This window comes from Burkholderiales bacterium, assembly GCA_035560005.1.
Taxonomy (GTDB): Bacteria; Pseudomonadota; Gammaproteobacteria; order Burkholderiales; family Eutrophovitaceae; genus DASRFY01.
This window is the reverse complement of sequence record DATMAN010000086.1, coordinates 1-47610: the sequence shown is the minus strand read 5'-3', so window position 1 is coordinate 47610 and position 47610 is coordinate 1. Positions and strand designations below refer to the sequence as shown.

The following is a 47610-nucleotide window of genomic DNA, read 5'->3' as shown; positions in this document are numbered from 1 at the left end:
ATCGAACCGGCGTCCACGGCTTTGCAGGCCGCTGCATAACCACTCTGCCACCCCGCCACTGAAACTAAAAAGGGAAAACGGCTGGTTTCGGAGCCGTTTCAGCGACACTCAGAGCGGTGCTGCAACCGAAACGACTTCCGCCGTTTTCCCTGAGGGATCTGGAGCGGGAAACGAGTCTCGAACTCGCGACCTCAACCTTGGCAAGGTTGCGCTCTACCAACTGAGCTATTCCCGCTTGAGGAATGCGGAATTATAGGGGGGGAGTCCTGCTTGTCAAGAAAGCTCACTGCCTCAGCAACTCGGGAATCGCCCTGCGCAGGTAATAGATCATCGACCACAATGTGAGCAGCGCCGCGAGGTAGATCAGCCAGGTGCCTATCCGGTGGGCGCTGAGCCCAAGCAGCGGATCGTGGTAGAGCAGCAGCGCGATCGCGATCATCTGCGACAGGGTCTTGAGTTTGCCCACCATCGACACCGCGACGCTGCGGCTCTGCCCTACTTTCGCCATCCATTCGCGCAGTGCCGAGATCGCAATCTCGCGGCCGATGATGATCGCTGCGATGAAGGCTTCGCAGCGCGCTAGCCACACCAGCATGACGAGCGCCGTGGATACCATGAGCTTGTCCGCGACCGGATCGAGAAAGGCGCCGAACAGTGAAGTCTGCTTCAGGGTGCGCGCGAGCCAGCCGTCCAGCCAGTCGGTCGCTGCCGCGAGGACGAAGATCGCCGTGGCCAAGATGTTGCGATTGTGGGTGGGCATCCAGTCATGCGGGAGGTAATAGACCAGCACCAGCAGCGGAATCAGGAAAATCCGCAGCCAGGTGAGCAGATTGGGTACGTTGAACGGCATCCAGTCTCCCGAAGGTCAGTGCAGCTGCTGGTAAATGCGCTCGGCCAGCGCACGGCTGATGCCGTCGACCTGTTGAAGCTCTTCCACGCTCGCGGCGACCACTCCGCGGATGCCCCCGAAGCGCGACAGCAGCTTCTGCCGGCGTTTGGCGCCGATGCCTTCGATCTCTTCCAACACCGAACGGGTGCGAGTCTTGGCGCGTCGACGACGGTGCCCCTGGATCGCGAACCGATGCGCTTCGTCGCGGATCTGCTGCAGCAAGTGCAGCCCCGGGTGATCGGATGGCAATCGCAGGGCCGGCCGTTCGTCGGCAAACACCAGTTGCTCGAGGCCGGACTTGCGGCTTTCGCCCTTGGCGACCCCGAGCAAAGCGACATCGCCGATGCCCAGTTCGGCAAGAACCTGATGGGCGCTGGACACCTGACCCTTGCCTCCGTCGATCAGGATCAAGTCTGGGAGCTTGCCTTCGCTTTCCAAGACGCGGCGGTAGCGCCGCTCCAGCACCTGCCGCATGGCGGCGTAGTCGTCACCGGGCTCGATTCCGGAAACGTTAAAGCGCCGGTATTCGCCAGGCTGCATGGCGGCGCGGTCGTAGACCACGCAGGACGCCACCGTGGCCTCTCCCATCGTGTGGCTGATGTCGAAGCACTCGATGCGTTGCACTGGCTCGTGCAACCCCAGTGCTTCGTGCAAGGCGAAGAGCCGTGCCTCCTGAGTTGCCTGGCTACCGAGTCTCTGGGCGATGGCCAGTTGCGCGTTCTTTTCCGCCATCCGTGCCCAAACTCTGCGATCACCTGTGGGGCGAGTCGAAATCTGGACCTTCTTGTGAGCTTGCTGCGAGAGCAGTGCCTGCAATCCCCGGGTATCGATCGGCCGATTGACCACGATCAGCGCGGGCACCTCGCGATTGAGGTAGTGCTGCGCCAGAAAGGCTTCGAGGGCTTCTTCTTCGTCCTGTTCGCGGGCATTCTGCGGAAAATAGCTCTTGTCCCCGCGATGCGTTCCTCCGCGAATCATCACCAGATTCACGCACAGAAGTCCTTGTGCGGAAGCCAGAGCCACGACATCGGCATCGATCCTGCTCTTCCCGGAGGAGACGAACTGCGTCTCGCGCACCTTGGAAAGCGCCCGTATCTGGTCACGCAGCACCGCAGCCTGCTCATAATCCTGCCGTTCGGACGCGGCCAGCATCCTCGCCTCAAGGCGTTTCAGGGCTTCGTCCTCCTGCCCCTCGAGAAACAGGGCAGCGCCGTGGACGTTCTCGGCATAGTCGGCGTGGCTGATCAGGCCCACGCAAGGACCGCTGCAGCGTTTGATCTGGTATAGCAAGCAGGGCCTGGAGCGGTTGGCGAACACCGTGTCTGCGCAGGTTCTGAGCCCGAAGACCTTCTGCATAAGCTGAATGCTCTCGCGCACACCGCTCGCGCTGGAGAATGGCCCAAAGTACCGGTTGCTTCTATCCAGGCCGCCCCGATAAAAGCCGAGCCGGGGAAAGGGATGTCCGGTGAGCACGACATAGGGATAAGATTTGTCGTCTCTATACAGTATGTTATATCGTGGTCTTAAAGTCTTTATTAAGTTATTTTCGAGCAGCAGTGCCTCGGACTCGGAGCGCGTCACCGTCGTTTCGATGGCTGCAACCTGGCTGAGCATCAGTTGAATTCGCGGCGTCTGGGAGCCGGCTTTCTGAAAGTACGATGCGACGCGCCTCTTGAGGTCGCGTGCCTTGCCTACGTAGAGCACCTCGCCGGCTGCATTCAACATGCGATAGATTCCGGGAAGGTGCGGCAGCGCGCCGATCAGCCCGGTGCTGTTGAAGCTGGAAGGCATGGGAGAAGTCAGCAGTTCCGGGGCTGTTTGCACGGTGCGCGGAAATACTCTGCGATTCGCGCAAGCACCGCTGCGAACATGCCTTCGGTCAAGCGGCCGGTGTGGGTATTGTAACGGGAGCAATGATAGCTATCGAACAGATGCGCGCCGCCAGGTAACGCATGCTCGGCGCCGTGGGCGAAGCGATACTCGGCCTGCTGCACGCCGCAGGCAGCCAATACGGCAGTGTGCGCAACCTTGCCCAAGGCCAGAATGGCCGGCCGGGGTTGCAATGTCTCGAGCTCGGCTTTCAGATACCCGTTGCACTGAACGAGTTCGCCCGCTGTGGGTTTGTTCTGCGGTGGCACGCAACGCACGGCATTGGTGATGCGACAGCCGATCAACCGCAGTTCGTCATCGGCGGCCAGCGAATACGGGCGCGAAGCAAGCCCGAACCGATATAGCGTCCGGTAAAGCAACTGTCCCGCAGAGTCGCCCGTGAAGGGCCGTCCAGTGCGATTGGCGCCGTGCAATCCCGGGGCGAGCCCGACGATCAGCAACCGGGGCCACGAGACGCCGAAAGAAGGTACCGGCCTGGCGTAGTAGGTGGGATATTGCCGGCGAATTTCTCTTAGGAACATGGCCAGCCGGTGGCAGCACTGGCACTCGGCAGAAAATGACTGTACGGCTCGCGGCACGGCCTGTTATCCGCTTGTCACGGCCCGAAGCCGGTGGCCTGTTCGTTCCGGACTTGGCCGCAATTTCCCAGTGTACAATGCGCCTCCTTTTGCAAGTAAGCAATCGATCCGATGCCGAAAGTCCTGGCTACCGAAATCCGCGCCGGCAACCTCATCGAAATGGACAAGCGGGTCTGGCGCGTCCTGAAGAGCTATCACGTGCACGTCGGGGGCCGTGGCGGCGCGTTCATGCAAGTGGAAATGAAGGACTTGGAAAGCGGCACCAAGCGCAACGAGCGCATCCGCACCGAGGACAAGGTCGAGCGCGCTTATGTTGAGCCGCGCGAAATGCAGTTCCTTTATAAGGATGGCGACAGCTACGTATTCATGGACAAGGAAACCTACGAACAGCTGACGCTTCCGGCCGAGTTCCTCGAAGGCCAGGCCGGCTATCTGCTGCCCAACACCGACGTGCAGGTGAACTTCCACAACGAACGTCCAATCGGCATACAGCTTCCCTCCACTGTCGTACTGACCGTTGTGCAGACCGAACCTGCCGTCAAGAACGCCACCGTCACCGGGTCCTTCAAACCGGCCAGGCTCGAGACCGGCATCAGCGTGTTGGTTCCGCAGTTCATCGAGGAAGGCGCCAGGATCAAGGTCAACACCGACACCGGAGAGTACGTCGAGCGCGCCTGAGCCGCGTTATTGGCGGTCCGCGTCATCGCGCTTTGGCCGCGGCAGGATCCTCACCCGGGCCTGATGTCCTGGGTTCACGCCCCCCAGCTGTTCAGGCTGCAGCGTGACATGCTCGATGCCGAAGCGGCGCTGCAGCGCGCGCCTCGCCTCCTCTAGCAGTTGGGGCCATCGCGCGAGGTCGTCGACGTCCAGATGGGCCGACAACGCCACCTGCCCGCTGGAAATGGTCCAGATGTGCAGGTCGTGCACGGAGCGCACCCCCTGGACTTGGGCCAGCGCCATCCCCACCTCACGCAACTGGATCCCGGCTGGCACGCCTTCCATCAGCACGTGCAGTGCTTCGCGCACCAGCCTCAGCGTCGACGCGAGGATGAGCAGTGCAATGACGATCGACAAGAGCGGGTCGATCGGTTGCCAGCCGGTGAAGTGGATCACCGCTCCCGAGGTGAGCGCGGCGACCGAGCCGACGAGGTCCCCGAACACATGCAGCGTGGCCGCCCGGGTGTTCAAGTCCTGTCCGCCGCGGCCCAGAACGTAGATCACCGCGAGATTCACGGTCAGGCCGAGCGCGGCGACCACCGCTACACCCATGCCCTGAACCGCTTCGGGTTCGAGCAGGCGCGCCACCGCTTCCACGAAAATCATCACGACCACCGCGAGCAGCAACAGACCGTTCACGAATCCGGCGATGACCTCTGCACGCGCAAGACCGTAGGAGTGGCGCGCCCCGGCTGGTCGCCGGGCGATGAGCGCGGCCAGCACTGCGAGGGCGAGCGCGGCGGCATCGGAGAACATGTGGCCGGCATCGCTCAACAGCGCCAGCGAATTGAACCACCATCCGGCAAGCAACTCGACTGAGGCGAAGCCAGCGGTAGCCCCCAAGGCCACGTACAGCCCTGGAAGCCCCCCGCCCGGGTGAGCATGATTGGAATGACCACGCGGATTCATGCGGAGTGGCTGCCCTCAAGCGCCGCCAGCGCTTGCAGCGCACGCCGCCTTTCTCGCGAGGCCGGCAGCGCCGCGACCGACCGCACGCGCGGCTGCGAGCGCAGCGCGAGCAGGCGCTGCCAGTCGGACACGGGCGGCTCGCGCTCAAGCGCGCTCAGCAAGGCTTCCGCCTCGGCAGGCCGGTTGCAGACGAGCACCATGTCGCAGCCGGCCTCAAAAGCGCTGCGGGCCCGACGCTCGATGGTGCCGGCGACCGAAGCGCCTTCCATCGTCAGATCGTCGCTGAAAACCACTCCGCGGAACCCCAATCGCTCACGCAGAATCTGCCGCAGCCAGATCGCCGAAAACCCCGCTGGTACCGAATCGACCCTCGGATAGGCCACGTGGGCCGGCATTACGCCCGCCAGCCGGGACGCAAGGCGCGCGAAAGGAAGCAGATCTTCGCGTTCGATCTGCTCCATCGGACGCTCGTCCACCGGCAATGCGATGTGCGAATCGGCTGCAACGAATCCGTGACCGGGAAAATGCTTTCCGACACTCGCCATGCCTGCTTCCCGCAGACCCTCGATCAGCGCGCCGGCCAGCTGCGTGACCGCTTCGGCGTTGCGATGAAACGCGCGATCTCCGATGACCGTGCTTGTTCCGTAGTCGAGGTCGAGCACTGGGGTGAAGCTGAAATCCACGCCGCAGGCGCCTAGCTCCAGCGCGATGAGTACTCCGGCCTCGCGTGCGGCAGCGCGTGCACGGAGCGGGTCGCAATCCCACAGCCGGCCGAACGCGCGCATCGGTGGAACCGGCGTGAAACCCTCGCGGAAGCGCTGGACGCGACCACCTTCGTGATCCACCGCGATCAGCAAGGAAGGGTCCCGCAGCGCGCGAATCTTCCGGCATAGCTCCGAGATCTGTCGCGTATCCTCGTAGTTGCGCGCAAACAGAATGACTGCTCCGGTCAGGGGATGCAGCAGGCGAGCGATGTCGTCGCGTTCCAGGCGCGTCCCACGCACATCCACCATCACCGGACCCAGCGGCAGTTCCTTCATGATTGCGACTCCAGCACGACGATCGCGCAGGCCAAGTCCTTCTCATGCGTGATCGACAGATGCACCCTAGCGATCCGGTTGTGCTGCAGATGTCCCGCCAGCGTTTCTCCGAACCGCAGACCGGGACGTCCGCGATCGTCCCTGATTACGCTGATCGCCTGCAGTGTCACCGGGAAGCGCAAACCGGTGCCGAGCGCCTTGGAAAGCGCCTCCTTGGCGGCGAAGCGGCCGCCCAGAAACCACGCCTGCTTGGTGCTCCCACGGTAGTCGTCGCGCTCGACGGGCGTGAGTACCCGTTCGACGAATCGGTCGCCGTAGGCAGCGAGCATCCGCTCCACGCGGCTTATCTCCACCAGATCGATCCCGATTCCGGCGATCATTGCGCGCTGCCTCGCGCGATCGCGTCCAGATACAAGCTTACGCTCTTCGCCATGCCGAACTCCAGGGCATCGGAGACCAGCGCGTGACCGATGGAGACTTCCAAGACATCGGGTACGGCTCGCAGGAAGGCGGTCAGGTTTTCGCGGTTCAAGTCGTGTCCGGCGTTGATACCGAGCCCGGCTTCGCGCGCCGCGCGGGCCGCCGCGGCGTAGCGCTCGAGCGCAGCGGCTTCGTCCGAGGTGGAGAAGGCTCTCGCATATGGTTCGGTATATAGTTCCACGCGGTCGGCGCCGACCTCTTTTGCTCGAATCATGTTCTCTGGGATCGGGTCCATGAAGAGGCTGACTCTCACACCGAGCCGTTTCAACTGGGCGACGATCGGTCGCAGACGCTCCCCATCCTGCCGCAGATCCCACCCATGATCGGAGGTGAAGGCCTTTGGTTCGTCCGGCACGAGGGTGCACTGATCGGGCAGTACCGAGGCTACCAGCTCCATGACCTGGTAGAAGGGATTGCCCTCGATGTTGTACTCCACGCCAGGGTGCGCGGCGATCAGTGCGTTCAGCTCCATCACGTCTTCTGGCAGGATATGACGGCGGTCGGGCCGGGGGTGAACGGTAATGCCGTGCGCGCCGGCTTCGAGCGCGATGCGCGCTAGGCGCACCAAGTTGGGAATGCCGACGGCGCGTGAGTTTCGCAACAACGCAATTTTGTTGACGTTGACGCTGAGCTTGGTCATGGCTCGAGCCCGGCAATCAGAGCTGCTGCAGATCCAGGAGGAGCTGCCGGGTATGCAAGGTGCGGCTGCCGAGATAGTGCGCGACAAGCTGGCGCATCAGGATCTTGCCCTGTTGCAACGTCACGGGATCGGAGTAATTGTCGCACGCGAGGTCGAGCAGCGTCTTGCCGCGAACCTCGATCGCTGGGTCGCGTGCCTTCTCCATTGGAACCGGCCCGCGTTCGATGACATAGGCGTATAGTCGCGCCGGATCGATCGGAACATCGGTGTCGGCCTCCCGTTCAAGGGCGAGCGCGTAACCCATTTCGCGCAGCAGATTCTTCTCGAAGCGCCGCAGGGTGGCCGCGTAATCTCCGCTGCCGGCCAGCGCGGCGATCGATTCCCGGTAGGTGTCGAACAGCGTTTCATGGGGATCCTCCCGCAGCAGGAAGCGCAGCAGCAGCTCGTTCAGATAGAAGCCGCAGATCAGGCCCAGCCCCCGGAGCTGGGCCATTCCGCCCTGCCATTCGGATCTGTACAGCGTGCGCAGTTCGCTCTTGCCGCCCCAGGAGAGCAGCAACGGCTGGAACGCCATGAGATGGCCCCGCAGGATCGAGCTTGCGCGCCGTGCTCCACGCGCCACCATGGCCAGGCGCCCGCTGCCGCGTGTGAAGATCTCGACCACCAGGCTGGTCTCGCGGAACGGGTAAGCGTGCAGTACGAAACCGAGCTCCTGCCGGCTTGCCTGGTTGCCCGCCTTGCTCACTCGTATCCCAGGCTCTTGAGCAGTCGCGGGTCATCGGCCCAGCCTTGCTTGACCCGTACCCACAGCTCGAGATGTACCTTGCCTTGAAATATCCGTTCCATTTGCCTGCGTGCGCGGGTGCCGATCGCCTTGAGTCTCTCGCCCTTGGCGCCGATCACGATCGCCTTCTGGTTTTTCTTGTCGACTATGATCGATGCGTGAATGCGCCGCAGATGCGCCTCCTCGGCGAACGCCTCCACAACAACGGTCGTTCGGTAGGGCAGCTCCGCGCCCAACGCATGGAACAATTGCTCACGCACCAGCTCGGAGGCAAGAAAGCGCTCGTTGCGATCGGTCACCATCTCGGGGTCGAACAGCATTTCGCCCGGCGGCAGATGCGGCTTGAGCGCGTCCACAAGTTCGTGGAGCTGGCTGCCCTGGCGCGCGCAGATGGGCACGATGGCGGCGAAATCCTGCAACCGCGCCGCCTGCGCAATCATCGGCAACAGTGTTCTGCGGTCCTTGAGCAAATCGATCTTGTTGATGGCCAGCACCACCGGCAAGTTCCCGGGGATCAGTTGCAGGATCGCCCGATCCTCGTTGCGGATGCCCGCCGCCTCGACGACGGCGAGCACGGCGTCCACGTCCTCGAGACTGCGCAGCACGGCGCGATTCATCAGCCGGTTGAGCGCGGAGGAGTGCGCCGTCTGAAAGCCGGGCGTATCCACGAAAACCAGCTGTGCGTCGGGCTCGGTCACGATCCCCCGCACCCGGTGGCGTGTGGTCTGCGGGCGGCGCGACACGATGCTTATTTTCGCTCCAACCAGCCGGTTGAGCAGCGTCGATTTGCCCACGTTGGGCCTCCCGACGATGGTGACGTATCCTGCCCTGAAAGTCATGCCGTCCGATCAGCGTGCGGCAGCCAAGTCGTAGGCCGCCTTCGCCGCGGCCTGCTCTGCCGCGCGACGGCTGGATCCTTCGCCAAAGCAACGAATGTCCAGCTCGGGAATGACGCACTCCACCCGGAAAAGCTGCTCGTGGGCTTCGCCGCTGATCTGCACAACCGAATACTGCGGCAGCCCCATGCGGCGCCCCTGCAGCAGCTCCTGCAAGCGGGTCTTCGGATCCTTGATGATAGCCGACGGATCCGTGGCGGCCACGATGGGCTCGAACAATCTCCGGATTACGGCTTCCGCTGAGTCGAAACCGGCGTCGATGAACACGGCACCAAACAGCGCCTCCAGCGCATCGGCCAGAATCGAAGGCCGGCGAAAACCGCCGCTCTTCAGCTCGCCTTCGCCGAGCAGGATTTGCTCGCCGATGCCCAGGCGGCTGGCGATTTCGAACAGCGAGTTCTGATTCACCAGGTTTGCGCGCACCCGCGACAGCTCTCCTTCCGCGAGTCCGGTGAAGCGGTCGTAGAGCAGGCGGGCAATGACGCAGTTGAGCACCGAATCGCCCAGAAATTCCAGGCGCTCGTTGTGAGGCACTCCGTATGACCTGTGAGTCAGCGCCTGCCTGAGCAGGCGCGGATCACGAAACTGATGACCAAGCTTTTCCGCCAGCGCATCCGAACGCATGCCCGGGAGGGGTTACTCGCTCGCCGCGGTAAAGTCGATGCAGGCGCTGACGTTGCCCAGCAACTTCACTTTCCTGGAGTACACGGCGACGATGCTAACCTGTTCGCCGTCCTTGGTGATTTCCAGATCCGCCCCGCTGACCGAACGGATGTCGTCGATCTGCGCGCGGCGATTGAAAAGCTGCTGGATTTCAGCTATGGAGGCGGCTTTGGCATCGGGAGAGCGTGCCAGCTCCCGCACGTGGTTGAGGATGGTCGCGTATTCGATGTAGGCCGGCACCAGCCGTATGCCGACAATCGCGACCAGCACGATCAGCGCTCCGACGAAGATCATCCCGACGAAGGTTATTCCCCGCTGACGCTTCATTTGCGCTCCCTCTCAATGAATGCGAGAACCGATGCGGCCCAGTTCGCCGAAGTTCCACCAAATGAGGAAGGCCTTCCCCACGATGTTGCGCTCCGGGACGAACCCCCAGTAGCGGCTGTCGGAGCTGGAGTCGCGGTTGTCCCCCATCATGAAGTAGTGGTCGGGCGGTACCGTGCAGACAAAACCAGAATCATTGTACTCGCAGTGATCTCGCAGGGGGAATTGCCTGACGCTCGCCAGTTGTATCGGAGGTGCGTCCGGGTTGATGACGATCGCATGGCGGCGCCCGTCGAGCGTTTCCCAGAACTTCATAGCGCGGACATACGACAGCCCCGACTCCATGTACTGGAAGTCCTCGCCCATCTCCACAGGCAACAGCTCTCCGTTGATCGTCAGGCGCTTGTTGCGGTATTCCACCCGGTCGCCTGGCAGGCCGATCACGCGCTTGATGTAGTCGAGCGAGGAGTTCTCCGGGTAGCGAAACACCATGACCTCGCCGCGCTGCGGCCGGTTGACTTCGATGATCTTGGTGTTGACGACCGGAAGACGGATTCCGTAGGTGAACTTGTTCACCAGGATGAAGTCACCCACCAGCAGGGTCGGGATCATCGAACCGGACGGAATCTTGAACGGCTCGACCAGAAAGGAGCGCAGCAGGAAGACGATCAGGATCACCGGGAAAAAGCTTTTCGGATACTCGATCCACCACGGTTCCTTCTGCTCGGCGCCCCGCCTATGGGCAAGCCACAGGCGGTCGGTGACCCAGATGGCGCCGGTGACCACCAGCAGCACCAGCATGAGCAGCGCGAAGTTCATTTCTTATTTCTCACTTGCTTTCGACTTGCAGGATGGCGAGAAAAGCTTCCTGCGGGATCTCTACCGTGCCGACCTGCTTCATGCGTTTCTTTCCCGCCTTCTGCTTTTCGAGCAGCTTCTTCTTGCGGGTGACGTCTCCACCGTAACACTTGGCCAGGACGTTCTTGCGCAGGGCCTTGACGTTCTCGCGGGCGATGATCTGGGAACCGATGGCGGCCTGGACCGCGACGTCAAACATCTGCCTTGGAATCAGCTCGCGCATCCGGGTCGCGAGTTCTCTGCCTCGGCTCTGCGCATTTGACCGATGCACGATCAGAGACAGCGCGTCGACCCGCTCGCCGTTGATCAGGATGTCGAGCCTGACCAAGTCGCCGGCGCGAAACTCATTGAAATCGTAATCGAGCGAAGCGTATCCACGGGACACCGACTTCAGCTTGTCGAAGAAGTCGAGGACTACTTCGTTGAGCGGCAGCTCGTAGGTCAGCATCACCTGGCGCCCCATGTACTGCATGTTGCGCTGGACTCCGCGCTTGCTATTGCACAGGGTCATGACCGGACCGACATAGTCCTGGGGAACCAGAATGGTCGCGCTGATGATCGGCTCGCGGATCTCCTCGATCTTGGCTGCCTCGGGCAACTTAGAGGGGTTTTCCACCTCGATGAGGGTGCCATCGCGCAACACCACCTGATAGACCACGGTAGGCGCGGTCGTGATCAGGTTCATTCCGTACTCGCGCTCCAGGCGCTCCTGCACGATGTCCATGTGCAGGAGGCCGAGAAAGCCGCAGCGGAACCCGAAGCCCAGCGCCTGCGAAGTTTCTGGCTCGAAGCGCAGCGACGCGTCGTTCAGATGTAGTTTCTCCAGCGCATCGCGCAGCGCTTCGTAGTCGCTGGACTCCACGGGGTAGAGGCCGGCGAAAACCTGGGGCTTGATTTCCTTGAATCCCGGCAGCGGTTCGGTCGCGGGACGATCGGCGCGGGTGATGGTGTCGCCGACGCGGGCGGCCTTGAGTTCCTTGATGCCGGCGATCACGAATCCCACTTCCCCGGCGCACAGGCTGTCGCAGGTCTGGGCCTTGGGCGTGAACACGCCGGTCTGCTCGCAAGAGTAGGCGGCGCGCGTTGACATCAGCAGAATCCGGTCTCCGGTGCTCAGCATGCCGTCAAAGACCCGGACCAGCATCACCACGCCCACATAGTTGTCGAACCAGGAGTCGATGATGAGCGCCTTCAGCGGCGCCTCGGGATTGCCCCGCGGGGGCGGAATGCGCGCGATGACCGCCTCGAGAAGGTCCTGTACGCCTTCCCCGGTCTTGGCACTGGCGCGCAGCGCGTCCTTTGCCGGAATGCCGATGATGTCCTCGATCTCGGAGATTACTCGCTCGGGATCGGCCGAAGCCAGGTCGATCTTGTTGAGCACCGGAACGACTTCCACGCCCTGCTCGATCGCGGTGTAGCAATTGGCGACTGTCTGGGCTTCTACCCCCTGCGAGGCGTCCACCACTAGCAACGCCCCTTCGCACGCCGCCAGCGAGCGCGACACTTCGTAGGAAAAATCGACATGACCCGGCGTGTCGATCAGGTTCAGGAGGTATTGCAGTCCGTCGCGCGCCCGGTAGCGCAGCGCGGCCGTCTGGGCCTTGATGGTGATGCCGCGTTCGCGCTCGAGGTCCATCGAATCGAGCACCTGTTCTTCCATTTCCCGGTCCGACAGACCGCCGCAGAGCTGGATAAAGCGATCTGCAAGCGTGGACTTGCCGTGGTCGATGTGGGCGATGATCGAGAAGTTGCGGATACGCTGCATCAGAAAAAAGGGCACCGAAGTGCCCTTTCAAGCCTTGATCAAAGGCGCGCATTGTATCGGAATGTCGCCCCCCGAGGGGGCTTTTGCGCCCCAGTCAGTTCGCGTCGAGCCGTATCGGCACGTAGATGGCCCCCTCCCCGCGCCGCACGAGCACGGCGACGCTGCGTGCCCGCTCGTACTGAGCCAGGAGCTGGGTCAACTGTTCGACGCTCTTCACGTCGTGGTTGTTCAGCGCCAGGATGACATCCCCGCGCCGGATGCCCGCCCGCGCCGCCGGGCCTTGCGCGTCTTCGACCAGCAGGCCACCCGCTACGCCAAGCTCCTTGCGTTGCTCGCTGCCCAGTTCTGACAGCGTTAGCCCGAGCCTGGCCACGGTGTTGCCGGACTTGCCTTCGCTTCCCTGACGTGGTGGACGCGCCGCACTGCGCTCCTCGGTGAGTTCGCCGACCGTGATCGTCACGTCGCGCGTGGAGCCCTTGCGCCAGATCTGCGCCGTGACTTTAGTTCCCGGCTTGGTCTGAGCTACGATGCGCGGCAGATCGGCGGAACTGGCGACCGGCTTGCCGGCAAACTTGAGGATCACGTCCGAGGGCTCGATGCCGGCCTTTTCCGCCGGGCCGCCCTTTTCCACCGAGTTGACCAGCGCTCCCTGCGCTTTGGGCAAGCCGAAGGATTCGGCCAGTTCCCGCGTGACCTCTTGAATGACCACACCGATACGCCCTCGCGTGACACGCCCCGTGGCGCGCAACTGGTCGGCGATGTCCATCGCGACGTCGATCGGAATGGCAAAGGAGAGCCCCATGAAACCGCCGGTGCGGCTGTAGATCTGCGAATTGATGCCGACGACCTCTCCCTTCAGATTGAACAATGGTCCGCCCGAGTTGCCGGGATTGATCGCCACGTCGGTCTGGAGGAAGGGAACGTAGTTCTCCTGAGGCAGCGAGCGCCCCTTCGCGCTGACGATACCCGCCGTGACGGTATTTTCGAAACCGAAAGGCGAACCGATGGCCAGGACCCATTCGCCGACCTTGAGCTGGTTCGGATCGCCGATCTTTACCGCCGGCAGTCCGCTCGCGTCTATCTTGATGACGGCCACATCGGTACGCCGGTCCGAACCGATCACCTTGGCCTTGAACTCGCGTTTGTCGTTGAGCTTGACGGTGATGTCCTCGGCCGCGTGCACGACGTGAGCGTTGGTCAGGATGTAGCCGTCCGGCGTGATGATGAACCCCGAGCCGAGCGAGCGCGACTCGTATTCACGCGGCTGGGGACCGAACCTGCGGAAGAAATCGAAGAACGGATCGTCCTCAGGTACCGGGAACTGCCCTTGGTTGCGCACCGTCTGGGAAGTGCTGACGTTGACCACCGCCGCGCCGTGCTTTTCGACCAGTTCGGTGAAGTCCGGCAGTTGCGCCGCCGCGGCAACCGGAAGGACCAGCAGGATGACGTTGAGGATTCTCTTCAGCATTGTCGGAATTTCCAGAGAACCGCGAGAAACAGCTGCAGGGCGTGTGGCGCTCTCATCTGCCTTGGAAAGACACCGAGTTGGCGATCAGCATGACGGTCGATGCCGGCGCCTCGCCCAGCACCGTGACCACCTGATCGTCGATCGTCCGCGTGTAGATGTTGATCGCCCCCTGCCGCGAAAGCCCTTCGTGGACCTTGCTGCGCGTGGCGAGCGGTTCGATGAACACCGATACTGCGGCCAGGCCGTCCGAGTACACCAGGTGCGTGATGGGCACGGTGCTGCCCTGCTTGCTGCGCCGCAGTTCCATGATCTTACGGAAGCCGGCCGGATACTGTTTCACCGTCCAGCCGGATTCGGCACCAGACACCATGTTGTGGGCGAAACGGTCGAACCGCCATTCGGGCAGCCGGACGTTGAAGGAAGGCGCCACCATCTCCCTGGTGACGCCCGAGCCGATCTCGACCTGGGTGAAGCTGAACTGCTCGACCACCCGGTTGCGCTCGTCGATCATGCGCGCCTTGAGCAGCAGCCCGGTATGGGCATCGGCCCACAGCTTGTGGCCATAGCGCAATCCATCCTTGGGCTCCAGCACGAGGGCTTGAGAATCGTGTCCGGCGATGCGCTCGGGAACGCCCTTCTTGATCCGGTAGAACTCGGTCAGCAAACTGAGCTGATCCGGCAGCAGCGCGGGGAACGTCCTGCGCGCGACCCGTTTTTCGCTTCGTACGATCTTGGCGTCAGGGTAATAGCACAGAACCTCATCGTTGTTGCGAATGACTTCGCGGCGCGGGCCGTCCAGGGTCTCCAGCTTCTCGTACTCCCCTGTCGTGTCCACGTAGTGAACGATGCGCGAGGTCTCGAAACGGTCGCTGTGCTGATAGACGAACGTGCCGACGTAGTCCAGCTTGCGCGCAGCGTCGGCGATGCGTTGCAGAATCGCGAGCGCTTCGTCCTGCTCCAGCGTATCGGCGGCCCCGGCTGCAGCCGCGAGTCCGAGACAAACGACGGCGGTATACAGCGGCAAGCGCATACCAGCGCTCACTCGTTCTCCACGCCCTGCGCCGAGACGGTGAGCATGTAGGACGCTACGCCCTGGAGAGCGGTTCGCGGCGAGAATTGCTGATGGGCCAGCAGATATTCGTTGACTGCGACCGCCGCCGGTACCATGCGCGCGGCCGGGTCCGGCATGGACTGGACCGTCGCGGGGGCTTGCTGGTTTTGGGCGAGGGGCGCGCGCGGGCCCTGAGACGGATCATAGAGGGCAAGCCAACCCACCACCGCCACCGCGCAGACCGAAGCCGCCAGCGGCAGCGCTATGTGGAGGGCGAACCGCCTGTCGAAGCGTCTGGCGGCGAGAACCGGCGGTTCCCGTTCGATGCGGGCCGCCACTCGCTGGACGAAACCCCGGGAGACCACCCCATGGCCCCTCAGCACGTCGCCGATCACGTGGTACGTGTCCCAAGCCGAGCGAAGCTCCGGGTCTTCCTTCATACGCTCGAGCTGATCGTTTGCCTCGGTTGCCTCCAATTCGCCGTCCATCAACGCCGAAACGCGCTCCATGCTCACCACCTCTTATCCTTTGCCGTCCCGAGCAGGGGACGCAGCCTCGCCGCGATCGTCTCCCGGGCGCGGAAAATCCGCGAGCGCACCGTCCCGATCGGGCAGTTCATGACGGATGCGATGTCCTCGTAACTCATTCCCTCGATCTCGCGCAGCGTAATCGCGGTTCTCAATTCCTCAGGCAGTTCTTCCATCGACTGGTTCACGGTCGCGGCGATCTGCTTGCTCATCAACTCCGCTTCCGGGGTGTTCAGATCCCGGAGCTGCTCGCCATCCTCGAAGTTCTCGGCCTCTTCGGCCTCGAACTCCGTGGTGGTTGGAGCCCTTCTACCCATCGCCACCAGGTAGTTCTTTGCGGTGTTGATGCCGATCCGGTACAGCCAGGTGTAAAAGGCGCTATCGCCCCGGAACGAGGGCAATGCTCGGTAGGCCTTGATGAACGCCTCCTGCGCCACATCTTCGACTTCCGCCGGATCACGAATGAACCTCGAAAGAAGGCGTGCCAGCTTTCGCTGGTATTTCGCGACCAGCAACTCGAATGCCTGCTTATCGCCTCGCTGCGCGCGCTCGACGAGCTGCTGGTCAACTTCACGGTCGCCCATCTAGCCACATTTCCTGGATTGCCCCTGGATGCCTTCCGGCGCCGTTCCAAAGGGCGCGTCAGTATACCCGCCGTCCCCGCTCCAGGAAATGCACCGTGATTCGACACTGCACAGACCGCCGGCCGGAGCGATAAGTTCATTCCCTCGGGTACCTGACGAAGGCGAAGGCAGCGCCCGCACGCAGGTGCCGGGTACAATCCGCGGTCAATCTCGCGGAAACAGAGTCATGACGCGCTTCGATGTGGCCATTGTAGGCAGTGGCTTGGCCGGCCTCACCGTGGCCCTCAACCTGGCCGAGCGCTGCCGGATCGCCGTCGTCACCAAGCTGCGGCTGCTCGACGGAGCCAGCAACTGGGCTCAGGGCGGCATCGCAGCAGTACTGGCCAAGGACGATTCCCCGGACGCGCATATCCGGGACACGGAGATCGCGGGCGCGGGGCTTTGCCAGCACGAAGTGGTTCGTCACGTCGTGGAGCACGGCCGCGAAGCGATCGAATGGCTGATTGGCCAGGGCGTTCCCTTTACCCGCGATGCTTCCTTCGATTTCGGCTACCACCTCACCCGGGAGGGTGGACACAGTCACCGGCGGGTGATCCACGCCGCGGACGCCACCGGTCATGCAGTGCAGACCACCCTGGAAGCCAGGGTCAAGGCGCATCCCAACATCGCCGTTCTCGAAGGCCACCTGGCGATCGATCTGATCACCGGAGTCAAACTGGGCCGCAGCGACCGGCGCTGTTACGGCCTGTACGCACTGGACCGCGTGGCCGGCAAGGTGGTCACCATCGATGCCGCGCACGTTGTGCTGGCCACGGGTGGCGCCGGCAAAGTCTATCTGTATACGACCAACCCCGATACCGCCACCGGCGACGGCATCGCCATGGGCTGGCGCGCGGGCTGCAGGGTGACCAACATGGAGTTCATACAGTTTCATCCCACCTGCCTCTATCACCCTCATGCCAAGTCGTTCCTGATCAGCGAAGCGGTGCGCGGCGAAGGCGGGATCTTGCGGCTACCGGACGGCACACGCTTCATGCCGGACCACGACGAGCGCGCAGAGCTCGCGCCGCGCGATATCGTGGCACGGGCCATCGACTTCGAGATGAAGAAGCGCGGTCTGGACTGTGTCTTTCTGGATATCACGCACAAGCCCGAGTCCTTCCTCCGGGAGCATTTTCCGACCATCTATGCGCGTTGCCTGGAGCTGGGCATCGACATGGCGCGCCAGCCCATTCCCGTGGTACCCGCGGCGCACTACACCTGCGGCGGCGTCCAGACCGACCTTTTCGGCTGCACGGATGTGCCGGGTCTGTATGCAGTGGGGGAAACGGCGCACACCGGGTTGCACGGCGCCAACCGACTCGCCAGCAACTCGTTGCTTGAATGCTTGGTATTCGGGCGCGCCGCAGCCAGGCATATCCTAGAGCAGAGCCCGCCAGCGCCGGTGGCGTTACCGCAATGGGATGAGAGCCGTGTCGCCGATGCCGACGAGGAGATCGTCATCTCTCACAACTGGGACGAGCTGCGCCGCTTCATGTGGGACTACGTGGGTATCGTGCGAACCAACAAACGGCTGGAACGCGCCATGCACCGCATCCGCATGCTGGCGGAGGAAATTCATGAGTACTACTCCAACTTCCGGGTCTCCGCAGACCTGCTCGAGTTGCGCAATCTGGTGCTCACCGCCGATCTCATCGTCAGGAGCGCGATGCGTCGCAAGGAAAGCCGCGGCCTGCATTTCAGTCGCGACTACCCGTTTCAGCTCCCGCAGGCGCGCGACACCGTGCTCTCGCCCTCAGTCGCAGTCGACCTTGAAGCGCAGCCATACCCTCAAAGCGCGTAACGCGTCGGACGGCGCGCCGTCGGGCAGAAGCACTAGGCTTACGCGGCGGGCGGTGTCCTCGCGCCGGATGTTCACCACAGTGAGGAGCGGGCTGACCACACTGTCGCCCAGGATGCGTCCGCGCACGATTGCCCCAGAGCGCAACGTGAGCTCCGCGGCAGCGGCGTCCGCTGGCACGCGCAGGGCAACACAGGCTCGCGCAGCCGAGCGTAGCGCATGCAGCCGCAGGGCATGGATTAGGCTCCCGGCGATCAGCCCGATCAGCAGCAGCCCAACCCCCGGTGCGAGTGGGAGCGTGCCCGCTGCCAAGCCGGCCAGTACGTGCGCGAGCGACAGCAGCACCACAAGCTGGCGCGAGGGCTTGAGCTGCACATATAGACCGCCATTTATTGACATTAGGGACGGCCGCGGAGCCAAGGAGCGCACAGATTAACTGGTTCGACTTCATAGCGACACACGGCGGCGTCCTCGACGGCAGCGAGGTCCGGGATTTTGGGGACCGTGCCGTTGAACTGGCAGCCGCCCGGGACGGTGCGGCACTGGTGGCGCTGCCGCAATGGGGAGTGATCTCTGTATCCGGACCGGACGCGGGCGCGTTCCTGCAGAGCCAGCTGACCAGCGACTTGCGCCGGCTATCGGCCTCCCAAGCCCAGCCGTCGGGCTATTGCACGCCACAGGGCCGGCTGCTGGCCACCTTCTTCGTCGTCCTGCAGGATTTGCGCTATCACCTGGTACTGCCCCGCGTTCTGGCGGCTGCGGTGGTCGCCCGGCTGCAAAGGTACGTCCTGCGTTCCAAAGTCGTTCTGGAGGATGCGTCGGATCGGTTCCGGCTGGTCGGCATGTGCGGCCCCCAATCACCCACTGCGGTCGCGAAAGCCCTTGCGATAACCCCGCCGCGAGCCTGGGAAGTCGCATACGGCGGACGTGCGACCGCCCTGGGCCTTCCCGGGCAGGCCTGCCTCATCCTGGGTGCCCCGGAGGCACTGGAGAGCCTCTGGACGGCGTTGGCGGGGCAGGCGAGACCGGCGGGGGCTGCAGCTTGGGACTGGTGCCAGATCCGGGCGGGCATGGCTACCGTGCTCCCCGAAACGCGGGAAATGTTTCTGCCCCAGATGCTGGGCCTGGACCGGCAGGGGGGGGTCAGTTTCGAGAAGGGATGCTACCCAGGCCAGGAGATCGTGGCGCGGACGCACTACCTAGGCGAGCTGAAGCGCCAATTGATCCACGCCAGCGCCGGCGGGCCGGCCAAGGCGGGCCAGCGGCTCTACCCTCCCGGAACAAGCGAAGCTGCTGGCACGGTGGTCAACGCCGCACCCTCGCCAGAGGGCGGCTGGGAGATGCTGGCGGTGGTGCGAGGCCACGCCGTCGCCAGTGCAGAACTTCGCCTGCCGGATGGCACCGCCGTTCGTGTCAGCGACCAGGCGGCCGCTACCCCTACATGATCGCGTCGCGTGACATGCAACCCTGCGGCGCTCCCCGTGAGCCCCAGGCATGTGTCTGATCCTCTTTGCCCATCGTGCCCATCCGAGGTACCGGCTGGTTCTCGCCGCCAATCGCGACGAGTTCCTGGACCGTCCGACCGCCGTCGCGAGCTTCTGGAAAGACGCACCTTCTGTTCTGGGTGGACGCGATCTCAGCAAAGGCGGAACCTGGCTCGGGGTGACGCTGGACGGCCGCTGGGCTGCGATCACTAATTACCGGGAAGGCGTGCGGCCCGATCCAGGGCAGCGCTCACGGGGGTTGCTGGCCGCGGACTACCTCACGGCTGCGGTCGATGCGCGCTCCTACGCGACGAGGCTGGAAGCACAGCTCTGGCGCTACGCCGGTTTCAGCCTGTTGCTGGGCGATGGGACAGGTGTCTGCTGCGTGAGCAATCGGCCGCCGTCGTGGCAGGCGGTTGCCCCCGGGGTGCATGGCTTGAGCAACCACCTTCTGGACTCCGATTGGCCAAAGGTGCGCAAGGGACGCGTGCGCATGAGCGCACTGCTGGAATTGGAGGAAGACGCCTTGGTGGCTGCTCTGTTTGATTTGCTTTCCGACCGGCGCCAGGCCGCCGATGTGGAGCTGCCTTGCACCGGCGTGGATCTGGCTTGGGAGCGAACCCTTTCGGCCAGCTTCATCGTCGCCGACGGCTACGGCACGCGCGCCTCGACGGTGGTGCTGATCCGCGCCGATGGCGGTATCCGTTTCGAGGAGCGTAGCTTCGGTCCCGGCGCTGCCGAGTTTGGCCGCCGCCGGTTCGAGCCCGTTCCACCTATCGCAGAGGCTTCGCCATCCGCACGTGCGGGATCCCCGCTTCGCTGAATTCCTCGCCCTCCGCACGAAAGCCGTGTTGCTCATAGAAATGACGCGCGTGCGTCTGCGCATGAAGCACCACGCGCTCCAAGCCTCGTCGAACCGCAATCGCCGTCAGCTCGCGCAGTAAGGCACTCCCGATGCCTCGGCCGCGCCAAGCAGCGAGCACCGCGATCCGGCCGATGTGACCGTCGGGCAGCAGCCGGCCGGTGCCCACCGCCTCACCGTCTATTTCCGCCAGAACGTGTTCGCACTGGGCGTCGAGCCCGTCCCATTCGAGCGCGCGGGGTACCTTCTGCTCCACGACAAAAACCGCCTCCCGGATGCGGCACAGCCTGTCGCGGTCGTGTTCCCAGTGCGCGTGCCGTACCGAGACGTCTGCCACTCTGACCTGCTCAGAGGGTGGCGCCGCCGCTGACTTCGATGATCGCGCCATTGATGTAGCTCGCTTCGTCCGAAGCCAGGAACGCGTAGGTATTGGCGATCTCTTCAGGACGCGCCAGCCGGCCGAGTGGCACGCGCTCGATGAGAGCCTTGAGAACCTTGTCCGGAATGGACTTCAGGATGCTGGTTTCGACGAAGCCGGGACAGACAGCATTGGCTCGGATGCCCTTACGGCCCAGCTCGCGCGCCCAAGTCTTGACCAGACCGATGACGCCGAACTTGCTGGCGGCATAATTGCTCTGGCCGAAGTTCCCGTACAGCCCCACGATGGAAGAGGCGTTTAGGATCACGCCGGAGCGCTGCTCGAGCATGACCTCGACGACTGCCTTGGCGCAGTTGAACGTGCCCTTGAGATTGATATCGACCACGCGGTCGAACTGCGCCGCGCTCATGTTCTTGAACTGGGCGTCCTCCACGATGCCGGCATTGTTGACCAGCGTGTCGACACGACCGTACTTCTCCACCACGTTGCGCACCATGCGCTCGATCGCCGGGCGATCGGTGACGTCCACCGCGAATCCGATCGCCTCACCCGTCTCCGAGCGGATCTCGTCGACAACGGCGTCCACTGCGCTTTTGTCTAGGTCGCAGACTACGACCCGCGCGCCCTCCTTCGCGAACTTCAGTGCCGTGGCGCGCCCGATGCCGCGCGCCGAGCCGGTGATGATCGAAACGTTTCCCTTGAGCCTCATTCGATTGTTTTCCTCTTCCGCTCTTGTTGGATGCCTTTCTCCTTGGTCACCCGGGTGCCAGGATCTCGACCGGGGTACCAACGTCCACCAGATCGAACAGCTCGACGATATCCCGGTTGCGCATGCGTACGCACCCGATTGAGCCCGGCTGGCCCATCTCCGCGCTGTCCGGACTGCCATGGATGTAAATGTAGCGGCGCATGGTATCGACGTCGCCCAGTCGGTTGAATCCAGGCTCGCAGCCCGACAGCCAGAGGATCCGGGTCAGGATCCAGTCGCGCCCCGGATGGCGCAGGGCCAGCGCCGGCGTATAGATTTCTCCCGTGGGCCTGCGCTTGACGAAGACCGTGTTCTCGGGCAGGCCGGCACCGATCTTGGCGCGGATCACGTGCCGGCCGCGCGGCGTGCAATAGCTCCCTCTGCGCTCTCCGACGCCATTCCTGGAAGTCGACACCAGGTAGCGTCGCAGCGGATCTCCCTCTTCGTCCAGCAGTTCCAGAACCTGGCTCGAAACGTCGATTCGGATCGATTTCACTGCCGCCGTCTGGACTGGAAGAAGTTGCGCAGCACGGCGCCGCACTCCTCGGCCAGAACGCCCTGTTCGACCGCGGTATGGTGGTTCAGTTGCGGCTGGGCGAACAGGTCGATCACGCTGCCGCAGGCACCGGTCTTCGGGTCGGGCGCGCCGAACACGACCCTCGCAAGCCGGGCGTGCATGATGGCCCCGGCACACATCGCGCAAGGTTCCAGCGTGACATACAGGGTGGCCCCGGAAAGGCGATAGTTCCCGACGCGCTGCGCGGCCAAGCGCAATGCCCGGATCTCGGCGTGCGCGGTCGGATCGCTCAGACTGATGGGCGCATTGCAGGCATGCCCAACGACCTGCCCGTCCAGTACGACCAGCGCGCCGACCGGGACTTCGCCGACCCGCTCTGCCTCGCGCGCCAGATCCAGAGCTTGGCGCATGTACGATTCGTCGCTCACGGGTGATCGCGGCCACGCACGCGGGACGGAACGCGTTTCCGATGTGCGCGCCGGTCGGCCGCCTTCCTTGCTCTCGTCTGTCTTGTCCACGCTTCCCGCTTCATTGCCGCTCAACAATCGATCCAGGCCGTAAAGCTCGAGAGATCGTGCCTTTTTGGCGATCACGCAGACTGGATACCGTCGGAGCAGCGGCCGCACCTATGGTTCGTCGGCGCTGTTCAATCTCCAGCCACCGCCAACGGCACGATTTTCGAGCGCAGCAAAGCGCGATCCCGAGTCACGAGCGGAATGTTGTGCACGACGCTTGTAGCCGCAATCAGTTCGTCGGCGGGGTCACCGCGCACGTCAAGGCGCGTGCTTTCCCACGCGACTTCCCGCGTCAGCGGCCATACGTGCAGCCGCGCCACTACCCGGACGACCTCCGGGTCATCAAGATCAACGGCGATACGCCCGAGTTGCGCGAGTTTGGCGATCTCCCACAGCACGATCGACGAAATGCTCCAAGTGTCGTCGCGCAGCAGGCGCAGCTCGGCCGGCCTCAGTCCGCCGGTAACGGCGTAGAGCAGGATGTGCGTGTCAACGTTGAGCATTCCACCGCACGCCGGTGGACAGGATATTGCCCTTGATCTTGACCTTGTGCTTGAGCGATCCGATCAGGCTTGCCGAGTCCGCAGAAAGCGGGATCAGCTTCGCCACGGGTTTTCCCCGCTTCGTGATCACGATTCCGTCCTGGTCCACTTGGTCGAGCAACGCCAAGCACTGCTCCTTGAATTTCGTGGCCGATACCTGTTTCATGGCCACATTCTATAACTAGTCATGAGAAATGGCCATATTCTTTTCACTCCCATTCGATTGTCGCCGGCGGCTTGCTCGAGATGTCGTAGACCACGCGGTTGATGCCGCGCACCTCGTTGATAATGCGGCTGGCGACCTTCGAAAGCAGGCTGTGGGGCAGTTCCGCCCAGTGCGCGGTCATGAAATCCTGGGTCTGCACGGCTCGCAGCGCTATCACGTACTCGTAGGTGCGACCGTCGCCCATGACGCCCACGGACTTCACCGGCAAAAAAACGGCGAAGGCTTGGGCAGTCTTGTCGTACCAGCCCGACTGGCGCAGCTCCTCGATAAAGATCGCATCTGCCCGGCGCAGCAACTCGACATACTCGGCCTTGACTTCACCAAGAACACGCACACCCAGGCCGGGGCCGGGAAACGGATGCCGGAACACCATTTCTCGTGGCAATCCGAGGATCAGCCCAAGCTCGCGCACTTCATCTTTGAACAACTCCCGCAGCGGCTCCAGCAGCTTCAGGCGCAGCGTGTCGGGCAGTCCGCCCACGTTGTGATGCGACTTGATCGTGTGCGCCTTCCTGGTGCGGGCGCCGGCCGATTCGATCACGTCCGGATAGATCGTGCCCTGCGCCAGCCACTTCACGCGCGGCAGGCGGGCGGCTTCGCGCTGGAACACTTCGACGAACTCGCGGCCGATGATCCTGCGCTTTTCCTCCGGGTCTGTCACCCCGGCGAGCTGCCCCAGGAACTGATCGCGGGCATCCACGTGTACGACTTTCGCGCCCAAGCTCCCGGCGAACGTACGCATGACCTGCTGCGCTTCGTTGAGCCGCAACAGCCCGTGATCCACGAACACGCAGGTGAGCTGAGGCCCGATCGCGCGGTGAATGAGCGCCGCAGCCACCGACGAATCCACGCCCCCGGACAGGCCGAGCACGACTTCATCGGCCCCCACTTCGGATCGAATCCGCCCCACCGCTTCCTCGATGTAATCGGGCATGGTCCAGTCGCCCTTCAGGCCGCAGATCTCCAGCACAAAGCGCTCGAGAATCGATTTGCCCTGCAGGGTGTGCGTCACCTCGGGGTGGAACTGAAGGCCGTAGAAGCGGCGTCGCTCGTCGGCCATGCCGGCAATCGGACAGGCAGCATTCGAGGCGATGACCTTGAAGCCCGGCGGCAGCATGGTCACCTTGTCACCGTGGCTCATCCACACGTCGAGCAGGCCGTGCCCCTCCTGACTGACGCGATCCTGGATGCCTCGGAGAAGCGCCGAATGGCCGTGCGCCCGCACCTCGGCGTAGCCGAACTCGCGCACCCTGCCCATCTCGACGCTGCCGCCGAGTTGCGCCGCCATGGTCTGCATCCCATAACAGATGCCCAGCACCGGCACGCCGAGTTCGAAAATCGCCTGGGGCGCGCGGGGCGTGCCGGCCTCCCAGACCGAGGCCGGGCCGCCGGACAGAATCACCCCGTTCGGATTGAAGGCGCGTACGAATCCGTCCGTGACGTCGAACGGATGGATCTCGCAGTAGACGTGCGCTTCGCGCACCCGGCGGGCGATGAGCTGGGTGTACTGGGCCCCGAAGTCGAGGATGAGAATCCGCTCGTGATGCGCGGCTGTGGAGGGAATCACTGCAGGCGCCGCGCGCTCGACCGCGGCAACCGGACGGCCTTTTTGCACTTCACGATCCTCTGTACCCCTGCTCACTCCACGTGGTAGTTGGGCGCTTCCTTGACGATCTGCACGTCGTGCACGTGCGACTCGCGCATGCCCGCCGCGGTGATCTCGACGAACTCGGCGCGGTCCTGGACTTCCTTGATCGTCGTGCAGCCCAGGTAACCCATGGCCGAGCGCAGACCGCCCATGAGCTGATGGATGACCGCAACTACGCTGCCTTTGTAGGGCACGCGTCCCTCGACTCCCTCGGGTACGAGCTTCTCGACCGCATCGCCGGCGTCCTGGAAGTAACGGTCGGCCGCCCCCTGTTGCATGGCGCTGAGCGAGCCCATGCCCCGATAGGACTTGTAGGAGCGGCCCTGAAACAGCTCGATCTCTCCCGGGGCTTCTTCGGTACCGGCAAAGAGGCTGCCGAGCATGACGGCGTCGGCACCGGCGGCTATCGCCTTGGCGATGTCGCCCGAATAGCGCACGCCGCCATCGGCGATCAGAGGAACGCCATAGGTCAGCAACGCGTCGGCAACCGCCTCGATCGCGCTGATCTGCGGCACTCCCACCCCGGCCACGATCCGGGTGGTGCAGATAGAGCCCGGGCCGATACCAACCTTGACCGCGTCTGCCCCTTCGTCGGCCAGCGCCTTGGCGGCAGCACCGGTAGCAATGTTGCCGCCGATGACCTGCGAGCTGGGATGCGTCCGCTTGATCCAGCGCACGCGGTCGAGCACGCCCTTTGCATGCCCGTGAGCCGTGTCCACCACGATCGCGTCAACGCCCGCCTCGAGCAGCGCCTCTACGCGCTCTTCGGTGCCTTCGCCCACGCCCACGGCCGCACCCACGCGCAGCCGGCCGAGCTTGTCTTTCGAAGCGAAAGGATGCTCCGACGATTTGAGGATGTCTTTCACCGTGATGAGTCCCTTCAGCTCGAAGTTTTCATTGACGACCAGCACCCGCTCGAGCCGGTGCTCGTGCATCAGGCGCATCGCCTCCTCGTTGGCCGCGCCTTCCTTGACGGTGACCAGCCGCTGCTTCGGGGTCATGATGTTCCTCACCGGCTGGTCCAGATTGCTCTCGAAGCGCAGGTCACGATTGGTAACGATACCGACCACTCTGGACTGGTCGACCACCGGGAGCCCCGAGATGCGGTGCTGGCGAATCAGGTTGAGAACGTCGCGCACCGTCATCTCCGGCGAGATGGTAATCGGATCTTTCACCACGCCGCTTTCGAAGCGCTTGACCTTGGCAACCTCGGCTGCCTGTGCCTTCGGCGGCATGTTTTTGTGGATGATGCCGATCCCGCCTTCCTGTGCGATGGCGATCGCCAGCCGCGCCTCGGTGACGGTGTCCATGGCCGCGGATACCAGCGGGATGTTGAGCGGAATATTCTTGGTCAGTCGCGTCGCCAGGTTGACGTCGCGTGGCAGGACGTTCGAGTGGGCGGGAACGAGCAGGACGTCGTCAAAGGTCAGAGCCTTTTGCAAGACGCGCATTGTTCTGAATCCTCACAAAGCGCGAATTATACGTGACCCGTCCTGCGCCCCGCAAAGACGCGCGAACGCCCGGTACGTTGACCGCCCAGGGTCAAGTCGCTATGGTTAGTCCTGACCTCAACACTCGATCCATCAAGCGCGAACGCTTGCCGCCCGCCACTCGCGGTCTGCTGACGATGTGTCTCATCGCGGCCGGTCTGAACCTGTCCGGGGCCGCGCCGCCGGATTGCGTGGCAGCTTCGAGGCAGCAGGCTGACGCTGCCCTGGCCCAGGCCAAGGCAGCGGTCGCACGCGCAGCCGAGGCGCGCGCCCTATGGCTCAACGCCCAGGAGGCGCTGCTTGCCGCCGAGGCAGCGCTGCAGAAGGGCGACTTCGCGCAGACCTGCCGCGAAGCGTTCAACGCACGGGATTTCGCGGAGCTGGGGATTACCCAGCTCGGTTACCCTCCCTACCGACACTAGGAGCCGATATGCGATCAAGGTACCTGCTGCCTGTAGCCGCCGGCGCTTGGCTGGCGTTGATTCTGCCGGTGCACGCCGATACCTACCGCTGGGTGGACGAGAGCGGCCGCGTGCATTACTCGGATCGACCGCCGCCGGGCAACGTGAAGCAGCAGAAGGAAATCAAGACCCGTTCGCGCGCGGCGGTGCCAGCCTCCAGCGCCGAGGCGGCGGAGTCACCCAAGAGCTATGTGGAGCAGGACGCGGAGTTTCGCAGGCGCCAAGCGGAGAGAGCCGAAAAGGAGGCTGCCGAGCAGAGGGCGCGGCAGGAAGCGCAGGAGAGGCGGCGCAACTGCGACCAGGCCCGCGCCCGCCTTGCGGCGTTGCAGGCCGGAGCGCGGGTGACGCGTTACAACGACAAGGGGGAACAGGAGTATCTTGACGACAGGCAGATCGCCGAGGAGATCCGGCAGACGCAGAAGTCGGTCGCCGATTGGTGCGGCTAATCAGAGCCGGTCCCGGCGGGCTGCGCGCATTCGCGCGCGTTGCCTGCGTGCGGACTTCGGATCAGCGCGGAGCATCCGGTAGATTTCGACTCGATCTCCATCACGCAGCCGGTGACCGGTTCCGACCACCCGCCCCCAGACGCCGACGCCGGCCGGCTCGGACCCGGCGTCCGCCATCGTGCGCCGGACCGAGTCAGCATCGAGGGCGTCACCGACCGTGGCGCCGTCCGCCAGTTCGAGCGACGCGATCCATTGGCGCTGTGGCAGCGCATAGACGACTTGGACCCTGATGTTCACGGCACTGTGTAGAGTTGCTGCGCTCGTTTGATGAACGCCTCGACCAGGCTGTTGGCGATGAAGTGAAAGACCGGTCCTACGAGCTTTTCGAGAAGCCTGCTCGAAAACTCGTAATGCAGGCGAAACTCAACCTTGCATGCTTCGTTGCCGAGCGGCTTGAAGCGCCAGCAGCCCTCCAAGTGCCGGAAGGGACCGGATACCAGCTTCATTTCGATCAACGACGGTGGCCGCACCGTATTGTGGGTGACGAAATGCTGCCGGATGCCTCTGAAATCTATTCCAACGCGGGCATGCACCCCGCCTGCGTTCTGCTCTTCGACGTGCGCGGCCGCGCACCAGGGCAGAAACTCCGGATAGCGCTCTACGTCTTCCACAAGCGCGTACATCTTCTCCGCAGGATATTCCACCAAGACAGATCGCTCTATCAGGGGCATCGGTGTTGCGTCTGACGTCGCAGCCAGGAGTTCTCACCGGGGTCGGCTAGAATACCAGTCACCCTCGTACGCCTGCCGAGATGAGCATCGTCCAGAACAAGAAGGCCTTTCACGACTACTTCATCGAGGAGCGATTCGAAGCCGGTGTGGCGCTCGAGGGATGGGAAGTGAAAGCCATCCGCGCAGGCCGGGCGCAGCTCAAGGAGGCCTACGTGATCCTCAAGAACGCAGAGGTGTTCCTGATCGGGTGCCACATCAGTCCGCTTGGATCTGCTTCCACGCACGTACGCGCCGATCCGACCCGCACCCGCAAGCTGCTGCTGCACGCCGAGGAGATCCGCAAGCTGATCGGTAAAGTCGAGCGCGCCGGCTACGCCTTGGTGCCGATCGACCTGCATTACTCGAAGGGCCGTATCAAGCTTGAGATAGGGCTTGCGCGCGGCAAGAAGCAGCATGACAAGCGCCAGGCCATCAAGGATCGGGATTGGCAACGCCAACAGCAAAAGCTGCTCCGGCACAAAGCATAGTTTGACCTCGCGCTTGTGGCGAAGGCGCGACACCTGCGCTGCCGGCGTCGGGCGCGCAACACGCAGCCGAAGCCACAAGCCGGCCATGGTCCGGTGAGTACGGCCCAAGCGGCAGCGGCACGGAACCACAGGGGTAGGAACGCCAGGGTTCACGGCATCTGCGCCACGGCTGCCCAATTGCCTAACGCATCCTTCGGCTCGATCGGCGCTGCCCCTCGTGGGTGAGCCTGGCCTCGACGCGCTGCAGGTCGCGCCGATCGATCAGCCGTAATTCAGACCCATCGCCTCGCGCACGTCGCGCATCGTTTCGCCGGCGAGTTTGCGCGCACGGTCGCAGCCGTCGGCGATGATGTTCCTGACGAGCGTCGGATCATCGAGATAGGTCTTGGCGCGCTCGCGGATCGGCATCAGCTCCTTGAGGATTCCATCGATGACCGGTTGCTTGCATTCCAGGCAGCCGATGCTAGCGCCACGGCATCCCTGCTGTACCCACTTCTTGGTGGACTCGTCCGAGTATACCTTGTGCAACTCCCAGACCGGGCATTTGTCCGGGTTGCCCGGATCGCTGCGCCGGACCCGCGCTGGGTCGGTGGGCATGGTGCGGATCTTCTTTGCCACGCTGTCCGGATCTTCGCGCAGCGTGATGGTGTTGTTGTAAGACTTGGACATCTTCTGACCATCGAGGCCGGGCATGCGGGACGCTTCAGTCAGTAGGGCCTGTGGTTCGGTGAGGATCATCTTGCCGCTGCCTTCCAGGTAACCGAACAAGCGTTCACGATCTCCCATCGAAAGATTCGCCGCTTCTTCCAGTAACGCCTTGGCTCCTTCGATGGCGGTCTGGTCCCCTTGTTGCTGGTAGCGGCTGCGCAACTCCCGATACAGTTTGCCGCGCTTCACGCCGAGCTTCTTGATTGCGGCTTCAGCCTTTTTTTCGAAATCCGGTTCGCGCCCGTAAATGTGGTTGAAGCGCCTGGCGATCTCCCGGGTGAATTCGATATGCGGGACCTGGTCCTCTCCAACCGGAACCAGGGTGGCGCGATAAATCAGGATATCGGCGCCCTGCAGCAGCGGATAGCCCAGGAAACCGTAGGTGGACAGATCCTTGTCGCTGAGCTTTTCCTGCTGGTCCTTGTAGCTCGGCACCCTTTCCAGCCAGCCCAAAGGGGTGATCATCGACAGCAGGAGGTGAAGCTCCGCGTGCTCCGGGATCTTCGACTGGATGAAGAGGATAGCCTGGGAAGGATCGACGCCAGCTGCCAGCCAGTCGACCAGCATGTCCCAGGTGTTGGCTTCGAGGATCTGCGGAGTGTCGTAGTGCGTGGTGAGCGCGTGCCAGTCTGCAACGAAGAACAGGCACTGATGCTCGTTCTGCAACCGGATCCAGTTCTTCAGCACACCGTGGTAGTGGCCGAGGTGCAGCGCGCCGGTAGGGCGCATGCCGGATAACACGCGATCGACGAACATCCTTGCGGATTCCCTAGAAGATCCAGCCAATGCCGAAAAGGCCGGCAATGGCGCTAATCGTGGCCGCGATGAACGGCCACATGATGACCGAGAGCACGCCAGTGAACATCAGCAAGAGCACGATGACGAGCCCGAAAGGCTCGATGCGGGCATAGCGGTCCGCCACGCCGTGGGGCAACAAGCTCACGGCGATACGGCCGCCATCCAGCGGAGGCAGCGGCAGCAGATTCAAAACCATGAGCACGACGTTGATGATGACTCCGCCCCGAGCCATGAGCAGGAGCGGCTCGGTGAAATAACCCGCGGGCAAGCTGCCTGCCACCTTGATCAGTACCGCCCACAGGATGGCCATCGCCAGATTGGCTCCCGGGCCGGCGGCTGCGACCCAAAGCATGTCGCGCTTCGGATGGCGCAAGCGCCCGAAGTTCACTGGTACGGGCTTTGCCCAACCAAAGGCAAATTGGCCCTTGCTGAAGAAGAGGATGAGAGCTGGCATCAGCAGCGTCCCGATCGGGTCGATATGTCGAACGGGATTCAGTGAGATCCGGCCGGCTTGGGCTGCGGTCGGGTCGCCGAAGTGACGTGCGGCGTAGCCGTGCGCAGCTTCATGCAGAGTGATGGCAAAAATGCCCGGGATCGCGTAAAGCACGATCACTTGGATGATTTGCGTGGCGTCCATTACTGGACCGGTTGGGCAGCAAAAGGCGCCACGGGTCCCTTGCCGACACGGACTACGACCGGCGTGTCTCCGGTCAAGTCGATTACGGTAGTCATGTCCAGACCGCACGAGCCGGCGTCGAGCACGAGGTCGACTTGGTGTTCCAGCTTCGCGCGGATTTCGACTCCATCGGTCAGTGGATACGCATCTCCAGGAAGGATCAGCGTGGAACTCAGGATCGGCTCCCCCAGTTCTTCAAGCAAGGCTCTGGCCACTGCGTGCTCTGGAACACGCAATCCGATGGTCTTGCGCTTCGGGTTGAGCAGGCGCTTCGGAACTTCCCGGGTGGCCTGCAGAATGAAAGTGTAGCTGCCGGGCGTGCTGTTTCGCAGCAGCCGATATTGACCGTTGTCGACCCGCGCGTATTGTGCGATCTCCGACAGATCGCGACACACTAGGGTGAGATGATGGGAGGCACCGATTCCACGAATGCGCCGGAGTCGCTCCATCGCCTCCTTTTCCCCGATCCGGCATCCCAGCGCATAGCACGAATCGGTCGGATAGACGATCAACCCGCCCGAGCGCAGAACTTCCACAGCACGACGGATCAGTCGCCGCTGCGGATTAAGGGCGTGAACCACGAAATACTGGGCCATGAACGGACTTCGAGCGGCAGCCGCGACCGTCTGCGCCATGCGTGCGTCCGTAGTCAACCGCTGTACCCGGCATGCTCGGATCGAGCGAATGCATCCGCGCGGGCGTCAGGTAACGAAAGCCGGAGGACAAGCCGGAAGCGTGCGACATTCAGAAAAGACTAATGATAGCAAAAGCCACTCGTTGGGCTGCGGCAGCTCGCGCGAGTCGCTTTCCGCCGATGGTGTGCGGGGCACCGTTTGCTCCGCGGCGCGGGGCTGTGAAACAATGGTCCGCGACAAAAACGACCATCGCGGTGGGAGGAGATGAGACTGCGCGGCCCGCGGGATTTCTTTGGCGGACTGGTTTTTCTTGTTTTCGGGGCCGCCGCGGCGCTTATCGCGCGCGACTATCCGATCGGCTCTGCGGTGCGCATGGGGCCGGGCTACTTTCCCCTTGTGCTGGGTTGTCTGTTGGCGCTCATCGGGCTCGCGATCATGCTGCGCGGACTGCTGACCGCAGGCCCCGCACTGGAGCCTACGTTCTGGCGCCCGTTCCTTCTCGTGCTTGGCGCGATCGGTAGTTTCGCTGCCAGCGTGGAAACGCTGGGCATCGCCCTAGCAGCGGCTCTGCTGGTCGCGATTGGTGCCGCCGCAAGCCCTGAAAGCAGACCGCGGGAAACGCTCTGGCTGGTGGCGGGACTGGTCGCTTTTACGCTTGCAGTCTTCGTGTTGGCCCTCAAGCTGCCGTTCAAGGTGTTTCCGGGATGACCGAGCTGCTGGGTCAACTGGCGCTCGGACTGGACGTTGCGCTCACCGCGCAGAACATCGCCTACTGCTTCGGCGGCGTTCTGCTTGGCACCTTGATCGGCGTCCTGCCCGGGCTAGGGCCGCTCGCGACGATCGCAATGCTGCTGCCCGCAACCTATGCATTGCCGCCCGTGTCGGCGCTGATCATGTTGGCAGGAATCTACTATGGCGCCCAGTACGGTGGTTCGACCAGCGCGATCCTGGTGAATCTCCCTGGAGAATCTTCGGCTGTGGTGACCTGTCTGGACGGTCATGTCATGGCGCGCCAGGGCCGCGCCGGGCCGGCGTTGGCAGTCGCCGCGATTGGCTCATTCTTTGCCGGAACGGTGGCAACCCTCCTGCTGGCTGTGTTCGCGCCCCCCCTCGCGGAGCTCGCCTTCAAGTTCGGCCCGGCGGAGTACTTTTCGCTGATGGTGCTGGGTCTGATCGCGGCCGTAGTGCTGGCGCGCGGCTCGCTGCTCAAGGCGATCGCGATGATCATTCTCGGACTTCTGCTCGGAATCGTCGGTGCGGACGTGAACACGGGGTTGTTCCGTTTCACGTTCGATGTTCCGCAGCTTCAGGACGGGATCGATTTCGTGATTGTGGCGATGGGGCTGTTCGGCTTCTCGGAGATCATCGCCAATCTCGAGCGCCGCCGCAGAGGCACCGTCTCGATCGCGAAGGTGACGAGCTTGCTGCCGAGCGTGCAGGACTGGAAACGATCCTGGGCCGCCGTGCTGCGCGGGACCGGCCTCGGCGCGCTGCTCGGCGTGCTTCCCGGCGGCGGGGCTGTGCTCGGGTCGTTCGCGGCCTACACGCTGGAGAAAAAAATCTCCCGTGAACCGCAGCGCTTTGGACAGGGAGCGATCGAGGGCGTGGCGGCTCCGGAGTCGGCCAACAACGCCGGCGCGCAGACCTCCTTCATTCCGATGTTGACACTGGGGCTGCCGTCCAATCCGGTGATGGCGTTGATGATCGGCGCTATGACCATTCACGGAATCACGCCTGGACCCCAGGTGATGTCGGAACGTCCCGAGCTGTTCTGGGGAATGATTGCTAGCATGTGGCTGGGCAACGTGCTCTTGGTGATACTGAACCTGCCACTCATCGGGCTGTGGGTAAAGCTGCTGTCCATTCCCTACCGTTTGCTTTACCCGGCGATCCTGCTGTTTTGCTGTATCGGTGTGTATAGCATCAACAATGACGCCGTGGACGTGCTCATTGCACTCGCGTTCGGTGTGCTCGGTTACCTCTTCATCAAGTTCGATTGCGAACCCGCACCGCTGTTGCTCGGTTTCGTGCTCGGCCCGATGATGGAAGAGAATCTGCGCCGAGCGTTGGTGCTCTCCCGGGGCGATCCCTCCGCCTTTGTTACACGCCCGCTCAGCCTCGGCTTGCTGGTCGCGGCCGCGCTGCTGCTGATCCTCGTGGTGTTCCCGGCGGTGCGCAGGACGCGGGACCGGGCTTTCCAGGACGAGTCGAACGCCACGCTCTGAATCCATGCACTGGTCTCTGCCCTACTCATCGCGACGCAGCCCCCTCTTCGCGCGCAACGTGGTCGCCACATCGCAGCCACTGGCCGCTCAGGCCGGGTTGCGCATGCTCACCGCCGGAGGCAACGCAGTCGACGCGGCGCTGGCGACGGCAATTGCCCTCACCGTGGTCGAGCCGACGATGAACGGAATCGGTTCCGACGCCTTTGCCATCGTCTGGGATGGTAAGTCGCTCTATGGGCTCAACGCTTCGGGCCGAGCGCCCGCAGCCTGGTCGCTTTCGCGCTTCGATGGCCGCAGCCGCATGCCGACTGAAGGATGGGACAGCGTCACGGTGCCCGGTGCTGTTTCCGGTTGGGTGGCCCTTTCCGAGCGCTTCGGAAGATTGCCGTTCGAGACGTTGTTCGAACCCGCCATCAGCTACGCCGAGAGCGGTTTTTTGGTGTCACCGGTCGTAGCTTACCAGTGGCAGGTCCAGGCCCCGCGCCTGAAGGATCAGCCAGGGTTCGCTCGGGCCTTTCTGCCGAACGGGCAACCACCCGCCGTCGGACAGGTATTTCTCCATCCGGATCAGGCGCGCAGCCTGTCCGAGATCGCACGCAGCCGGGGCGAGAGTTTCTATCGTGGCGTCCTGGCGCAGCGCATCGTGGAGTCGAGCACCCACTGCGGCGGCGCAATGACTCTGCAGGATCTGGCGGCGCATCGTGCCGACTGGGTCGAGCCTTTGCAGCAGGAATACCGGGGCTATCGGGTGCATGAACTGCCGCCCAACGGACAAGGCATCGCGGCGCTGGTGGCGCTGGGCATCCTCGGGCACTTCGACCTCGCGGCGTTTCCGGTCGATTCCGCCGATTCGGTTCACTTGCAGGTCGAGGCGATGAAGCTTGCCTTTGCCGACGCCTACCGTCATGTGGCAGATCCGCAAGCAATGCAGCTGCCGGTGGAAGCGATGCTCGATCGCGGATATCTTCGCTCGCGCGCCAGACTGATCGATCGGGGTCGTGCTGGGAAGTTCACGCCCGGCAGCCCGCTCTCCTCCGATACCGTCTACCTGTGCACCGCCGACCGCGACGGAATAATGGTGTCGCTGATCCAGTCGAACTACATGGGCTTCGGCTCAGGCGTAGTAGTGCCCGGTACCGGCATCAGCCTGCAAAACCGCGGGGCGGGCTTCATCCTGCAGCCCGGCCATCCCAACGTCGTTGCAGGCGGCAAGCGACCTTTCCACACAATCATTCCCGGATTCATCAGCCGCGATGGGGTGCCGGTGATGAGTTTCGGCCTCATGGGTGCCGATATGCAGCCACAGGGTCATGTGCAAATGGTGGTGCGGTTTGCTGACTACGCACAGAACCCGCAAGCAGCAGCAGACGCGCCGCGCTGGAAGGTCACGTCGGGTGGTGAGCTGCTTCTGGAGGAAAGTTTCGGCGATGCTGTGGCTGCCGAACTTGCCCGGCGCGGGCATCGTGTCGTGCGGATGCCGCGCGGAAGCCTCGAGTTCGGCGCGGCTCAACTGATCTGGAAGCTGGTCGACGGTTACGTTGCGGGTTCGGAGCCGCGGCGCGATGGACAGGCGGTCGGGTTCTGAGGGTGATTTGCGTGGAGGCCGGCTCAGCGAGGTGCTTGGAGTGCGCGTTCCCGGATTGCGCTGAGAGTGGTGCGAGTCGTAATCGCTTCCGGATCAATCTTCAGTTCGATCAGTGCCGCCCCGTCGGAGCGCAAGGCGCGCTCCAGCGCCGCAGGGAACTGCTCCGTCCGGTCGACGCTCTCGCCATGCAGCCCGTACGCTCTGGCCAGCGCGGCAAAGTCGGGATTGCACAGATCGCTGCCGTATACCCGCCCTGGGTAGTCGCGCTCCTGGTGCATCCTGATAGTGCCGTACATTCCGTTGTTGATTACAAAGAACAGAATCTTCAGTCGATACTGCACGGCCGTTGCGATCTCCTGCCCGTTCATCAAGAAGCAGCCATCGCCCGAGAAACTCACGACCATGCGCTCGGGATATGCCAGTTTTGCGGCGATCGCGGCGGGCACGCCGTATCCCATGGCCCCATTCGTGGGCGCGAGCTGGGTACGATAGCCCGCGTACTGCCAGTAGCGCTGTACCCAGCCGGAATAGTTGCCTGCGCCGTTGGTCACGATGGTGTTCGGGGGCAATGCACGGCGCAGAGTCGCCAGAACCAGGGCCAAATCTAGATTCCCCGCCATCGGCTCGGGTTCGAGGTTTTTCAGATAGTCGGCGCGCGCCTGGTGCGTCCACTCGCGCCACGCGGAGGAATCCACCGCTGGCAGCGCTGCCGCGAGATGGGCGAACTGCGCCATCCCTGAATTGATCATGAGGTCGGCGCGATAGATGCGCCCGAGCTCTTCGGCATCGGCATGCACGTGCACGAGGCGCTGCGTGGGATGAGGGATCCCGATAAGGCTATAGCCGCTGGTGGTCATCTCGCCGAGCCGCGGCCCAATGGCCAGTATGAGGTCCGATTGGCGAACCCGCTGCGCAAGCAGCGGGTTGATCCCGATGCCGAGCTCACCGCAATAATTGGGATGGCGATTGTCCAGGAGATCCTGGCGCCGAAAGCTGCAAGCTGCAGGAAGGTTGTTGGCTTCTATGAAGCCGCGGATGTCGTCGCAGGCAGCCATCGACCAGTCGCCTCCCCCTAGGATCACGAGTGGTCGCGACGCCCCGTTCAGCAGGTCCCGCAGCCGTTCCATATCCGCCGCCGCAGCGCTGGCCTTGACTTGTTGATATGGTCTGGCGTCGCCTGCGATTGCCTCGGAAAAGAGCATGTCTTCGGGAAGTGCCAGCACCACCGGACCAGGCCGTCCCGCGACCGCCACGTGAAATGCATGGCTGACCAGTTCGGCAATGCGGTCGGCGCGATCGATTTGGGCGACCCACTTGGTCATTGGCCCGAACATGCGCCGGAAATCGATCTCCTGAAAAGCTTCGCGCTCGACGACATCGCTGCCGACTTGGCCGACGAACAGGATCAGCGGCGAAGAATCCTGGTAGGCGGTATGCACGCCAATGCTTGCGTTGGTGGCGCCGGGACCGCGCGTGACGAAGCACACACCCGGCATTCCGGTGGCCTTGGCATATGCTTCGGCCATGAAAGCGGCACCACCTTCCTGGCGGCATACGATCAGGCGAATAGCGTCTCGGTGATCGTAGAGCGCGTCGAGAACCGCCAGGTAGCTCTCGCCGGGAACACAGAACACGGTGTTCACGCCGTGCACGCGCAACTGGTCGACAAGAATCTGTCCGCCGCTGCGCGAGGGCAGGCTGGAGTTCATTCAGTGTTCCCGTAGGCCAACGCGACGAATGCGCCGGATTATACCGAAGCGTTGCGCGCGCGACCGGCCGTGGAGGCCCGTTCCGATATAATCCGCCGGCTGCGCGGGCGAGCCGTTGTCAGAAAACCAACGATGGGGAGGTCTCAAAATGGTCTGGAGCCAGGTCTACGACCCGATGGGCAACGCCGTGCTCAGTACGGTGCTGGCAGCCATCCCGGTCATCGTATTGCTCGGTGGTCTAGCCTTTCTGCGCTTGTCGGCGCATATCGCGGCACTCGCCGGGCTGGCAGCCGCTCTGGTCATCGCGATCTTCGTTTATGGAATGCCGGCCCAGATGGCGGGCGCATCGGCGATGTATGGCGCCTTCTTCGGCCTTCTGCCCATCGGCTGGATCGTGCTGAACATCATCTTTCTCTATCAACTCACACGCGACAAAGGCTATTTCACGATTCTGCAGGACAGCATCGCCGGCGTGACGGAAGACCGGAGATTGCAGCTGCTGCTGATCGCCTTTGCCTTTGGCGCTTTTTTCGAGGGCGCGGCCGGCTTCGGCACTCCCGTGGCCGTGACCGGTGCCATTCTCATCGGCCTCGGATTCTCTCCGCTGGCCGCCTCCGGCCTCTCGCTCATCGCGAATACGGCGCCAGTTGCATATGGCGCGCTGGGCACGCCGATTATCGCCTTGTCGGCAGTCACTGGGTTGGATCTGTTCGAGCTCTCGGCCATGGTCGGCCGACAACTGCCGTTTTTCTCCGTGCTTGTTCCTTTCTGGCTCGTCTGGGCCTTCGCCGGCTGGCGTGGCATGCTCGAAGTCTGGCCTGCCATCCTGGTCACTGGAGTCAGTTTCGCCATCCCGCAGTTTCTGATCTCCAACTATCACGGCCCCTGGCTCGTGGATGTGGGCGCGGCGATCGTTTCCATGGCATGCCTTACCGCCTTCTTGAGGATTTGGAAACCCAGGAATGTCTGGCGCACGACCGCGTTGAAGGGACGCGAGGCCGACGGCGGCGTGACCGATAATGGTGCCACTGCTCGGGGGGGCGGCCATGATCGCGCGGCGGTAGTGCGGGCATGGGTGCCATGGGTCGTGCTGTCGGTGTTCGTGTTCGCCTGGGGCACGCCGCAGGTCCGCGGTTTTCTGAACGGCAGCTACACCGTAACGAAAATGGAGCAGACGGCCACCGGTCCGGTGAAAACCGAGGAGAAAGTAAAGCTTCCGTGGGACGGCATCACCAAGTTGGACTTCAAGATCGCAGGCTTGCATGAAATGGTGGAGAAGGTTCCTCCGGTTGTAGCCAAGGCGCACACGGAAAAGGCCGTCTACAGCCTGAACTGGCTGTCAGCCACCGGTTCGGGAATTCTGCTCGCAGCGATTCTTGCCGGCTTGTTCATGCGCTATTCGTTTGCGGAACTTCTGGTCAAGTACTGGCACACCATCAAACTCGTGCGCTTCTCGTTGCTGACCATCGCGGCGATGCTGGCACTTGGGTTTACCACGCGTTACTCGGGCACCGACGCAACGCTGGGCCTGGCCTTCGCCCACACCGGTGTGCTCTACCCGTTCTTCGGCACGATGCTCGGGTGGCTGGGTGTGGCGCTGACCGGTTCCGATACGGCGTCCAACGTGCTCTTCGGTGGCCTTCAGAAGATCACGTCCGAGCAACTTGGACTGAACGCCAATCTCATGGCCTCCGCAAACAGTTCAGGCGGTGTGATGGGCAAGATGATCGACGCGCAGTCGATCGTCGTGGCATCCACTGCAACACGCTGGTACGGGCACGAAGGCGACATTCTGCGCTACGTATTCTTCCACTCGGTCGTGTTGGCCATGCTGGTCGGGGGGCTGGTCATGCTGCAGGCGTACGTCTATCCATTCACATTGCTGCAGGTCTGGCCCGCGGGCGGCTGAGCGACGGGCGGGGTAAAGCAAAAAAGCCCGCTCGCGCGGGCTTCCTGGCTCTGCTGACACCGGGTCGACCGTTCAGCTTGTGGCTTTGGCTTTTTCATCCTGGGTCACTGCCTTCATCGACAACCGCAGTCGACCCTTCTCGTCGGCTTCCAGAACTTTTACCCGGACCGCCTGACCCTCCTTGAGGTGATCAGCAACCGATTTGACCCGCTCATCGGCGATCTGGGAGATATGCAGCAAGCCGTCCTTGCCCGGGAGCACGCTGACGATGGCGCCGAAGTCGAGCAACTTGAGCACTGTGCCATCGTAGATGCGTCCGACCTCGACTTCCGCGGTAATCTCTTCGATGCGCCGTCGGGCCGCTTCGCCACCGGCCGAAGAGACGCACGCGATCGTGACCGTCCCGTCGTCCTGGATATCGATGGTCGTACCGGTCTCCTCAGTAATGGCGCGAATCACTGCTCCACCCTTGCCGATCACGTCGCGGATCTTTTCGGGCTTGATCTTCAAGGTGATCATGCGCGGCGCGTAGGCCGAGAGCTCGGCCCGCGGGCTCCGCAGTGCCTCCTTCATGATATGCAGGACTTGCATGCGCGCTTCGCGCGCCTGCTGCAGAGCCACGTGCATGATTTCCTTGGTGATGCCCTGGATCTTGATGTCCATCTGCAGGGCCGTGACTCCGCTTTCGGTGCCCGCGACCTTGAAGTCCATGTCACCGAGGTGATCCTCGTCGCCCAAGATGTCGGTCAAGACCGCAAACCGGTTTGCCTCCTTGATGAGCCCCATCGCGATGCCCGCGACATGCGCCTTGAGCGGCACGCCCGCATCCATCAATGCCAGGCACCCGCCACAAACGCTCGCCATGGAGCTCGAGCCGTTCGATTCGGTAATCTCCGAGACTACTCGCAGCGAATAGGCGAACTCCTCTTGAGACGGCAGCACGGCGAGTAGCGCTCGCTTGGCGAGCCGGCCGTGACCCACTTCGCGCCGTTTCGGCGAGCCCACGCGCCCCGTCTCCCCGGTGGCATACGGGGGCATGTTGTAATGAAGCATAAAGCGCTCGGTGTATTCGCCCTGCAGGGCGTCGATGATCTGCTCGTCGCGCGATGTGCCGAGGGTCGCGGCCACGAGTGCCTGCGTTTCTCCGCGCGTGAACAGTGCAGACCCGTGGGCTCGCGGCAACGGTCCGATGCGGATCGAAATCGGGCGTACTGTGCGCGTGTCGCGCCCGTCGATGCGCGGCTCACCGTTCAGGATCTGGTTGCGCACGATCTCTCTTTCCAGATCGCTGAATATGCCGGCAACCACGTTGGCGATTTGCGGATCGGAGCCGGCGGGCACGAGCTCGCCGAACACTCGCGCGCGCACCTCCTCGATCTTGGCACTGCGCGCTTTCTTGACCTTGAGCTGGTAGGCTTGACGAAGATCGGCCTGCGCAATCTGCCGTACGCGATCCACCAGCGCCGGATCCTTCGGCGGTGGTGTCCAGTCCCACAAGGGCTTGCCGGCTTCATCGGCCAGTTCGCCGATCGCGTCGATGACCGCCTGCATTTGCTGGTGGCCGAAGACCACGGCGCCGAGCATCACGTCTTCCGGAAGCTCCATAGCCTCCGACTCCACCATCAATACCGCCTGCTTGGTGCCCGCGACCACCAGGTTGAGTTTCGAGGTTTTCAGCTCGGTTACCGTCGGGTTCAGAACGTATTCTCCGTTCAGATATCCCACGCGCGCAGCACCGATGGGGCCATTGAAAGGGATTCCCGAGAGCGTCAGCGCCGCGGAAGCACCGATCATTGCCGGTACATCGGCGTCGATCTCGTTATTGGAAGAAACGACAGTGGCAATTACTTGGACTTCGTTTAAGAATCCCTCGGGAAACAAGGGACGAATGGGTCGGTCGATCAAGCGTGAGGTCAGTGTTTCCTTTTCGCTGGGCCGACCCTCCCGCTTGAAGAAGCCTCCGGGAATCTTGCCTGCTGCGTAGGTTCGCTCTTGATAGTCGACGGTCAGCGGGAAGAAGTCCTGACCCGGCTGGACTTCTTTTTTCCCGACGACGGTGACGAGGACGCAGGTATCGTCCATGTTCACCATCACTGCTCCATCGGCCTGCCTGGCGATCTCGCCGGTCTCGAGCGTCAGGGTGTGACGCCCGTATTGAATGATCTTTCGCGTGACGTTCAAGGTGCTGCCTCAGATGAAAACGGGCGCAGCCTCGACGGCTGCGCTCTCGATAGGGGGCTGATCATGGCCGGGCACCGGCCTTCTGCGCTACTTTCGCAAGCCGAGGCGCTCAATGATCTGCCGATACCGGTCGGCGTTGGAAAGGCGCAGATAGTCAAGCAGCTTGCGCCGCTGACTGACCATCTTCAGCAGACCGCGCCGGGAATGATAGTCCTTCACATGCGTCTTGAAGTGCTCGGTCAGCTCGTTGATGCGGGCAGTCAAGAGGGCGATCTGCGCTTCCGGCGAGCCAGTGTCACCCTTAGCCCGTTGATATTCCTTAAGTATCTGGGCCCGTTGCTCTGCGGTAATAGCCATTACCTTTTCATGTCTCTTCGTTGGAAAGGCCGCGATTATACTCGCCGACGTAGCGGCTTTCCAAGGATTTTGAGGGGCTTACGCCACATGGCGGCCGCTCGCCACGAGTCGTTTCGGTACCACCGTTCCGTCCGGTGCGGCCTCCCCGAGCCCGATGAATTTTCCTCCGGCCACATAGAGCCTCACCAGCCCGGACGTCTGGGTCGGCGCCGCGACTGCCGGAAGACCGCCTACCACCCGGCGGCTCGCGTCCGGGGTAAGGTCGATCCTGGGCAATCCGCACAGCATCGAGTCGACCGGCAACAGCAGTGACTCGCGCTGTGCCGAACTCAACTCGCCGCGCTCAAGCACACAGAGCGGCACCGCATCTTCCACGCTGAACGGCCCGATGTCGGTGCGCCGCAGCTCGACCACGTACGCGCCGCAACCCAGAAGCCTGCCCAGGTCCTCCGCGAGAACGCGGATGTAAGTTCCCTTGCTGCAAACCACGGACAGTCGCAAGGTGTCAGCCCGTCGGTGCAGCACGTCCAGTTGTTGGATCTCTACGCTCCGCTCGCGGCGCTCGACCACTCGGCCCTCGCGTGCGTAGCGGTACAAGGGCCGTCCCTCGAATTTAACGGCGCTGTACATTGGGGGACGTTGCTGGATATGCCCGGTCAGCTGACGGAGCGCCCGTATCAGTTCGACATCGTCGAAGCTCGGCTCGGCCAGCGCCTTCAAGTCACCTTCGGCGTCGCCTGTGGAGCTTTCAAAGCCCAGGCGCAGCGTGGCCTCGTAGCGCTTGCTGGAATCGAGCAGCGCCGAGCTGAACTTGGTGGCTTCTCCGAAACAAACTGGCAGGAGTCCACTGGCGAGCGGATCGAGCGTGCCGGTGTGGCCTGCCTTCGGCCCCCCGTAGAGGGCACGCACGCGCTGCAAAGCCGCGTTGGAAGTCAGACCAACCGGCTTATCGAGCAGCAGGACGCCGCTCAGGTTATTCCTCGCCCGACCGCCAGGCACGGTGTCAACGTCCGCGGCGCCGTTTGTCCTTTCTAGATTTTCCGACCGCCTCGTCAATCAACCGGGACAGGCGTGCGCCTTGCGCGACCGATGCGTCGTAGGTGAAGTGCAATTCGGGCATGACTCGCAGACGAAGCGCGGCAGCAAGCCGGGAGCGCAGAAAGCCGCTGGCACGCTGCAGCCCCTCTTGGGCCAGTGCGACCTGGGCCTCTTCTCCAAGAACGGTGAAGAAAACCTTGGCGCAACGCTGGTCACGACTGAGTTCGACTCCAGTGATCGTTAACATCCCGATCCTCGGATCATTGATCTCCGTGCGAATCAGTTCCGCCAGGTCACGCTGCAGCTGATCCGCGATTCGCCCCCGCCTTGCAGACTGGTTCGCCATTGGACAGGCCGTCGCAAGGCGAGTGTTCAAAGCGACCGCGCGACCTCGACTACTTCGTAGACTTCCAACTGGTCGCCTACCTTGATGTCGTCGAAGCCCTTGATCGAAAGACCGCATTCGAACCCGGCCTTGACTTCGCGGACGTCATCCTTGAACCGCTTCAGCGAGTCAAGCTCGCCGCTATGGATCACCACGTTGTCGCGCAGGACCCGCACCAGCGATCCTCGCCTGACCAAGCCCTCCAGCACGTAGCATCCGGCTACCGCTCCAACCTTGGAGATGCGGAAAACCTGCCGAACCTCCACCAGCCCGAGCACATTTTCTCTCTTCTCGGGCGCCAGCATCCCGGACAGCGCGCTCTTGACCTCGTCGACCGCGTCGTAGATGACGTTGTAGTAACGCACGTCGATGCCGTGCGCGGCGATGAGTTTGCGCGCAGTGGCGTCGGCGCGGGTGTTGAAACCGATGATTACCGCGTTGGAAGCCAAAGCCAGGTTCACGTCCGACTCGGTAATTCCTCCGACGCCGGCGTGCACGATGTTCACGCGTACCTCATCGGTGGAGAGCTTGCTCAGAGCGTGTGCCAGCGCTTCGTAGGAGCCCTGCACGTCGGCTTTGATGATAAGCGGCAGCGTCTTGGCTTCGCCCGCCTTCATCTGTTCGAACATGTTATCGAGCTTGGCCGCCTGTTGCTTCGCCAGTTTGACTTCTCGGAACTTCCCTTGGCGGAACAGAGCGATCTCTCTGGCCTTGCGCTCATCGCCCAGAACGATGACTTCCTCTCCCGCGAGCGGCACTTCAGACAGGCCCAGAATCTCGACCGGAATCGAGGGCCCGGCCTGCTCGACGTTACGGCCCGCCTCGTCGGTCATGGCTCGGACTCGCCCAAACACGGCACCGGCCAAAACGACGTCTCCCCGATGCAGCGTGCCCGATTGCACGAGTACCGTAGCCACTGGGCCACGGCCCTTATCCAGCCGCGATTCAATGACAACGCCGCGTGCAGGCGCGTCTTTCGCCGCCTTGAGTTCAAGCACCTCGGCCTGCAGTAGCACGGCTTCCAGCAGCTGATCGATGCCTCTCCCGGTCTTGGCCGAGACTTCGACCACCATGGTCTCGCCGCCCCAGTCTTCGGGAATGACTTCGTGCTTCGAAAGCTCTTGCTTGATCCGTTCGGGGTTCGCTTCGGGTTTGTCGATCTTGTTGATGGCGACCACCATCGGCACCTTGGCCGCCTTCGCGTGGTGGATGGCTTCCACCGTCTGAGGCATTACCCCGTCGTCCGCCGCCACGACGAGCACCACGATGTCCGTCACCTTGGCTCCGCGCGCGCGCATCGCGGTGAACGCTTCGTGACCGGGGGTATCGAGGAAGGTAATCGTTCCACGAGGCGTGTCCACGTGGTAGGCGCCGATGTGCTGTGTGATGCCGCCGGCCTCGCCGCTTGCCACCCGGGTGCGACGAATGTAGTCGAGCAATGATGTCTTGCCATGATCGACGTGCCCCATGACGGTAACTACCGGTGCCCTGGGCTCCAGGGACACGTCCTTGCGTTCGGCCTGCTCAAGGTAGGCCTCGGGGTCATCAATCTTCGCACGCTTGGCGACGTGCCCCATCTCATCGACCACGATCATTGCCGTCTCCTGGTCGAGCACTTGGTTGATCGTCACCATTTGACCAAGCTTCATCAACGCCTTGATCACCTCGGCGGCCTTGACCGACATTTTGTGGGCCAAGTCGGCGACCGTGATAGTCTCAGGAATCAGGACTTCCTTGACGACAGGTTCCATCGGCACTGCCTGGTCCTGGGCTGCGGCATGCTCCGTCTTGTGTCGCGCATGGCGCTCCTTGCGTGCATGCCAGCCTTCACCACCACCACTGATGTCGCCACGCACCTTGATCGAGCGACGTTTGGTCCCTTCGTCGCGCCAACCCGCGTCGGCTGGCTTCTTTGCTCCCTTTTCCTTTGGCTTGGTTTCGCTGGCCTTGACTGCCGGCTTATGCAGAGTGCCTTCGGTTAGCGCTTTCTTGGCTACCACCGGTGCGGCCGGTACCTCCTTCGCCACCTCAGGCACTGCAGCGGAGACCGCCGGTGCGGCCGGCGCGGCAGCCGAAGGCTCGGTTTCGGCTTGTTGTGATGCCGTCTTGCGCTTGCGCTCTTCCTGCCTGGCAGCAGCTTCGGCCATCTGCCGGGCGATCAGCTGCGATTGCTTGCGCGCCTCTTCTTCGCGCAGTGCGGCCTGCTCAGCGTCTACCTGCGGGACTGGTATCACTTCGGTTGCGGTCGCTCCTGCGGCCGAATCGCGCTTGACGAGAACGCGCTTCTTGCGCACCTCGACCTGAATGGTCCTGGCTTTCCCGGTGGCATCGGCTTTCTTGATCTCACTGGTCTGCCGGCGAGTGAGCGTAATACGGCTCTTGGTCTCCTTCGCGCCGTGGACCTTGCGCAAATATTCGAGCAGCTGGGTCTTGTCATGCTCGTCGAGGACTGTGCCTTCGTCCAATGCCTTCTTGACCCCCGCCGCCTGAAGCTGCTCAAGCAGCATTCCGGCGGGAAGTCCCAGTTCCTTGGCGAATTGTGCGACGTTCGTATTAGCCATCCGTCCGCTCCTTGACGCCGGTGCCTCAGGCAAACCAGGGCGCGCGTGCCGTCATGATCAGTTGCTTGGCCCGCTCAGCGTCGATGCCGGTCAGCTCCACTAGGTCGTCGACGGCCAGATCGGCGAGTTCCTCCTGCGTCTTGACGCCCTTTGCGGCCAATGCCCGTGCCGTCTCGTTGTCCATCCCCTCAAGATTCAACAGATCGCTTGCCACGTTCTCCACCTTCTCCTCGCTCGCGATCGCCTGAACCAGCAGGGCGTTGCGCGCCCGGCTGCGCAGTTCATTCACAGTAGCCTCGTCGAACGACTCGATCTGCAGCATTTCGCCGAGCGGGACATAGGCGATGTCGTCCAGGGTCGTGAAGCCCTCTTGGACCAGGATGTCCGCGACTTCCTCGTCGACGTCCAGTTTTTCCATGAACAGGGACCGTATCCGGGCAAACTCCTCCTCATTCTTCTTTTGCGACTCGTCTTCGGTCATTATGTTCAGCTCCCAGCCGGTGAGCTCGCTCGCCAGACGCACATTTTGCCCGTTGCGACCGATCGCCTGCGCCAGATTCTCTTCGTCCACGACGATGTCCATGCTGTGCGCTTCTTCGTCCACCGTGATGCGGCTCACTTCTGCCGGGGCCAGTGCGTTGATGACGAACTGGGCCGGATCGGGAGACCACAGCACGATGTCCACCCGCTCCCCGGCCAGTTCTCCGGTGACCGCCTGCACTCGAGAGCCGCGCATCCCGACGCACGTACCGATCGGGTCGATGCGTGGGTCGTTAGACTTGACCGCAATCTTGGCCCTCGAACCCGGATCGCGCGCAGCCGCCTTGATTTCAAGCAACCCCTCTTCGATCTCCGGCACCTCGATTTCGAACAGCTTGATCAGAAACTCGGGAACCGTGCGTGACAGAACCAGCTGCGGCCCGCGACTGCCGCGATCGACTTTGAGCAGGTAGGCGCGCACCCGGTCTCCGATTCGCAGATTTTCCTTGGGGATCATCTGGTCTTTCGGCAGTATCGCCTCGATTCGCCCAGACTCGATGACGGCGTTGCCCCGTTCCATACGCTTGATCGAACCGGTGACGATGAATTCCTTGCGTTGCAGAAAATCATTGAGTATCTGTTCTCGCTCAGCGTCGCGGATCTTCTGGAGAATCACTTGCTTTGCCGTCTGTGCACCGATGCGGCCGAATTCCACCGGTTCGAGCGGCTCTTCGACGTACTCCTCGAGATTCAGGTCGGGATCGCGTTTCCGCGCTTCGGACAGGCCGATCTGGCGCGCCGGCACTTCCACCATGTCGTCCGGCACGACCTGCCATCGCCGGAAGCTCTCGTATTCGCCCGTATCGCGATTAACCGCGACGCGCACATCGACGTCTTCCTTGAATCGCTTCTTGGTTGCGGAAGCCAGGGCGAGTTCGAGCGCGCCAAAAACAATGTCTTTGGCCACGTTCTTCTCCCGCGCAAGCGCGTCCACCAGCATCAACAACTCACGACTCATCGACTGCTCTCCATTCAGATCGTCGGTACCAAACGCGCCTTTTCCACTTCCGCAAAGTCCAGCTGGAGTACGGTTCCATCGACTTCGATTTGCACGGTGCGCTCGTCGGCACCTCTCAGAACCCCAACAAAGTTACGCTGCCCGTTCAGCGGCACACGCAGACGCACCTTGGCTTTCTCGCCTTCAAACCGCCTGAAGTCCTGGGGCCGCGTCAATGGACGATCCAGTCCAGGCGACGACACTTCGAGGCGCTCGTAGGCAATGGCTTCCACCGCGAACACGCGGGTCAGGTGGTTGCTAACACGCGCACAGTCGTCCACCGTAACTCCCCCCTGCCTGTCGATGTAGACGCGCAGCAGCCCCTTGTTTGCCCACTCGCTGTCGACCAACTCGTAGCCGAGGCTCGCGAGCGCCTTTTCCAGTAGCCCAGTTAGGTTCATTCGCAACCGTTCCCACAAACAAAAAATGGGCTCCCTGGCCCATCTTTTGTGTAACTTCTTGAGGCCGCGAAGTTTATCAAAAATCGAAGGCAAAACCAATAAGAGGGATACCGAATGATCGTAAGCGTCCGGCGTTAGCGGCCGCGCCGTGCCTTCGCAGATGCTCAGGAATCCGTGCGCTTGGGGAGATGTTTCGATGCGAGCGTCTTGTCGTATCGCAAGTAGGGCACGAGCCGGAGCGCAAAATAAAAGGCCCATCCCTTTCGGGACGGGCCTTTTCCATTTGGGCGCCTGGCGGTGACCTACTTTCGCGCGATATACCTCGCACTATCATCGGCGCTGAGGCGTTTCACGGTCCTGTTCGGGATGGGAAGGCGTGGGTCCACCTCGCTATGGCCGCCAAGCAAAGCGTTGAGCCTTTGCGGG

General features: G+C 62.9%; 48 protein-coding genes, 1 tRNA gene, 1 rRNA gene and 2 pseudogenes. 11 read left to right on the top strand and 41 right to left on the bottom strand.

Features of this window, described 5'->3' with window-relative positions; all coding sequences use genetic code 11:
* Positions 1-159 precede the first annotated feature (159 nt).
* From VNM24_12695 to VNM24_12680, 4 genes are all read right to left on the bottom strand, one after another.
* Positions 160-235 (bottom strand) — tRNA-Gly (locus VNM24_12695).
* A gap of 48 nt (positions 236-283) precedes the next feature.
* On the bottom strand, positions 284-850 hold the full coding sequence (gene pgsA / locus VNM24_12690; GenBank protein HWQ39439.1) for a CDP-diacylglycerol--glycerol-3-phosphate 3-phosphatidyltransferase: 567 nt from the start codon (positions 848-850) through the stop codon (positions 284-286).
* Positions 851-865: 15 nt separating this feature from the next.
* Positions 866-2680: an excinuclease ABC subunit UvrC gene (gene uvrC, locus VNM24_12685; GenBank protein ID HWQ39438.1), complete on the bottom strand. Its 1815-nt coding sequence runs from the start codon at positions 2678-2680 to the stop codon at positions 866-868.
* A gap of 8 nt (positions 2681-2688) precedes the next feature.
* A complete protein-coding gene (locus VNM24_12680) occupies positions 2689-3219 on the bottom strand; it encodes a uracil-DNA glycosylase (protein HWQ39437.1) in 531 nt (176 codons plus the stop codon).
* Between the two features lie 249 nt (positions 3220-3468).
* Here VNM24_12680 and efp point away from each other — a divergent pair, with 249 nt between their 5' ends.
* Entirely contained in the window at positions 3469-4035 is a 567-nt protein-coding gene (gene efp, locus VNM24_12675) for an elongation factor P (GenBank protein HWQ39436.1), read from the top strand.
* 6 nt (positions 4036-4041) lie between these two features.
* On the opposite strand, the gene VNM24_12670 is transcribed toward efp, so the two are convergent.
* The 14 genes and pseudogenes from VNM24_12670 to rpoE form a co-directional block, all read right to left on the bottom strand.
* Entirely contained in the window at positions 4042-4983 is a 942-nt protein-coding gene (locus VNM24_12670) for a cation diffusion facilitator family transporter (GenBank protein ID HWQ39435.1), read from the bottom strand.
* Positions 4980-6023 carry a beta-N-acetylhexosaminidase gene (gene nagZ, locus VNM24_12665; protein HWQ39434.1) on the bottom strand — a complete coding sequence of 348 codons (1044 nt, stop codon included), beginning with the start codon at positions 6021-6023 and terminating at the stop codon, positions 4980-4982. Before nagZ ends, VNM24_12670 begins: the two co-directional genes overlap by 4 nt.
* Positions 6020-6403: a holo-ACP synthase gene (gene acpS, locus VNM24_12660; protein HWQ39433.1), complete on the bottom strand. Its 384-nt coding sequence runs from the start codon at positions 6401-6403 to the stop codon at positions 6020-6022. Before acpS ends, nagZ begins: the two co-directional genes overlap by 4 nt.
* Positions 6400-7143, bottom strand: coding sequence for a pyridoxine 5'-phosphate synthase (locus VNM24_12655; protein ID HWQ39432.1), 744 nt, complete (start codon positions 7141-7143; stop codon positions 6400-6402). The genes acpS and VNM24_12655 overlap by 4 nt, the downstream gene beginning before the upstream one ends.
* Before the next feature lie 16 nt (positions 7144-7159).
* The gene (gene recO, locus VNM24_12650) at positions 7160-7888 is read right to left on the bottom strand and encodes a DNA repair protein RecO (GenBank protein ID HWQ39431.1); all 729 of its coding nucleotides are present in this window, start codon (positions 7886-7888) and stop codon (positions 7160-7162) included.
* Positions 7885-8766 carry a GTPase Era gene (era, locus tag VNM24_12645; protein HWQ39430.1) on the bottom strand — a complete coding sequence of 294 codons (882 nt, stop codon included), beginning with the start codon at positions 8764-8766 and terminating at the stop codon, positions 7885-7887. Before era ends, recO begins: the two co-directional genes overlap by 4 nt.
* Before the next feature lie 27 nt (positions 8767-8793).
* Positions 8794-9447: pseudogene (rnc, locus tag VNM24_12640) on the bottom strand (ribonuclease III).
* A gap of 12 nt (positions 9448-9459) precedes the next feature.
* A complete protein-coding gene (locus VNM24_12635) occupies positions 9460-9813 on the bottom strand; it encodes a DUF4845 domain-containing protein (GenBank protein HWQ39429.1) in 354 nt (117 codons plus the stop codon).
* A gap of 12 nt (positions 9814-9825) precedes the next feature.
* On the bottom strand, positions 9826-10629 hold the full coding sequence (gene lepB, locus VNM24_12630) for a signal peptidase I (protein ID HWQ39428.1): 804 nt from the start codon (positions 10627-10629) through the stop codon (positions 9826-9828).
* A 10-nt stretch (positions 10630-10639) separates the two neighbouring features.
* Positions 10640-12433: a translation elongation factor 4 gene (gene lepA, locus VNM24_12625; protein ID HWQ39427.1), complete on the bottom strand. Its 1794-nt coding sequence runs from the start codon at positions 12431-12433 to the stop codon at positions 10640-10642.
* Between the two features lie 94 nt (positions 12434-12527).
* Positions 12528-13901, bottom strand: a complete 1374-nt coding sequence (locus VNM24_12620; GenBank protein ID HWQ39426.1) for a DegQ family serine endoprotease — start codon at positions 13899-13901, stop codon at positions 12528-12530.
* Between the two features lie 52 nt (positions 13902-13953).
* A complete protein-coding gene (locus tag VNM24_12615; GenBank protein HWQ39425.1) occupies positions 13954-14931 on the bottom strand; it encodes a MucB/RseB C-terminal domain-containing protein in 978 nt (325 codons plus the stop codon).
* Between the two features lie 8 nt (positions 14932-14939).
* A complete protein-coding gene (locus VNM24_12610) occupies positions 14940-15461 on the bottom strand; it encodes a sigma-E factor negative regulatory protein (GenBank protein HWQ39424.1) in 522 nt (173 codons plus the stop codon).
* A 2-nt stretch (positions 15462-15463) separates the two neighbouring features.
* Entirely contained in the window at positions 15464-16063 is a 600-nt protein-coding gene (gene rpoE, locus VNM24_12605; GenBank protein HWQ39423.1) for an RNA polymerase sigma factor RpoE, read from the bottom strand.
* A 226-nt stretch (positions 16064-16289) separates the two neighbouring features.
* Between rpoE and nadB the strand changes: the two genes are divergently transcribed.
* Positions 16290-17906 carry an L-aspartate oxidase gene (nadB, locus tag VNM24_12600; GenBank protein ID HWQ39422.1) on the top strand — a complete coding sequence of 539 codons (1617 nt, stop codon included), beginning with the start codon at positions 16290-16292 and terminating at the stop codon, positions 17904-17906.
* On the opposite strand, the gene VNM24_12595 is transcribed toward nadB, so the two are convergent.
* Complete coding sequence (locus tag VNM24_12595) at positions 17859-18278, bottom strand: protein YgfX (GenBank protein ID HWQ39421.1); 420 nt, start codon at positions 18276-18278, stop codon at positions 17859-17861. The two genes, nadB and VNM24_12595, sit on opposite strands and share 48 nt — an antisense overlap.
* 17 nt (positions 18279-18295) lie before the next feature.
* Between VNM24_12595 and VNM24_12590 the strand changes: the two genes are divergently transcribed.
* Both VNM24_12590 and VNM24_12585 read left to right on the top strand, forming a co-directional pair.
* Positions 18296-19348 carry a folate-binding protein gene (locus tag VNM24_12590; GenBank protein ID HWQ39420.1) on the top strand — a complete coding sequence of 351 codons (1053 nt, stop codon included), beginning with the start codon at positions 18296-18298 and terminating at the stop codon, positions 19346-19348.
* 49 nt (positions 19349-19397) lie between these two features.
* Positions 19398-20210: an NRDE family protein gene (locus VNM24_12585; GenBank protein HWQ39419.1), complete on the top strand. Its 813-nt coding sequence runs from the start codon at positions 19398-19400 to the stop codon at positions 20208-20210.
* Here VNM24_12585 and VNM24_12580 read toward each other — a convergent pair.
* The 8 genes from VNM24_12580 to guaB all read right to left on the bottom strand — a co-directional run bounded on the left by VNM24_12580 (position 20161) and on the right by guaB (position 26275).
* A complete protein-coding gene (locus VNM24_12580; protein ID HWQ39418.1) occupies positions 20161-20586 on the bottom strand; it encodes a GNAT family N-acetyltransferase in 426 nt (141 codons plus the stop codon). The two genes, VNM24_12585 and VNM24_12580, sit on opposite strands and share 50 nt — an antisense overlap.
* A gap of 10 nt (positions 20587-20596) precedes the next feature.
* Positions 20597-21337 (bottom strand): 3-oxoacyl-ACP reductase FabG, encoded by a 741-nt coding sequence (gene fabG / locus VNM24_12575; GenBank protein HWQ39417.1) that lies wholly within the window; start codon positions 21335-21337, stop codon positions 20597-20599.
* A gap of 46 nt (positions 21338-21383) precedes the next feature.
* On the bottom strand, positions 21384-21872 hold the full coding sequence (locus VNM24_12570; GenBank protein HWQ39416.1) for a L,D-transpeptidase: 489 nt from the start codon (positions 21870-21872) through the stop codon (positions 21384-21386).
* Positions 21869-22303: a tRNA adenosine(34) deaminase TadA gene (gene tadA, locus VNM24_12565; GenBank protein ID HWQ39415.1), complete on the bottom strand. Its 435-nt coding sequence runs from the start codon at positions 22301-22303 to the stop codon at positions 21869-21871. The genes VNM24_12570 and tadA overlap by 4 nt, the downstream gene beginning before the upstream one ends.
* Before the next feature lie 236 nt (positions 22304-22539).
* Positions 22540-22911, bottom strand: a complete 372-nt coding sequence (locus tag VNM24_12560) for a type II toxin-antitoxin system VapC family toxin (GenBank protein ID HWQ39414.1) — start codon at positions 22909-22911, stop codon at positions 22540-22542.
* A complete protein-coding gene (locus VNM24_12555) occupies positions 22898-23116 on the bottom strand; it encodes a type II toxin-antitoxin system Phd/YefM family antitoxin (protein HWQ39413.1) in 219 nt (72 codons plus the stop codon). Before VNM24_12555 ends, VNM24_12560 begins: the two co-directional genes overlap by 14 nt.
* 43 nt (positions 23117-23159) lie before the next feature.
* Complete coding sequence (gene guaA / locus VNM24_12550; protein ID HWQ39412.1) at positions 23160-24740, bottom strand: glutamine-hydrolyzing GMP synthase; 1581 nt, start codon at positions 24738-24740, stop codon at positions 23160-23162.
* A 74-nt stretch (positions 24741-24814) separates the two neighbouring features.
* Entirely contained in the window at positions 24815-26275 is a 1461-nt protein-coding gene (guaB, locus tag VNM24_12545) for an IMP dehydrogenase (protein HWQ39411.1), read from the bottom strand.
* 101 nt (positions 26276-26376) lie between these two features.
* On the opposite strand from guaB, the gene VNM24_12540 reads away from it, so the two are divergent.
* The gene (locus VNM24_12540; protein ID HWQ39410.1) at positions 26377-26736 is read left to right on the top strand and encodes a hypothetical protein; all 360 of its coding nucleotides are present in this window, start codon (positions 26377-26379) and stop codon (positions 26734-26736) included.
* An 8-nt stretch (positions 26737-26744) separates the two neighbouring features.
* On the top strand, positions 26745-27221 hold the full coding sequence (locus tag VNM24_12535) for a DUF4124 domain-containing protein (protein ID HWQ39409.1): 477 nt from the start codon (positions 26745-26747) through the stop codon (positions 27219-27221).
* Here the strand turns inward: VNM24_12535 and VNM24_12530 are convergent, their stop codons facing one another.
* Entirely contained in the window at positions 27222-27518 is a 297-nt protein-coding gene (locus VNM24_12530) for an RnfH family protein (GenBank protein ID HWQ39408.1), read from the bottom strand. It abuts the gene before it with no gap.
* Positions 27515-27952 carry a type II toxin-antitoxin system RatA family toxin gene (locus VNM24_12525; GenBank protein ID HWQ39407.1) on the bottom strand — a complete coding sequence of 146 codons (438 nt, stop codon included), beginning with the start codon at positions 27950-27952 and terminating at the stop codon, positions 27515-27517. The genes VNM24_12530 and VNM24_12525 overlap by 4 nt, the downstream gene beginning before the upstream one ends.
* 77 nt (positions 27953-28029) lie before the next feature.
* Between VNM24_12525 and smpB the strand changes: the two are divergent.
* Positions 28030-28479, top strand: a pseudogene (smpB, locus tag VNM24_12520) (SsrA-binding protein SmpB).
* 261 nt (positions 28480-28740) lie between these two features.
* Here smpB and VNM24_12515 read toward each other — a convergent pair.
* From VNM24_12515 to VNM24_12505, 3 genes are read right to left on the bottom strand one after another with little or no spacing between them, the layout of a single operon-like run.
* Complete coding sequence (locus VNM24_12515) at positions 28741-29943, bottom strand: tryptophan--tRNA ligase (GenBank protein HWQ39406.1); 1203 nt, start codon at positions 29941-29943, stop codon at positions 28741-28743.
* 13 nt (positions 29944-29956) lie between these two features.
* Positions 29957-30622, bottom strand: a complete 666-nt coding sequence (locus VNM24_12510) for a site-2 protease family protein (GenBank protein HWQ39405.1) — start codon at positions 30620-30622, stop codon at positions 29957-29959.
* Positions 30622-31257 carry an L-threonylcarbamoyladenylate synthase gene (locus tag VNM24_12505; GenBank protein HWQ39404.1) on the bottom strand — a complete coding sequence of 212 codons (636 nt, stop codon included), beginning with the start codon at positions 31255-31257 and terminating at the stop codon, positions 30622-30624. Before VNM24_12505 ends, VNM24_12510 begins: the two co-directional genes overlap by 1 nt.
* A 303-nt stretch (positions 31258-31560) precedes the next feature.
* Here VNM24_12505 and VNM24_12500 point away from each other — a divergent pair, with 303 nt between their 5' ends.
* From VNM24_12500 to VNM24_12490, 3 genes are read left to right on the top strand one after another with little or no spacing between them, the layout of a single operon-like run.
* Positions 31561-32004, top strand: a complete 444-nt coding sequence (locus VNM24_12500) for a tripartite tricarboxylate transporter TctB family protein (GenBank protein HWQ39403.1) — start codon at positions 31561-31563, stop codon at positions 32002-32004.
* Complete coding sequence (locus tag VNM24_12495) at positions 32001-33521, top strand: tripartite tricarboxylate transporter permease (protein HWQ39402.1); 1521 nt, start codon at positions 32001-32003, stop codon at positions 33519-33521. Before VNM24_12500 ends, VNM24_12495 begins: the two co-directional genes overlap by 4 nt.
* Positions 33522-33525: 4 nt before the next feature.
* Positions 33526-35106, top strand: coding sequence for a gamma-glutamyltransferase family protein (locus VNM24_12490; protein ID HWQ39401.1), 1581 nt, complete (start codon positions 33526-33528; stop codon positions 35104-35106).
* 23 nt (positions 35107-35129) lie between these two features.
* On the opposite strand, the gene VNM24_12485 is transcribed toward VNM24_12490, so the two are convergent.
* Positions 35130-36815, bottom strand: coding sequence for a thiamine pyrophosphate-binding protein (locus tag VNM24_12485; protein ID HWQ39400.1), 1686 nt, complete (start codon positions 36813-36815; stop codon positions 35130-35132).
* A gap of 148 nt (positions 36816-36963) precedes the next feature.
* Here VNM24_12485 and VNM24_12480 point away from each other — a divergent pair, with 148 nt between their 5' ends.
* A complete protein-coding gene (locus VNM24_12480; protein ID HWQ39399.1) occupies positions 36964-38724 on the top strand; it encodes an L-lactate permease in 1761 nt (586 codons plus the stop codon).
* 72 nt (positions 38725-38796) lie between these two features.
* On the opposite strand, the gene pnp is transcribed toward VNM24_12480, so the two are convergent.
* The 8 genes from pnp to rrf form a co-directional block, all read right to left on the bottom strand.
* Entirely contained in the window at positions 38797-40905 is a 2109-nt protein-coding gene (pnp, locus tag VNM24_12475) for a polyribonucleotide nucleotidyltransferase (GenBank protein HWQ39398.1), read from the bottom strand.
* 87 nt (positions 40906-40992) lie between these two features.
* A complete protein-coding gene (gene rpsO / locus VNM24_12470; protein HWQ39397.1) occupies positions 40993-41262 on the bottom strand; it encodes a 30S ribosomal protein S15 in 270 nt (89 codons plus the stop codon).
* 78 nt (positions 41263-41340) lie between these two features.
* On the bottom strand, positions 41341-42261 hold the full coding sequence (gene truB / locus VNM24_12465) for a tRNA pseudouridine(55) synthase TruB (protein HWQ39396.1): 921 nt from the start codon (positions 42259-42261) through the stop codon (positions 41341-41343).
* A 4-nt stretch (positions 42262-42265) separates the two neighbouring features.
* Positions 42266-42646 (bottom strand): 30S ribosome-binding factor RbfA, encoded by a 381-nt coding sequence (rbfA, locus tag VNM24_12460; GenBank protein HWQ39395.1) that lies wholly within the window; start codon positions 42644-42646, stop codon positions 42266-42268.
* A gap of 26 nt (positions 42647-42672) precedes the next feature.
* Positions 42673-45246 carry a translation initiation factor IF-2 gene (gene infB / locus VNM24_12455; GenBank protein HWQ39394.1) on the bottom strand — a complete coding sequence of 858 codons (2574 nt, stop codon included), beginning with the start codon at positions 45244-45246 and terminating at the stop codon, positions 42673-42675.
* A gap of 25 nt (positions 45247-45271) precedes the next feature.
* Positions 45272-46744, bottom strand: a complete 1473-nt coding sequence (gene nusA / locus VNM24_12450; protein HWQ39393.1) for a transcription termination factor NusA — start codon at positions 46742-46744, stop codon at positions 45272-45274.
* A gap of 14 nt (positions 46745-46758) precedes the next feature.
* A complete protein-coding gene (gene rimP, locus VNM24_12445) occupies positions 46759-47184 on the bottom strand; it encodes a ribosome maturation factor RimP (GenBank protein HWQ39392.1) in 426 nt (141 codons plus the stop codon).
* A 289-nt stretch (positions 47185-47473) separates the two neighbouring features.
* Positions 47474-47588 (bottom strand): 5S ribosomal RNA (gene rrf / locus VNM24_12440).
* Positions 47589-47610: the final 22 nt, after the last annotated feature.

Coding starts and splice junctions, on each gene's coding strand:
- VNM24_12515 (HWQ39406.1), bottom strand. CDS start 29,943: ATGTTCGTCGATCGCGTGTTATCCGGCATGCGCCCTACCGGCGCGCTG.
- VNM24_12670 (HWQ39435.1), bottom strand. CDS start 4,983: ATGAATCCGCGTGGTCATTCCAATCATGCTCACCCGGGCGGGGGGCTT.
- tadA (HWQ39415.1), bottom strand. CDS start 22,303: ATGCGCCAAGCTCTGGATCTGGCGCGCGAGGCAGAGCGGGTCGGCGAA.
- VNM24_12490 (HWQ39401.1), top strand. CDS start 33,526: ATGCACTGGTCTCTGCCCTACTCATCGCGACGCAGCCCCCTCTTCGCG.
- nadB (HWQ39422.1), top strand. CDS start 16,290: ATGACGCGCTTCGATGTGGCCATTGTAGGCAGTGGCTTGGCCGGCCTC.
- VNM24_12655 (HWQ39432.1), bottom strand. CDS start 7,143: ATGACCAAGCTCAGCGTCAACGTCAACAAAATTGCGTTGTTGCGAAAC.
- VNM24_12510 (HWQ39405.1), bottom strand. CDS start 30,622: ATGGACGCCACGCAAATCATCCAAGTGATCGTGCTTTACGCGATCCCG.
- VNM24_12525 (HWQ39407.1), bottom strand. CDS start 27,952: ATGCCCCTGATAGAGCGATCTGTCTTGGTGGAATATCCTGCGGAGAAG.
- nusA (HWQ39393.1), bottom strand. CDS start 46,744: ATGAGTCGTGAGTTGTTGATGCTGGTGGACGCGCTTGCGCGGGAGAAG.
- efp (HWQ39436.1), top strand. CDS start 3,469: ATGCCGAAAGTCCTGGCTACCGAAATCCGCGCCGGCAACCTCATCGAA.
- rbfA (HWQ39395.1), bottom strand. CDS start 42,646: ATGGCGAACCAGTCTGCAAGGCGGGGGCGAATCGCGGATCAGCTGCAG.
- era (HWQ39430.1), bottom strand. CDS start 8,766: ATGACTTTCAGGGCAGGATACGTCACCATCGTCGGGAGGCCCAACGTG.
- VNM24_12555 (HWQ39413.1), bottom strand. CDS start 23,116: ATGAAACAGGTATCGGCCACGAAATTCAAGGAGCAGTGCTTGGCGTTG.
- uvrC (HWQ39438.1), bottom strand. CDS start 2,680: ATGCCTTCCAGCTTCAACAGCACCGGGCTGATCGGCGCGCTGCCGCAC.
- VNM24_12560 (HWQ39414.1), bottom strand. CDS start 22,911: ATGCTCAACGTTGACACGCACATCCTGCTCTACGCCGTTACCGGCGGA.
- lepA (HWQ39427.1), bottom strand. CDS start 12,433: ATGCAGCGTATCCGCAACTTCTCGATCATCGCCCACATCGACCACGGC.
- nagZ (HWQ39434.1), bottom strand. CDS start 6,023: ATGAAGGAACTGCCGCTGGGTCCGGTGATGGTGGATGTGCGTGGGACG.
- VNM24_12635 (HWQ39429.1), bottom strand. CDS start 9,813: ATGAAGCGTCAGCGGGGAATAACCTTCGTCGGGATGATCTTCGTCGGA.
- acpS (HWQ39433.1), bottom strand. CDS start 6,403: ATGATCGCCGGAATCGGGATCGATCTGGTGGAGATAAGCCGCGTGGAG.
- VNM24_12505 (HWQ39404.1), bottom strand. CDS start 31,257: ATGGCCCAGTATTTCGTGGTTCACGCCCTTAATCCGCAGCGGCGACTG.
- rpoE (HWQ39423.1), bottom strand. CDS start 16,063: ATGGGCGACCGTGAAGTTGACCAGCAGCTCGTCGAGCGCGCGCAGCGA.
- lepB (HWQ39428.1), bottom strand. CDS start 10,629: ATGAACTTCGCGCTGCTCATGCTGGTGCTGCTGGTGGTCACCGGCGCC.
- VNM24_12540 (HWQ39410.1), top strand. CDS start 26,377: ATGGTTAGTCCTGACCTCAACACTCGATCCATCAAGCGCGAACGCTTG.
- fabG (HWQ39417.1), bottom strand. CDS start 21,337: ATGAGGCTCAAGGGAAACGTTTCGATCATCACCGGCTCGGCGCGCGGC.
- rpsO (HWQ39397.1), bottom strand. CDS start 41,262: ATGGCTATTACCGCAGAGCAACGGGCCCAGATACTTAAGGAATATCAA.
- infB (HWQ39394.1), bottom strand. CDS start 45,246: ATGGCTAATACGAACGTCGCACAATTCGCCAAGGAACTGGGACTTCCC.
- guaB (HWQ39411.1), bottom strand. CDS start 26,275: ATGCGCGTCTTGCAAAAGGCTCTGACCTTTGACGACGTCCTGCTCGTT.
- VNM24_12585 (HWQ39419.1), top strand. CDS start 19,398: ATGTGTCTGATCCTCTTTGCCCATCGTGCCCATCCGAGGTACCGGCTG.
- VNM24_12485 (HWQ39400.1), bottom strand. CDS start 36,815: ATGAACTCCAGCCTGCCCTCGCGCAGCGGCGGACAGATTCTTGTCGAC.
- VNM24_12620 (HWQ39426.1), bottom strand. CDS start 13,901: ATGCTGAAGAGAATCCTCAACGTCATCCTGCTGGTCCTTCCGGTTGCC.
- VNM24_12610 (HWQ39424.1), bottom strand. CDS start 15,461: ATGGAGCGCGTTTCGGCGTTGATGGACGGCGAATTGGAGGCAACCGAG.
- VNM24_12500 (HWQ39403.1), top strand. CDS start 31,561: ATGAGACTGCGCGGCCCGCGGGATTTCTTTGGCGGACTGGTTTTTCTT.
- VNM24_12615 (HWQ39425.1), bottom strand. CDS start 14,931: ATGCGCTTGCCGCTGTATACCGCCGTCGTTTGTCTCGGACTCGCGGCT.
- VNM24_12535 (HWQ39409.1), top strand. CDS start 26,745: ATGCGATCAAGGTACCTGCTGCCTGTAGCCGCCGGCGCTTGGCTGGCG.
- rimP (HWQ39392.1), bottom strand. CDS start 47,184: ATGAACCTAACTGGGCTACTGGAAAAGGCGCTCGCGAGCCTCGGCTAC.
- VNM24_12495 (HWQ39402.1), top strand. CDS start 32,001: ATGACCGAGCTGCTGGGTCAACTGGCGCTCGGACTGGACGTTGCGCTC.
- VNM24_12480 (HWQ39399.1), top strand. CDS start 36,964: ATGGTCTGGAGCCAGGTCTACGACCCGATGGGCAACGCCGTGCTCAGT.
- pgsA (HWQ39439.1), bottom strand. CDS start 850: ATGCCGTTCAACGTACCCAATCTGCTCACCTGGCTGCGGATTTTCCTG.